A 52,173-nucleotide genomic window follows, 5' to 3' on the forward strand; every position below is an offset into this window, starting at 1 on the left:
CGGATGGCGTGACGCTGGTGGCACGTATGCACCGCATTTGACCAAGACTCGTGTCCAAAGGTGCTTGACACATTCCGGTAGTTCCCTTGGGCATAGTGCAGGAGCGCGAGATTGTTGAGGCTTCCAGCGGTCTGCGGATGCTCGGGGCCGAGCACGCGCTCGCGGAGGGCCAAGGCGCGTTCATAGAGCGGGCGGGCCGCGTCGTAGTTCCCTTGGGCTTGGTGCAGGCCCGCGAGATTGTTGAGGCTGGTGGCGGTCTGCGGATGCTCGGGGCCGAGCACGCGCTCGCTGAGGGCCAGGGCGCGTTCATAGAGCGGACGGGCCGCGTCGTAGTTCCCTTGGGCATAGTGCAGGCCCGCGAGATTGTTGAGGCTTCCAGCGGTCTGCGGATGCTCGGGGCCGAGCACGCGCTCGCTGAGGGCCAGGGCGCGTTCATAGAGCGGGCGGGCCGCGTCGTAGTTCCCTTGGGCGTCCAGCAGGCCCGCGAGATTGTTGAGGCTTAAGGCGGTATTGGGATGCTCGGGGCCGAGCACGCGCTCACGGATATCCAGGGCGCGTTCGGCGTAGGGCTGGGCTAGGGCATAGCTGCCCAAGCGATCCAGGTGCCGTCCCAGCCAGAGGCAGAGATCTGCCGCTCGTGCATCCTCGCGCCCCATGGCCGCATCGGTGAACCCGCGCAGGATGGGCAGGAAGGCGGTGATTGGCGCAAGGGTTGGAGCGTCCACCATGTTCCCGGACACACGAATCACCACCCGCTCCACGGCGGCCTGGGCGTCGGGATCAGCGCTCACCTGGCGCACGTAGGCCCCGACGAGCCGATGCATGCGTAGGCTCTCAGCGCCGTCGCGCTCGATGAGGCCCAAGGCGACGAGGCGATCAAGGGCGGCTTCGGCCACCAACTCCGCGTCGGTGTCGTCATCAGCTTGCGCCAGTGTCGCCAGCAGCAACGCGGTCGGAACGACCTCCCCCGGCACGAGATGCGCCGCACGAGCGAGCAGTTTCAAGGCCAGCGCGTCCTCGGTCGCAGCGGGATCAAGCCGTTCGTAGCTCAGGGCGAAGCTGCGGGCCACGTCGCGGTTGTGGCCGGTCGGCAGCGTGCCATCCTGTTCGCGCAGCGGTAGGCGGTCGAAGAGCCGTGGGCTGCGCAGTTCTTGCAGGTAGCGCTCACCGCTCCAGCGCCTGCCCAGGCTCGCCAGGAAGCGCCCGGCGAGGTGCAGGGCCAGCGGCAAATCCCCGAGTTCCTGGGCGAGCTCGTCAGCCTCCTGGTCGCGCAGATCAGGCCGGTGTTGGCGCAGTAATTCGCAGCTTTCGGCCCGGCTGAGCACGCCGAGCGCATGGCGCTGCACGCCCAGGTCACCGGGCCAGGCGGGGTTGCGGCTGGTGATCAGTACTCGGGTCGCGCCGCCAGGATGGTGCGCACGTACCAACTGTGGGTCTTCGCAGTTGTCGAAGATCAGCAGGTAGGGTAGGCCGCAGGCCAGGCGCGAACGTACCAGATTGACCTGCTCGTTGAGTTTGAGGCCCGCCGCGTCGGTGAAGAGTTGGAGATGGGCGGCCCCCCCCAGGCGGGCGAACTCGGTCGGAATGGTGTCAGGCTGGGCAAAGGAGAGCCAGAAGACGCCGGCGAAGTGCTGACCGTAGCGAGCGGCGAACTCAACGGCCAACTGAGTCTTGCCAATGCCACCCAGACCACTGGCAACGGCGGCTTGCCCCTGGTTCACCGCGACACTCTGGCCCCCTTTGAGCAGCGTGGCGAGCGCCAGGAGGTCGGCTTCACGTCCGACGAACTGGTGATTGCGTCTCAGCCCGCCCAGCCACGCGCCAGGGGGCAGCACGTCCTGCGGCGGGGGGATCGTCGCGGTCGGCAGGGCCGCGAGCGTGGCCTGGGCCGCAGCGAGTTCTTCGGCGGTCGCCGCAACAGGGCGGGGGGTGAAGGCTTGCTGGAAAACCTTGTCGCCGTAAATGACATCGCCTGCATTTTTGTTGACATCACGCCCAGCGACATCGCCCATCGTCACATCACGGAACTGGTTGCCGCTGCCAAAATCCACCAGCGCCTGGCGCTGCGTATCACGCAAGGCGGTCAGCGCCGCGATCACCTCGTCGAAGCGAGCATCGCTGCGGGCCGTGAGCGCTGCGATCACCCGGTCAGCTTCGGCGATCATGGCTGGCCCCAACGCGCCGCCGCTCACGTGCAGGCGCTCCATGTCGGCACTGACACGGGTAAGCAGATCGTACTGGGCGCGCAGCAGATCGCTCTGCGCCCCTTGTTCCTCAGCGATGGCCGCAAGCGCTTGGGGCAGCGCGTCGAGGGTACGGAGCAGCCGCGCCAGTTCAGTGGCGAGCGCCTGGTCACTAACCGCCGCCGCATCGAGGCGCTGGCCCAGAGTGGCCACCCACGCCGGATCCGGTTCGTCCTCCGCGAGCGCGGCCTGCACGCCGTCAGCGGCCAGATTGCCGATCCAGCCCGCCAGCGCGTTCATGCCCATGCCGGTGAGCCAGGCGACCACCGGCCCGGTCGCCAGCGTCCCAACGCCCAGCCCTGCCAGCAGCGGAGCCAGCCCCGCCGCGCCGAGCAGGCCCAGCGTGGCCGCGCCGCCCGCCCCAGCGAGCAGCGCAGGCCAGCGGGTGCGGCGCAGCCCGGCGCGGGCCTGGATGGTCAACGGATCGTCAGCGGGCGGCGTTGGTGGCATCGGGATTGCCCCTGTCATGTTGTCTTGGTTGCCTGCCCTCAGGATACTCGCTTGCAGGCACGAATCTTTTCTCTTTTCTCTCGCCTTTTTCGTCCGCAACTGGCCTCGCCCCGCCCGCCCCGCCCAGGCTTGCCTTCATAACTGGGCCATGAGTTCAGCAGGCGTCAAGACTGGCATCGGCGCATGGGCAAAATCAGCGCCATTTCGCGTCACAATCGCTGCAACTCCGAGGCGTATCGCACAGGCCACCAGGAGATTATCCTCAAAATCATGGCCCGGCAGCGCGGTCGCATCTTCAAGGGTCTGGCGATCAACCGGTGCGATTGCAAAGGCAGCGAGGCACAACCCAACCGCCACCTGCGCCCGCGCCAGATCAGTTGTGCGGCGCGCAATGTAGAAAATGTCGGTGAGTGTTGATGCCGGAAGAAAGCCAACCAGACGCCCACGGTCACAGGCGTCCCACACGGCGCTGGCCTCAACCACAAATGGGGCACGATCAAGCAACACATCAAGCACACTATTGGTGTCAAGCAGGACGTTCATAGCCCATACCGTTCCGTGCGCCGCTCGTTCAGCCACTCCGCTACCTGTGCGTCGGACGGCGGAGCCTGATCGGTCGCAAGCAAACCGCGTGCGTGGGGGAGGGTCGGGCGTGGCTCCCGTTCCACCGGTGCGAGGGTGCCGAGCACATCCTGTACGAGCGCAAAGCGTTGTGCGGCGGGCCAGGAGCGCACTAACCTCAGGATCGTTTCATAATCGCTTGTTTGGGCTGACATACCCACCCTCCTGTGATCCAACCGTCTTCGTTCTTGTTCTGATCGCCGTTCGTTCATGAGGGCCAGCACGCGCTTGATCCGCGCTGTGCCATCGTCGTTGCGTCTGGTTCGGTCAACGGATCGTCGTGTGGCGGCGTTGGTGGCATCGACGAGGCCCTGTCAGCGTAGGATGCGTTGCATGTCCTCAGTATACCCGATTTCAGACACGAATCTGTGCGGCTTGACGGAGCGTACTGACCCACGCTGCTTTTTTGACGCCAAGGCGCGAAGGCGCAAAGCTTCGGGCAACGGAGGTGGGCGGCACCAGTCTCGTCATGCGTGCGAGCGTCCCTCATGATCCTCTGCGCCTTGGCGTCTTTGCGTCAAACCTGGCCATGAGGCTCACGCAGCCAGCATCACGCGGCATAATCGCGCACATCCACCTGGATCCCCACGGCAGCGAGGTGCTCGGCAGTCGTGAGCAACGTCCTTGCCGCCTCTTCATTGACGTAGGCTTCGCCACAGTTGGGACAGATCTGGGCCGGGACGCCACGGACAACAAAGGTCAGTTTCCCCCGCGTGAGGGTCACCGTCGTAGTGCCAGGCGCGGTCTCGGCCTGACGACAGATAACACACGTCATGGGCGTTTCCTTTTGAAATCAGCTTCCCACAAGGCTGGATCAGGCTCATAGGCGGTAATGATAATGATTTCGTCCTCCAACCGCGCCCCCTCGACAAACTGTTGCTCCACTGCGCACCAACGCATCCATTTCCTGTTCAAGCGCGAAGCATGACCACTTCATCAGTTGAACCGGTGCTACAGCGCGACCTGCCTGTTGCAAAAGGAGCAAGACAGCTTTTTGGCGATTGAGCATCTGAAATAATCCGCAGATCGAAGGTTCGATGACCCTATTATGGCATGCGTACCAGCGTATCGCAACGTTCTTGCCGCAACAAAAGCCAACCCCATCGACAATGGGGACACCGAGGCTCGTTCGGCGTATGCACCGTGCCCAAGCAGCGCCAGCACTGCTGCACGTTTTGACGCCAAGGCGCAAGGGCGCAAAGCTTCGGACAACGGAGGTTAGCGCACCAGCCTGGTCAGGTGAGCGCCCTACGGTGGTTGTTGTGACGCCAAGGCGCGAAGGCGTAAAGATCGCACCGCCAGGGCGTGCTGCACCACCCACGATCAGGCCCGCCGCTTCGCTCGCGCCCCGTTGCGCCTCTGCACCTTGGCCTCAACCATACCGACACACCATCGGCGCAAAAGCGTCCCTCACGCCCCCTGCCCCTGCGCCACCAGCGCCGTGACCTGCGCCTGCAACGCCGTCACCGCCTCGGCGAGCTGCGCCACCTCCGCCCGCGCCTCGGCCTCCTGCCGCGCCACCTCCGCCCGCGCCTCGGCCACCTGCTGCGCCGCCACCTCCGCGTGCGCCTGCGCCTCCAGCAGCAACCGGCTGGGGGAAAGATGAAAGCGGAAAGATGAAAGCGGAAAAGCGGCGAGCGCCTGAGGACGCGCTGCACACCGCCGCATGGTCACGGAGCGCGTTTCGCACGACCCGTCGCGCCGTTGCGTCAAACCAAGCGGCCAGGCCGGGCGAAAACCATCTCGCTTTCGGCTGGAATGACGCAAACGAGATGGTTGCAAGGGAGGCCGAGGCGTCCTGCGCTACGCGGGGGGCGGGCGACGTACCAGCGGGCGCGGGCACAGGCCCACCACGGGCAGGCCCACCCGCTGGTCACGGTGATCGGGCGGGGGAGCGTTTGACGCCAAGGGGCCAGGGCGCACCGAGCGCAATGCCCCGTTGCGCCTCGGCGTCAAACCGAGCGGGCATGAAGGGAATCCATGCCCCGCTGCGCTGCGGAAGCTGTCATCTGCGTCATCTGCGCACAATCGAAATGACGTTGCCTCAGCCCTACCCGCCCAGCGGTGAGGGATGCGCTGGTGGCCCGGTAGTGCTACACTGAAGAGTGACTTCAGTGATGCTTTGAGGTAGAAAAAAGAAACAACAGGATGGCTGAATTCAAATAAGGATGAGGATGAATCTGGAAGCCTATTTTACTATTCTGGCACCTGATGACATCCGGATCACGAGGACACGGATCGGGATCGAGAGCGTGTTGTATGAGTATGTCCATCGTGGTCAGGCTGCTGAAGCCATTGCCGCGCACTTTCCTTCGCTGAGCCTGGAGCATGTCGATGCGACCATCCTCTGGTATCTGCGCGATCAAGAGCGCTTGGCAACGTACCTGGCGACCTGGCTCGCCAGTAGTGCGGCCGCACAAGCGACCCAGGATCGTGACCCTCCCCCGGTGGTGCGCAAACTCCGTCAACGGCGCACCGTGCAGGAAGCAGCATCGTGAGGTACGGCCGTGCGCTATCTGCTTGATGGTGTTGGCAAACGTGCAACGGGTTACCGGCGGCGACGGACAGAGTCCTTTGGTTCTGGGTTTTTGGCCGAACCATCGCCCTCACGTGACCGTCGGCTCTGGTGTATCCACGCAAATCGGATCGGGTCTTCTTCGAGCAAGAAATCCTCCAATGCTCTTCGTTGAGGCGGGGGCAGTTGAGAGAGGATGGTGCGAATATCTCGATCAATGACAGCAACGTTCGCACCTCGTTCTATGGCTTTGTCGTACCACGCTTGTCCAAGTGCATGCTGTCCCGTTTGCATGTAAACTGCGCCCAGCAGGGTGCAAGGACGATAATCTTTGGGTTGAAGTTCGTGCGCTTGCTCGCCCATCAGCAGCGCGTTTGACCAGTGTTTGAGGTCTCTCATCACGCCACCATGAGTGGTGAGGATCGCTGCATGCAGCTTGGGCGGGTGCTCCCTGGGATTGATCGTGCTGAGGAGGGCATCAGCATTATGAGAACCATTACACTTACGATAATGACTACTGGCGTTGACGGCGGCCCATGGGTCGTGGGTCTTGTGGAATTCACTGGCAAAAAAGCGGGCTTCCAAGTGATGGAACGCACTACGGAGCGCAGGGGTGAAGTAGCCCTCGCCGATGCTAACTAACCATGCTCTGTCCTTTTCGTGCAGCCGCTGGCCTGCGCTCACCCGCTTCAAGATATCCATTAACCGATGGGGACAGCGCGGCGCAACAAAATCAGGAATTCCGTATCGCTGACATAGCGCTTGATTCGCGTTGTTGACCTCGTCAAGGGAGCGGCGTTCCTGTTCAAGTCGACCGGCTTCACGGATCTCCGCTTGGGCTTCACGCGCCCGTTTTGCCTTCACCGCTTGCTGCATACGTCGCGCTTGTTCAGCAAGCGCTAGTTCATGGAAGCGTTCATACGACAACGCACCGATAGCAAGGCGATACAATTCATACAGCCCTTGCTGCAGTAAAAAATCAAGAGTGGAGGGCGTGAGGGGTTGCTCATCGTGAAGAGCGCTCAGGATCCTTTGCAGGCGAGTATCCACGATGCTTGCGTCCGGAATGTCATCAACACCATAATGTCGTGCAATGTCAAGCTGTGCATGAGAGTCTCGTTATCGTTATGCAGACGGTGCTTTTATTATCCCAGCAAGGGTTTATCTTATAACTGAAAATATACCTTATTTCATTTCATGAAGATATGGCCTCACAGTCCCATTGTTCTCTAGTACTGAGCGGCAGATGAGGAATTCTGATCTGAAGAAGCCGAGGTAATCCTAACCCAACACGTTGTACAGAGTCCGGTGTTGTGGTAACGTGCATGTGGCGCAGGAGACAAAGCCCTCTGTCACGAAAGGAGCAGCCCATGGCCCGTCGTCAGCGCGGGGTCATCCGTACCTGGAAGGCTGCGCAGGGCTATGGCTTCCTTGCCCCCGAGGACGGCGGCGAGGAGGTCTTTGTCCACATCACGGCGGTCGTCGCCGGTCGGCACCGCCTCGGCCCCGGCAGCGTGGTGGTCTATGACCTGGGCCGCGATGCCCAGCAGCGCCTCCGCGCCGTGAACGTCCGCGTCGGCCCCGGCCTCGGCACGCCGCTGCGCCTTGCCCTGCTCGCCAGCAGCCTCTTTCTGCTCGCCGTCGGCGTCATCAGTTGGCTCGGCTTGCTGCCCGCCTGGATCGTGCTGGCCTATCTGCTGCTCAGCGGGTTCACCGCCCTGGTCTACCGCTTTGACAAACGCCAGGCCACCCAGGGCCAGCGGCGCGTCCCTGAAGCGACGTTGCACCTACTCGACGCCCTCGGCGGCTGGCCGGGAGCGCTGATCGCGCAGTGGGCGCTGCACCACAAAACCCGGAAGGGGGCCTACCAACTCACCTTCTGGCTGCTGGTGGGCCTGCACCTGCTCGGGCTGGCCGGGGTGGTGTGGGTGGTGGGGCGGGGCTGATAGAATCTGTCAACGAAGTTTTCCGATCGGTTGCCGCAAAGAACGCAAAGAACGCAAAAGGCCGGAAGACCCGTTTGGGACGCAGAACCTGAGCAACGTAATCCTCAGCACGCCTTTGATGATATGTTGCAACGAGTGAGACATGAGGAGCTTCGCACGAGCACGTCATGGTCTCCATGGTGCGTGCTACAATAGCCTGAACATGAAAGCGTTTGTTCATCCGGTTGGTACCTCCTTTCGACCGTCGTCGTGATGATGCACAGAAACTCGGGAAAGTTGTGGTGTTATGATAAAAGAACTGAAACTAGAAAATTGGAAAAGTTTTGCCGAAGCAACCCTCTACATCGATCCGTTAACGATCTTAATCGGGAGCAATGCCAGCGGGAAATCCAATGCCCTTGATGCATTGCTCTTCCTGAACCGCGTCAGTCAAGGGGTGGCGATTTTTCCTGCTCTTGCCGGTGACAGTAACCTCCCCTCCTTACGGGGAGGCATGGAGTGGATCTGTCGCAAGCCGGAAAAGCAGTTCACGTTGTCAGTGCTCGTTGAGGGTGAGCGTGATCAGCAGGACTACCGCTATACCCTTACGGTTCAGGTGAATGGCACCAAAGCGGACGTCTCCGCCGAGCAGTTGACGTTGCTTACCTACCGTCCACGAAGCGAACAAGCGCACGCAAAGACCCTCTTCCACACGAAACAGGAAGATGCGAATACGCCGTCGCTTCCTACCTATTTTTCAACCGGTACCCAGGGGCCGGGCAAGCGGATCGAGTTGAGCCGGAGTCACACCATTCTGGCTCAGACAGAGACGCTTTCGGTTCGCAAAGAGGTGTTGGACGGCGCACGCGCTGTCTTGTCCAAGCTGCAAAAGATCTTCCTCTTCGATCCCATTCCCAGCCATATGCGCGCGTACACGACCCTCTCAGACACCTTGCTCGCTGATGGTTCCAATCTTGCGGGCGTCCTGGCTGGCTTGGAAGACACGCGTAAAGATGCGATCGAGCGTACGCTAACCCACTATCTGAAAGAACTACCGGAGCGCGATATCAAGCGGATCTGGACGGAACCGGTCGGCAAATTCGGCACCGATGCCATGCTCTATTGTGAGGAAGAGTGGGGGCAGCAGGCTACCCATGAAATTGACGCCAGGGGCATGTCTGACGGCACGCTGCGTTTTCTTGCGATTATCACCGCCTTGCTGACCCGTGAGCCTGGCAGCCTCCTGGTGATCGAGGAGGTGGATAACGGCTTGCACCCATCGCGTGCCCACCTCCTGGTCACCATGCTTCAGACGCTTGGCGCGGAGCGGAAGATCGATATCTTGGTAACCACCCATAACCCAGCCTTGTTGGATGCGGCGGGTGTTGCCATGGTGCCCTTTATTACCGTTGCGCACCGTGATAACAACTCCGGTTGGAGTACCTTCACCCAACTCGAAGAACTTGAGCCCTTGCCGAAACTGCTTGCCGGTGGGAGTTTGGGCACCTTGTCTAGTCAAGGTCGCCTGGAAACTGCCCTCAAGCGGGAGGGCACATGACGAGGCGCGTGTTGATCATTGATACCAGCATCCTGTGCGTCTGGCTGGATGTGCCGGGTATGGATAGCTGTGGGCCGGATCACGACAGGTGGGACAAGCAGCGCGTTGACGCCAAGCTTCAGGCAGAAATGGCTAAAAAGACGACGTTCGTGCTGCCCCTGGCGAGCATTATCGAAACGGGCAATCATATCGCACAAGCGCATCATAGCCGCAAAGAACGCGGGGAGGCGCTGGCGGATCTGATGCGAAAAAGCGCCGATCAAGCGTCGCCATGGGCGGCGTTCTCCGATCAATCCGTGTTATGGTCGGCAGAAAAATTGAAACGGTTGGCCGATGCCTGGCCCGAACTTGCCAGCCGAAGCTTCTCGCTCGGTGACGCCACGATTAAGGATGTGGCCGATCACTACGCGCAAATGGGCTATGCGGTTGAAATTTTGACCGGCGATCAGGGATTGAAGGCCTACGAACCAGTTGCCCCGCTTGCCGTACCGCGAAGAAGGCGGCGGGGGTGATCGTCTGCTGGCACGTAGCCGGACATCTGCGCCCTGGTACCGGGGCTGGCACGTAGCCGGACATCTGCGCCCTGGTACCGGGGCGTCACATCGTGATGCCCCGGCACCAAGACACAACGAGATGAAATATCTTTGCGCCCTTGCGCCTTTGCGTCGTACCTGCCGCGCGCTGCTCTTTTCCATTTTGACACCATGGGCGCTCGCGTTTTAGCCCTCGCGCTTGGGGGCGATCTTGCTGCTTCCCGGTGGGTCTTGGCTGGATCGGCTTTTGCGCGGCCTTTCTTGCTGGTTCTTCACATACTGTTAGCACATGGTAATGGATCGGTGCTCCCGGTGTGCTATGGTAGCGGGCAAGGAGCATCACGGCGACGCGAGGCGTATGGTCGCCGCCATGTGCTGGTTGGCCCGCGACCTCCGTGGGCAGGCTTGATCAGCGGTGGGTTTGCCCCTGCTCGGGTTGGCCGGGGTGGTGGGGGTGGTGGGGCGCTTCTGAGCAGCGACGCAGCGCGTGCATGCCAGCTCGCTCTGTCGCTACGGTACAACCGTGGTCCCATGTTCCCCTTTTATCTTTCCGCATTCATCGTTCCGCTTTTTTGCTCCCATTTCTCCTTGATTCTGCGGGCAAAGGTAGATCGTGGTTACACCGTGGTTCCCCATGTGTGGTATCGTAGGGGCAGTGCGGCGATGGGGGGCACGACCGGGTGGCTCTCCGGTCGCAGCGTCCCGCAACGAAGTGAGCACGCGATGGTGCGCTTGGAAGCAGTCACGCCGGGGACGGTGCTGCATGGCATTGTGCCGATGGGGGCGGTGACCGTGGTGGCGGTGCAGTGGTATGGGTCAACGGCGGTTGACCTCACCTATAAGGACGCCGAGGGGCGGCCTGGTACCCGCTTGCTCTACCGTGACGATGAGCCGACCTTGACCCTGGTCAACGCCGGCCGTGCCTGGAGCTTCGATGGCGATGGGCGACTCTTCCGCCTAGTCGCCGAGGCCCACCGCATCCGCCTGGCCCATCTCTTTGATCCGGTGCTGGCGGTGCATACCTCGCTGGTCGAGCCGCTGCCCCACCAGATTACCGCCGTGTATGAGACCATGCTCACGCGCCAGCCATTACGTTTCTTGCTCGCCGATGACCCCGGCGCGGGCAAGACGATTATGGCCGGGCTGTTGATCAAGGAGCTCATCGCTCGCGGTGATCTCCAGCGCTGCCTCATTGTCTCCCCCGGCAGCCTGGCCGAGCAGTGGCAGGATGAGCTGTACCGGCGCTTCCACCTGCCCTTCGAGATCCTGACCAACGACAAGTTGGAGGCAGCCCGCACCGGCAACTGGTTCCTGGAGAACCACCTGGTGATTGCCCGCCTCGACAAACTGGCCCGCGACGAGGCGGTGCAGCAGAAGCTCCAGGCCCCCGACGCCCGCTGGGATCTCGTGGTGTGCGATGAGGCGCACAAGCTTGCGGCGACCTTCTTCGGCGGTGAGGTGAAGTATACCAAGCGCTATCGGCTGGGCCAGGTGCTTGGCACGCTCACCCGTCACTTCCTGCTCATGACGGCCACGCCACACAATGGCAAGGAAGAGGATTTCCAGCTCTTCCTGGCCCTGCTCGACGGCGACCGCTTCGAGGGGCGCTTCCGCGATGGGGTGCATCAGGTGGATGTCGCTGACCTCATGCGGCGCATGGTCAAGGAGCGCCTGCTCAAGTTCGATGGCACGCCGCTCTTCCCCGAACGCATCGCCTACACCGTCCCCTACACGCTCTCCGACGCCGAGGCGCAGCTCTACCGCGAGGTGACCAACTATGTCCGCGAGGAGTTCAACCGCGCCGAGGCGCTGCAGAACGACAAACGCGCCGGGACGGTCGGCTTCGCGCTGACGGTGCTCCAGCGCCGCCTGGCCTCCTCGCCCGAGGCGATCTCTCAGTCGCTCCACCGCCGCCGCGAACGCCTGGAGAAGCGTCTGCGTGAGTTGGAACTCTTGCAGCGTGGGGCGGTGGGTGGCGGTGTGGGGAGCGTCCCAACCGCGCCCGATCTCAGTGCCGACGATCTTGATGATCTCGAGGACGCGCCGGACACCGAGGTGGCCCAGGTTGAAGCGGAGATCCTCGACCAGGCGACGGCGGCCCGCACGATTGACGAACTGAAGATCGAGCTTGCCAACCTGGCGCGGCTGGAGGCGCTGGCCCTGGCGGTGCGGCAAAGTGGCGAAGATCGCAAGTGGCGCGAGTTGGCGAGTCTGCTGGGCGCGTTGTTCACGCCAGCGTCCATCGCGAACCACCTGGCCGAAGGCCGCGCCGCCTATCCTGCGCCGCCCGTGCCGCCACCCACCCCCTCGCCGCATCAGAAACTGGTGGTCTTTACGGAGCACCGCGATACGCTGAGCTATCTGCGGCAACGGATCACGACGTTGCTGGGGCGTGAGGCGGCGGTGGTCACGATCCACGGGGGGATGGGGCGTGAGGAGCGCCTGAAGGCGCAGGAGGCCTTTCGCCACGACCCGGAGGTGCAGGTGTTGCTCGCCACCGATGCGGCGGGCGAAGGTATCAACCTCCAACGGGCGCACCTGATGGTCAACTACGATCTGCCCTGGAACCCCAACCGGCTGGAGCAGCGCTTTGGTCGTATCCACCGCATCGGCCAGACGGAGGTGTGCCACCTGTGGAACCTGGTGGCCGCAGAGACCCGCGAAGGCGATGTCTATGCGACGCTGCTGGCGAAGCTCGAACAGGCCCGGACAGCCCTGGGCGGCCAGGTCTTCGATGTGCTCGGCAAGCTCCAGTTTGCGGGCCAGCCACTGCGCGAGTTGCTGCTCGATGCCATTCGCTACGGGGAGCGCCCCGACGTGCAGGCCCGGCTGACCCAGGCCATTGAACACGCGGTCGATCAGCGGCAACTCCAGGCTCTGCTCGACGAGCGGGCGCTGGTTCACGACGCGATGGATACGCGCCAGGTCGCGTGGGTACGGGCGGAGATGGAACGGGCGGAGGCACAACGGCTGCAACCGCACTACATCGCCTCGTTCTTTCTGGAAGCGTTTCGGTACCTCGGCGGGACGGTGCGCCAGCGCGAGCCGCACCGCTACGAGGTAACCCACGTCCCAGCCCTGGTGCGCCAGCGCGACCGCATGATCGGGAGCGGTGAGCCGGTGCTGGCCCGCTACGAGCGGATCGCCTTTGCCAAAGGCCTGCTCACGCCGCCGGGCCAGCCGCCCGCCGCGTTTGTCTGCCCCGGCCACCCGCTGCTCGATGCCACGCTCGATCTGCTACTGGAGCGCCACCGCGATCTGCTGCGTCGCGGAACCGTGTTGGTTGATGAGGGCGATCACGGTCTGCAGCCGCGCGTGCTCTTCACCCTGGAGCATGCCATCCAGGATGCCAGCGTGCTCCCAAGCGGCGAGCATCGCACGATCTCCAAGCACCTGCTGTATGCGGAACTGGCGGCCGATGGGACGACCCGCAGCCTGCGCTATGCGCCGTACCTCGACTACCGACCGCTGGCGGATGGCGAGCCGGACATGGCAGCGGTGTTGGCGCACCCCGCGTGTGGCTGGCTCACCCGCGACCCGGCGACCGCCGCCGGGCCACCCCTTGAGCAGCACGTGCTGGGCCATGCCATCGCGGAGATTGTGCCGAGCCACCTGCAGGAGGTGCGGAGTCAGCGCCTGACGCTGATCGCCAAGACGCGGGCTGCCGTGCAGGATCGGCTGACCAAAGAGATCAACTATTGGGATTATCGGGCCGAGGAACTGAAGCTGCAGGAGCAGGCGGGCAAGCCGAATGCGCGGCTGAATGCGCAGGAGGCGCGCCGCCGGGCGGATACCTTGCAAACGCGGTTACAGCAGCGTATGGCGCAGTTGGATCGGGAAGCGCAGATCGGGGCGCTGCCGCCCGTGATCCTGGGGGGCGTGGTGGTGGTACCGCTGGGGTTGATCGCGGCGATCACCGGTCGCCCCCTTCCGGCGGGACATCCGGTTGACACCCAGGCTGCTGCGGCGCGGGCGCGGGCGGCAGTGATGGCGGTCGAGCGCGCGTTGGGTTATGTGCCCGTTGATCGCGAGTTCGAGCACCTGGGCTACGATATCGAAAGCCGCGACCCAGCCACGGGCCAGCTCCGTTTCATCGAGGTCAAGGGCCGCGTCGCGGGGGCGGCGACGATCACCGTAACGAAGAACGAGATCCTGTATTCGCTCAACCAGCCCGATCAGTACATCCTGGCCCTGGTCGCGTTTCAGCCAGACGGAACGCACCAAGTCTCGTACCTGCGCCGACCGTTCCAGCGCGAGCCGGACTTTGGCGTGACGAGCGTCAACTATACGTTTGCCGAGTTATTAGCGCGCGCGAGCGAACCATCGTGAGGGCATTCACCGCAGAGGCCGCGGAGGTACGCAGAGGTGTGAAAATGGTACAATCCTCAGCACCCCTCTGCGCCCTCTGCGGTAAAACAAGCCTACGCACCCCAGAGGCTGCGGAGGTACGCAGAGGGTTATAATGAACTGGTGAGCCGTATCGACTGCAAGAATAGCGTACCGGGAGGAATATAATCATGACCAGTTTGACCATTGAATTGCCCCCCGACCTCTACGAGCGGTTGCGCACTGAGGCGCAGCGGCAAGGCAAAGCCGAAAACTTGCTGGCCCAGGAACTGCTGACCGGCCAGTTACGCGCCACGCCCTCGCGTGAGGTGCCACTCTATGTACACATGCTGCCGCAAATCCGTGCGCTCGTGGCAACAATGAATGTTGATGATCTCATTGTTCCGGGTAAGGGTTCTCCTGAGGAGGCGATTGCCCTGCTGCGCTCGTGGAGCGAGGCAGAGACTGAGGACGATGACGAGGATACGGAGTCCTGGGAAGATGTGATGCGCTCCATTGACGCCAATCGCACCTCGTACCGGAAGCTCTTTCCAGACTTGGAGCAACCGGAATGAGCCGCTTCATTTTGCTGGATTCTGGCCCCTTGGGCTTAGTGACCGGCTCCCCCAAGTCGGCAGAGACAAATGCCTGTCGCACGTGGCTCGAAAACATGCTTGCTGCGGGGATAAATATGCGCGTTCCTGATATTACGGACTATGAGGTGCGGCGCGAACTGTTACGCGCCCGGCGCATGACCGGGGTGCATCAGATCGACGCGCTCCGGGCACGCATCGGACACCTTGCGGTTACGACGGAAACGCTGTTTCTGGCGTCTGAGTTCTGGGCACAGCTGCGGCAGCAGGGCAAGCCGACTGCCGCGCATGATGCCCTTGATGGTGATGTTATTCTCGCTGCCCAGGCCGCACTGCTCATTGGGATTGGGCACTCGGTTGTGATTGCCACCACCAATGTGGGGCACCTCTCACGGATGGTTCCCGCCGACGAGTGGCAGAACATCACTGCATAGCAAGGATTCCCATGCCCACCCGCAAGAAGCTCATCGAAGTCGCCCTGCCCCTGGAGAAGATCAACCTCGCCAGCGCCCGCGAGAAGAGCATTCGCCACGGCCACCCGTCCACCCTGCACCTCTGGTGGGCCAGGCGTCCATTGGCAGCGGCGCGGGCGGTGATCTTCGCCCAGATGGTTGATGATCCCTCGGGCTATCCTGAGGAGGTACTGCGCGATCCCGTGAAGCGGGCTCAGGCACAACAGACCCTGGTGGAGCAACACGCAGCGTGGGCGATCCGCCAGCGTGCGTTCGAGGCCGTCCCCGTGCCAGGCGAGCGGGCGGCACTCAACCCAGGCCAGGCACCGACGCTGGAGGAGTGCGCCGCCGACAACGAGCGCCAGCGCCTCTTCCGGCTGATCGAGCAACTGGTGCTGTGGGAGAACACCACCAACGAGGATGTGCTCCAGCAGGCCCGCGATGAGATTTGGAAGAGTTGGCGCCGCACCTGCGCGGCGGAGCGGCAGGAGATAGAAAAGAGAAAAGAGGAAATAGAGGAGCGTGAGCGCGAACGGTTGCTTGCACTGTTTAATCCTGACAAATTGCCAGCCTTCCACGATCCCTTCGCCGGTGGCGGTGCATTGCCATTGGAGGCCCAGCGCCTGGGGTTGGAGAGCTACGCCAGCGACCTGAACCCGGTGGCGGTGCTGATCAACAAGGCGATGATCGAGATTCCGCCCAAGTTCGCGGGCATGCCGCCGGTCAATCCAGGGGTCAGGGGTCAGGGGCCAGGGGCCAGGGGCCAGAGTGAGCCGATGCATGGCATGGAGCGCCAGTGGCTCGGTGCCCAGGGCCTGGCCGAGGACGTGCGCTACTACGGCCAGTGGATGCGTGAGGAGGCCGAGAAGCGCATTGGGCATCTCTACCCCAAGATTGAGATTACGGCGGAGATGGTGCGCGAGCGTCCCGATCTCAAGCCCTACCTTGGCCAGAAGCTGACCGTGATCGCCTGGCTCTGGGCGCGGACAGTGAAAAGCCCCAACCCGGCCTTCCGCCATGTTGATGTGCCGCTGGCCTCGACCTTCATGCTCTCGACGAAGCCGGGCAAGGAAGCGTATGTTGAGCCGGTGCTTGAGAGCGGCAGCTACCGCTTTACCGTGAAGGTTGGCAAGCCGAAGAATCTTGAGGCAGCGAAGAATGGCACGAAGCTGGCACGCGGGGCCAACTTTCGCTGTCTCATGTCGGAAACCCCCATCCAGGGAGACCATATTAAGGCTGAGGGCGTCGCTGGGCGCATGGGCGCACGGCTCATGGCAATTGTCGCTGAAGGGCATCGCGGGCGCGTCTATCTTGCCCCAACGCCAGAGCATGAGACGATTGCACGTCAGGCAAAGCCGGAGTGGGAACCGGAAACAGAGATTGCGCCTGATCGACGATCTATGTTTACGCCACTCTACGGGATGACCCACTTCAAACATCTCTTTACCCCACGCCAACTCGTCGCCTTGAACACCTTCGCTGAACTGGTAGGCGAGGCGCGTGAGCAGGTGCGGCGCGATGCGCTGACCGCCGGGATGCACGAGGATGGGCGTGGGATCGATGCGGGCGGCACCGGCGCGACGGCGTATGCCGAGGCGGTGGCGGTGTATTTGGCGTTTGCGTTGAGCAAGGTGGCGGATCGCGGTTCGTCTTTGACCCGATGGATGCCGACGCGAGACAGTATGTACAACACTTTTAGTCGTCAAGCTCTTCCAATGTCATGGGATTACGTTGAAGTGAATGCAATTGGGGAACAAACTGGAGGATTCGCAGAGTCTTTACGGTGGACGATAGAGGCAGTTGAAGGTACAGCATCTTCTTATCATGGCATTGCATTTCAAAAAAACGTTACTGATCTATCCTCGTCACACTTTGCTATTTTCTCAACAGATCCACCCTATTACGATAACATCGGCTACGCCGACCTCTCCGACTTCTTCTACGTCTGGTTGAGACACACCCTGCGGCCGGTCTTCCCCGACCTCTTCGCCACCCTGGCTGTGCCCAAGGCCGAGGAGTTGGTTGCCACGCCTTACCGCCACGGCGGCAAGGCACAGGCTGAGCAGTTCTTCCTCGACGGGATGACCCGCGCCATGCGGCGACTGGCCGAGCAGTCGCACCTGGCCTTTCCGACCACTATCTACTACGCCTTCAAGCAGGCTGAAACCGACAAGGCTGACGGCACCTCCAGCACCGGCTGGGAGACCTTCCTTGATGCGGTTATCCGCGCTGGCTTCGGCATAAGCGGCACCTGGCCGATGCGGACAGAGCTGAGTAACAGACTAATCGGCAAAGACTCCAACGCCCTCGCCTCCTCCATCGTCCTGGTTTGCCGCCCGCGTCCCACGGATGCCCCCACCGCCACCCGGCGCGACTTCGTGGCGGCGCTGAAAGCCGAGGTGCCTCTGGCGCTCACGGCGATGCAGCGCGGCAACATTGCCCCGGTGGATCTCGCCCAGGCCTCCATTGGCCCGGGCATGGGCGTCTACACGCGCTACGGCAAGGTGATCGACGCCAGCGGCAAGGCGCTCAGCGTGCGCGAGGCCCTGGCCCTGATCAACGCGACGCTCGACGAGGTGCTGGCCGAGCAGGAGGGCGACTTCGATGCCGAGACGCGCTGGGCGCTCGCCTGGTTTGAGCAATATGGCTTTGATGCGGGCGAATACGGCGTCGCTGAAACGCTCTCCAAAGCCAAAAATACCAGCGTCGGCGGCATGGTCAGCGCGGGGCTACTCGCCTCTGGCGCGGGCAAGGTACGCCTACTCAAACCGAGCGAGCTTCCTGCCGACTGGGATCCCGCGACCGATACCCGCCTGACGGTCTGGGAAATGACCCACCACCTGGTACGGGTGCTCGATCAGGGTGAGGTGCGGGCGGCTGACCTGCTAGCGAAACTGGGGGCGCACGCCGCCATCGCTCGCGAGTTGGCCTATCGCCTCTACGCCCTCTGCGAGCGCAAGAAGTGGGCCGCCGAAGCGCTGGCCTACAACAGCCTGGTGCAGAGTTGGTCAGAAATGGCAACGCTTTCTGTGAAGCAGGAGCGCATGTCGCAGCAGCACACGATGTTTACTGCCGAGGACACGTGATGGTTACCACCGAGGACGCCGAGAGCCGAGAGCAGAAGATAGACAAAACATCTTTGCACACCTTCGCCCCCTTTGCGGTACGTTGGAGTTCCGCTAGCTAGGAGTTTAGCTTATGAGTGGTCAATGCGCGTCGGGATCCACGCTTATCCTGCTGGTGGGTTCAAACCCACTGCCAAACTATCTCGCGGCCTGCACACTACATCCAAGCGCCATCACGCTCGTTTATACCGACGAGACCGAGTCGGCAAAAGATCGGTTGAAGCGAGCATTGCGCCAGGCGCTGGGCGCAACGATCACCCTCGATGATCACTTCGTGGAGGATGCCACATGTGCAACAACGGTGTCGCGGGCGATCAGTCCCCTGGTCGGCCCGACAACCCACTTACACTACACCGGTGGCACGAAAGTAATGGCGGCTCATGCGCGCCTCGCCTTTCAGAAGGCTGATGGCACCGGTACACAAGCCTCCTATCTTGATGAGGGCGGCTCGAAGCACACGCCACGCTTGCGTTTCGATGACGGGAATGCTGTCCCGCTCCCAGCAGATGTTCCGCTCACCCTAGAGACAGTGCTTGCGCTGCATGGTATTACCTGTACGCCACGGGGAGTAAAGCCGCCAGCACCCACCGCTGAGGATGCGCGTGAGATTTTATGTCACGTGTTAGCCGACCCACATATGGGGGCAAAGAGTATCGATGAACATACGATTCTCGGCAATGTGCTGTCGAATCTGCAAACTGCATCTGAGTGTTCGGATATACCTTGTATACCTGAGCACTTAGACAAGGCTTTAACGTACCTGAGGAGTGTCTTTCCTGATCCAAAACTCGTAGCCAAACTGTATGCAGAGCGTAAGCGGCTTGAGCATTTTAAGGATAAACCGAATCGTGCAACGGCACAACCATTCCGTACCGATGATTATGGCTTGACATTGAGCTTGCCGCAGTTCCCCACGGCAGAACAGCTTAGCCAACTTGGTACTACCAAGGAGAAAGAGTCTTGGTTTGAGCAGTGGTACAAGTTCATCGGTGGTGAATGGTTAGAAGAGTGGTTAGGCGCACAAATCCATGCGCTCAACCTTGAGCCAACACCTGAAATCACCGTTGGCGTCAATGCAAAGCGCGGTGAGCGGAAAGCACAACTGGAAGTTGATGTGGTCGTGATGCGCGGGCACCGGGCCTACTTCATCTCATGCACGACCGATGACACCAAACCTATTTGCAAATCAAAGCTCTTCGAGGTGGCGGTGCGTTCGCGGCAACTTGGCGGCGATCTGGCCCGCGCTGCGCTGGTTTGCTTCGCCAATAGCACGACGGTTGCAAAGCTGCAAGCTGATATTGATGACGTGTGGGGCGCGAGCAATACCACCAGAGTGTTTGGGTTGGACGACATCCGCATGTGGGCTGATTGCACTACCCCGCCGCATCAGCATGCGTTGAAAACTTGGTTGGAGAGCTAACATGGCTGTTCTTACCGGAATTGATCTGCTTGGCATTCAACGGTACGTCTTTGCCTCGAACCGCCTGAAGGATGTGCTTGCCGCTTCATGGATGGTCGATCATGTGGTCAGCAAGGCGAACCTCATCGAGCACGGCATCACGGAAGACCGGATCATCCTGGCTGGTGGCGGCAACGCTATCCTTGCGTTTGAAGACGTATCTGCGGCCCGTACCTGGACCACACGATACACGCGCTGGTTGCTAGATAGCGCACCTGGACTTGAGATCGTCGTGGCTCACCAACCCTACGATAGCCAGAAGTTGGCCTGGGCACTTAAGGCGCTTGCCATCAATCTGGCTCGTGCCAAACTCGAACGCCGACCAAGCGCGCCGCAACTTGGGTTGAGCGTGACAGAGTCGTGTGTGCTGACAGAGCTACCCGCGATCACGATTATTAAAGATCAAGGTGATGATCAAGGTGAACGCGTATCAGCACGCATTGCCAAGCAACGTGAGCATCTCCAGGACGCGAAAAGCCGCTGGCAGCAATTCTTGCCCCATCAGTTCATCCATGTTCCGGGATGGAGGTTTGCTTTTCCCGATGACCTTGATGTGATGGGGCGAAGTCATGGGGAGACGAGTCTTGTCGGGGTGGTGCATATCGACGGGAATAGTCTTGGCCTCGCGATTACCCAGTGGGTGCAACGCTGTATCGAGAACGAGGTTGACGATGCCCACGTTCGTCTGGAGTATCGGGCATGGTCAAGTAAGCTTGCTGAACTTCTTGCCCACGTTCTTGAGACCGTAGTCACGCGGGTCGTCAATGCGCTTGTTGAAGAGCCGAACGAGCGAGGTGTGCAGCAATGGATGCTGCGGGGCATGCCCGCGCAGCTTGACTTCCCACTCCAAACTCATCAGGAGACAATTTCGCTTCCCATCCGCCCCATCTTACTTGGCGGCGATGATCTGACCTTTGTGTGCGATGGGCGCATCGCGCTGGATCTTGCAGTCACGGCACTCAACGCGTTTGGGGCGCAGACGATCCCCCATCTTGGTGAAGATGGTGGGGAGATGCGTCTTACGGCTTGCGCAGGCGTTGCGCTCGTGAAAGCCCACGCATCGTTCTACCGCAGCTACGAACTGGCCGAGAGGCTTTGTGCTTCCGCCAAGTATGCCCGGAACAGCTACAACAAAAAACACCACTCCGAGTCGGGCTCCTGGCTCGATTGGCATATCGGCTCGGTGCGCCCCTCTGACACCATCACAGAACTGCGGAAGCGTCAGTATGCTGGGGACAAACTGACTATGCGCCCCTATCCACTCACGCATGAGGCGCGTCCTCAGACGTGGGCTTGGCTCGACCGTGAACTGCTTGGGCCGGTCGAGGCAGCCAAGCAAGGGTTGCGCGGTGCTGATGTCTGGGCGAACAGTCGCAGCCGCGTGAAGCAGCTGGATGGACTGGTTCACGCGGGGGGGGACAGTATCAAACGTCAACTGGAAGCGTGGAACGTGCAGTTACCAGCACGGCTATCAAGCGCATCAAGCAACGGTTTCATTGGCCCACGCACCCCGTTGCTTGATGCGACCGAACTGCTTGATCTGCATCTCCGCTTAGATCGCGACTCAGACGTAGGGAGGGACGCCTCATGACCCAGGACGAGAAACCTGCATTTTTGCGGATCGATCTTCTCTCCGATAGCACCTTCAGCCGTGGTGAGGGAACCGCTGGTATAGTGGATACAGACATTGACCGTGATGACTATGGCATGCCCTGTATCGGGGGCAAAACCGTGCGCGGCCTACTCCGTGACACATGGCTCTCAATGGCCCCCCATTTTCCTGACCTTGAGGCAGCGGCAGAGCGCGTGCTTGGGCGCAGCCAAAGCCTTGCTGACGCCTGCCGTCTGCGGATTGGTGACGCACTATTGCCAGAACCGATCCGCCGCATGGTGCGGCAAGCGGTTGAGCGTCAGGAGTATCCGCTCACCCCGGCCATGATCCTTGATGGGTTCACCTGCATTCGCTATCAGACGGCTGAGGATCGGGAAACTGGTGCCCCAGATGCAACCACACTGCGTTCATCACGCCTGGTGATCCGAGGTTGCAGCTTGGAAGCACGCCTGACCTGGTTGCATGGCTATCAACCAGAGCCTTCCGACCTCCGCCTGCTCAGTTTGTGTGTCTTAGCCACGCGCCACGGTGGGTTGTTGCGCAACCGAGGACGCGGTCATCTTCAGATGACCCTTGATGGCGATCTGGCGAAGACACGGCACTATGCGGAGGTAAGTCAATGAACAAGCCCGCAACCCCGACCTACCTGCATTACACCCTCCGCCTCCGCTCGCCCGCGATCCTGACGATGTTTGCGGGCGATCCCAACAGTGCGGCCACCAAAGCGTTCATTCCCGGGAGTACCCTGCGCGGGCTTGTTGCGGCACGGCTGCTCGCCAACGGCTTTGCTGACCACAGCGACGAATTTTGGCGACTCATTCTCTCAGGTGAGGTGCGCTATCTGCATGCCTATCCCGAACTAGGCGGCGCACGATCCATGCCCCTGCCCGTCGCTTGGAAGCGCACGAAGGACGCTGATGATGACGTGGTTGATCTCGCCGGCTTCAGCGGAGAGACCACGCCGCTCGTTGTTGATGATGACGACGATGCGGTTTGGCCGAAGGTTGCCCTTGTGTCATGCGCTGAATCGTTCATGTCCGCCTCCGTTTCAAGCGGTACGTGGCTCGTTGCGACACCAACGATTGGATCGCGGCTTCATCAGCAGCGTGACCGGGTGAAAGGGCGCCCATGGAAAGATTCAAGCGCTCCGAACGCGCAGTCGCAGGGTACGATCTTTGCCTATGAGTACCTTGAGGCTGAGCAAGTCTTCAGTGGGACGATCCAGCTTCAGCCTGAGGTGCAGAACGACCTTGGTTTGCTCAAACAGTTGCTGACGAGTAGTCCGATCTTTTTTGGACGTTCCCGGCGAGCGGGCTATGGCGGCGATGCTGAACTGGTCTTTACTGGTCAGGGGGATCGCGAGTATGAGCATGTTACTGGACGTCTGCAAACCGATCTGCTGACCGAAACATCCTTCAGAGTATTGCTCACCTCGGCCTACCTAGGTCGCCACCCGATCACCGGCCAGTTTGATCCCTCTGCACTAGGCGACGAGCTTTGCCGCCAGTTGGATGGTGCCGCGACGGTTGAACGCATGCGTTGTGCCTTTACCACCGTCGGTGGCTTTAATCGCAAGTGGCGCTTGCATCTTCCCGAAGCGCAAGCCGTTGCTGCGGGAACGGTGCTGGTGCTTAGAGCGACGGCCCCGATCTCTGTTGCCAAGTTGCGCATGCTTGAGCATGATGGACTCGGCGAGCGTCGGAGCGAGGGTTTTGGGCGGCTTGTCTTCCTCGAAGCTCCCAATCAACTGCACATGCGACTGCGTTCTCATGATGCGCACGCAGACCCGCACCCACGGGACGAGGGCGCTGTTGTGCTTACAGGGATGGCCCCAGAGCAACGCCAGCACCTTGACGCCCTCGAAGCGCGCATCGTTCTGGCGGCGGCACGGGCAGAACTGGATCGGGTGGCTGCTGAGCTTGCTGCCAAGGCAAAGCAGCGCCCAACGACGAGTTTGCTTGGGCGCTTACGTACGCTCTTCCGCCCCGTTGTCGATGAGCAAACCGCTGCAGAGGCGCTTACTCGCCTTGCACAGTGGTGCGACGACGATGACCGTCACGCTCTCAAAAAGCCTGCGCGGAGTCAACTCGACCGTTGCGCAATGACGTCCCAGAACCTGCGTTCATGGCTCGTGCAGTTGGCACAGGCTGATCATGGTACGCCAGGCTGGACGGCGCTCCTTCACGCCGCCGGTGATCAGACCACCTTGACGAGACTCGCGCTGCAACACCACCTCACCCAGCGCGAAGCAGCCGAGGCCATCGTGCATGGTCATGCGGCGCTGCTACGGGTGTATCTCATTGACGCGCTGCTCGTTACGCTGGCGCGATTGAATCGTGGAGATATGCAATGACTGCAAACCCCCTTGCTGATGCAATGCCACCGCGCCCGGTCGAAGCGCGGTGGGTGATCTGTGGCCTGCTCACGCTTGAAACTGCCCTCCACCTTGGCGGTAGTGCGAGTGAGCGGATAGACATGCCCGTGCTACGCGACTCCCGTGAGGGTAAGCCGCTGCTACCAGGGACAACCCTCGCTGGCGCGTTGCGGAGCGCCCTCACGGATCGACTTGCTGGGTATTGGAGCGCTAAGCCAGAGTCATCTCAGGTTGCCCACCTTTTCGGCGGATGGCGGGGCGATGACGACGGATCGCAGAGTCCTCTGATCGTGTTTGATGCGCTTGGGCAATTGCCTGATGCTCAAGGTATCGAAATTCGTGATGGCGTCGCGATTGATCCCACAAGTGGAACTGCCGAGGATCAGAAGAAGTACGACTATGAGGTTGTGCCGGCGGGTACGACGTTTCCCATCCGGATCGATCTGCTGCTGCCAGTCCCGGGAAGCCGCCACCACCCCACCCCACCCACAGAGCAAGAACTGCTCGCCAGTTTAGCCATGGCGCTTGATGCCTTGACACATGGTGAGACCGCCTTTGGGGCAAGGCGCTCGCGTGGGCTTGGCAGAGTCCGGGCCGTTTGGTCAGCCCGGCGCTTCGATCTCAGTTCCGCAGTGGGCTGGCGCACATGGATCGGAGCAGATCATCAGCAACCCAATTTGATACCACCAAGCCAGGTTTCCATCCGCGATGTGCTTGAGGCTGCTGCCCCCGCTGCGTTTCGCCCCCTTGAGCTTGCCCTTGATCGGCGCGAACGGGTCGTCATCGCCCTCAACCTCCAGGTTGTTCACGACATCCTCGTGCGTAGCCCTAGCCCCGAGCCGCTTGCGCCTGATGTCACCCACCTCCAGAGCGGCGGTGCACCGATTCTGCCTGGGACGAGCCTTGCGGGGGTCATGCGTGCCCATGCCCTACGGATTGCGCGGTTAGTACGTGACCATCATGACGCCGAAGCGTGGATTGAGCGCCTCTTTGGGCCACGCTTTGAAGGTCAATCCCCAACCAATGATCGCCAGCCGCGAGCCTCGCGGGTACGGATCAGCGAAGCGCGGCTGACGCAGAGCCACCCACAGACGCAGACGCGGGTTGCCCTTGATCGCTTCACCCAGGGAACCGTTCCTACGGCGCTCTTCGACGAACAGACCGACGTTGCAGGAAGGGCGACCGTACACGTGGAACTCTGGAAACCCCATGAGGGTGAGCTGGGGCTGATCCTGCTGGTACTCAAGGATCTGCTCGCTGGATGGCTTCCGGTTGGCGGGACAACAAATGTTGGTCGGGGCGTCTTACAAGGCCAAGCGACCGTCACATGGTATGACGGTGATGGGAAGCCCCCTCGTTTGGCCACCATCCAGCCGGGAGCGTACCCCTCTGGCACAGCGGCGCAGGCGATCAATCAAGCGATTACGGCGTTTCACGAGGCGAAATCACTTCAACAAACTGCGAGGTAGTGCATGACTGGCTCTGATCATTCAGTGCAACTCTTTGGTTGCGACCTGCTGCCCCTCGACGCCGTGGCATGTGAGCAGTACCTTGCGTGGCTCATCGGCGAAGCGGGGACCGCTGAACCAAACGCCCTTGGTTCAGCACGATGGCTCCTTGCCCATAGCCTTGATGGGATCACCTGGGGCCGTTATGAGCGAACAACGCAAACATGGCTGCTTGGCCATACCATTGCGCCTGAAATTTCGCCACCATTGCAGCGGCAAATGCTCCTTGAGTTACGCATCTTTGGGGCTGCTGGTGAAGTCTTGATCTGGCGTACTGATGACGGACTACGGGGCCGAGTGCTGCGCGAAGATGGAGAAGCGTATCAACGAGACAATCCCCTTCGTCCAGCCGATGAGGAACGTATTGTGCTGGGCAGGCATATCCTCGAAACGCATCATACTGCGGGCTTTACCCATGTCCGCGACGGAACGGCGAAAGAACAGGTACTGCCGCTTGTCGTAAGCGAACAGGATCTCCGCTCGGGCAAGGTGCGCCTTGTGATCCGCAACTACTACGAGGCGGATGCAACGACAGGGGTGGTACGCATTGCCGCGACACGCTTGGTCAAACTCACAATAGGAGGCAACGATGGCGCTTGAACTGGGTAAGTTGGTAGTCCGAAAGAACAAGAACAAGCCTCCAACGATTCAAGTTGAAATAAATGGAAAACTATTCAGTCCTACTGGTAGTGAAATTTCACAATCGGTGCTTGATCGCTTAGCAGAGCTTGATGGTCAAGAAGTCGAGTTTGAGCGAGTGAAGGGTCAACCCAAACAGGTTCGCGAGCGTGGCGGTCGCTTTGTCGCACCACGACAAGGTGTCCCCGCAGATCCACGCAATCAGAGGCGCGGTCATGGCGGGGGTGGCGCAAACCAGCCGCAAAGCAGTACGCAGCCAAGTGCTAGCGGATCGCCTGCCGACTTCCGTAACCCCTACAACTTTGTTCCGGCCCCTCCGCGCACCCTTGCCGATCCTGAGCTTGGTGATCAGTGCCCGATTGACCAATCTATATTTAATATTGATCGCTACTCAGGCTGGTTGCGCGTGCGCATGGTTGCCCAAACGCCGCTGCTCGTGCCCGACACCGAGCATGTTCGCGAGGAAAACCACCATAAGACCTATCCACTCCGTGTAGGAAAAGATGACACGCCTCTGATTCCCGCCTCAAGTGTGCGGGGCATGCTCCGTTCCGCCTATGAGACGATCACCAACTCGCGCTTTGGCCGCTTCTCTAGCGTTCATACAAACCGCCTCGCTTTCCGTATGTCCACAGCCGACGGCTTGCAACTGATTCCTGCCCGTATCATCAACGGTCACATCCACCTGCTCACAGGTACTTCACGCATCGGTGGCGAGGGTAAACCAGACGGCCCGATGTATGCGGCGTGGTTGCCAAGGTATCACCGCAATGGACAGATTGCTACCGGGGCCATCCGTTATCCAGATCGCAGTCTACCAAAGCATGGCGATGAGGTGGTATGTTGGGTAGAGAAAATACAGTACACCAACCCAAGATTTTTCTGGCGTGTTCGTAGAATGGTGCGAGGGAATGATCTTGATCAGCTTGGCCCGCAACCAGAGGCCAGCCAACCGCATGGAAAGACAGCACCAGCTCAACCCCAAGAAATGCGACGCATCCACGGCTGGGTTTGCATCACCAATGCCAACATCAACCGCAAACACGACGAGCGGGTATTCTTCCAAGATGGAGCCCCTGCCGCTGAGCCATTTGCTGTGACAGAGCAGCATAAGCGCATGTGGTGGGAATTGATCCAAAACTATCAAGCCATCCATGAGGATGAGCTTGCAAGACGTGCAAGGAACAACGAACAGCCTGATGCGTATTTGGGCGGTGAGCCAGGAAGAACTGCATGGTCACGACACATCTACATGGAGCATGCTCGCGAGCTAACTGACGGCACACTATGCTATGTGCGCTTGAATGCAGATCAGACAGATGTCGAGGCGCTTTTCCCCGTCATGATCTCACGCGAACTCTATGCAGTTGCGCCGTGGGATCTCCTTGATGCATCCTTGCTTCCGGCTGCCTCGACTAACCAACTCTCGCCCGCCAACCGCGTCTTTGGCTGGGTTAAGGCTGATGCCGACACTGGAGCAAGGGACGAGAAGCAGGTCGCTATACGTGGGTTGCTGCGCGTGGGGCCAATCACCTGTCTTTCAAGTCGCGATGATGCCGTGGAAGAATTTGCACCTCCGGGTGTTCCCCTCGCTATTCTTGCAACGCCCAAGCCGCAACAGGGGCGCTTCTATGTTGCCAAATCGCCTAAAGGTGAAGCACTGACTAACGGCCTCTCGAAGCAGGAAGCGGGATACCAGGCACGCAAAGGGCTACGTGGGCGCAAAGTTTACCCTCACCAGCGCAGCTTACCCAATGGCCACTGGGAGCATCCTACTGAAGATCGAACGCAGCAGGGGCTGGGTAACCCAGCTCACTATCAAGAGTATCGGCGACCAGGGGGACGGCGCGATGAGCAGAACCGCTCGATCCTTGGCTGGGTCAAGCCCAGTGCGGTCTTCACCTTCGATCTGCATGTACAAAACCTATCTGTCGTCGAACTTGGGGCGCTGCTCTGGCTTGTAGATCTGCCTGAAGAGCACTTCTTACGCTTTGGGAGTGGGAAACCGTTCGGTTTCGGCAGCGTACGCTTGTCTATTGAGACTTGTGATGTGCGTACTGGTGCCGCATTACGTGCCCGCTATCGCACATGGCATGAAGACGGCCCCCTCAGTGATCCCCGTGAAGCAGCCGTTGCTGCCTTCAAGCAGGCGGTAGCTCACGCTTATAACGCTACATTTGAAAAAGTTCCATTCATCAACGCCTTTCTGGTCGCCTGCTTTGGGCATAACGATAACCTCCCCACACACTACCCGCGCGCAACAGCCGATGGTCAGGCTGGCCCGCCAAGCCCGGCAGGTGAGGCATTCAAATGGTTTGTTGCCAATGAACGAAATGGCACACGATATGCGCTTTTAGATCTCGTGCAGGATCGTGGCTTGCCCACGTTGCCCGAAAAATAAGCCTGGGTCACGCGATCCTGACGTGCTACGAAGGCACAGGGAGCACCTGGTGATGATGCGCACCCTCGACATCAATCATTGCCAATCGTGGTAGGCCGCCAAGAAGCCCTCGCATCCCAAGGCAGTGAGGGTAGGGCAACGTCGAACGATGGACACCGCCACCGCCGTGCAGTAGGTGAGCGATAAGGAGCAACCGATGGCTATCAGCAACTACGAGCGTGTCGGCAAGACAATGGAACTCTTGCGGCAGGGGTTGCAGCCCTTCATTGAGCGCGAACTTCAGGCCCAGCATGGCAAATATTGGATCACCACGGTCACCAGCGGCTGGCGCAACGACCTGACCTGGGCCGACGACGAGACGCCGCACCTCGACATTGCCGCCTTGCTCCGGCTGATGTGGGAGCAGTGGAACGATGTCTTCCGCACGACGCTGGGCTTTGCCGAGCGCAGTCTCGTCAGTGAACTGCGTGACCACCGGAACAAATGGGCGCACCAAGTGACGTTTTCGACCGACGATGCCTACCGTGTGCTCGATTCGGCGGCCCGGCTGCTCACGGCCATCTCGGCCCCGCAGGCCGACGAGATCGAGCGCATGAAGATGGAGTTGCTCCGCCTGCGCTTCGATGAGCAGGTGCGCAGCGAGCGCCGCAAGAGCGCTGGGGCCATTGAGAGCACCGTGACCGGGGGCCTCACGCCCTGGCGCGAGGTGGTGACGCCGCATCAGGATGTCGCCAGCGGGCGCTACCAGCAGGCTGAGTTTGCTGCCGATCTCTGGCAAGTCCACCTCGGCGAAGGCACCGATGAATACCGTGACCCGGTCGAGTTCTTTCGCCGCACCTATCTCACCACGAGCCTGACCCGCCTGCTGGTCAGCGGCTTGCAGCGGCTGACCAGTGGCGGCGGTGATCCGGTCGTGCAACTCCAGACCAACTTTGGAGGCGGCAAGACCCACTCAATGCTGGCGCTCTACCACCTCGTCGCGGGGGAGGCCTCCACCGACCTGGTTGGCCTTGACCAGGTGATGCTGGCGGCGGGCGTGACCACCCTGCCGACTGCCCGCCGGGTGGTGCTCGTGGGCAACAAGATCTCCCCTGGCAACCCCATCGTCAAAGCCGATGGCACGGTCGTACGGACGCTCTGGGGCGAACTGGCCTGGCAACTCGGCGGGCGCGACGCCTACGAGCGGGTGCGCCTCGACGACGAACGGGCCACCAACCCCGGTGATACGCTGCGCCTCCTGTTCAACGCCTACGGCCCGTGCCTCATCCTGATCGACGAGTGGGTGGCCTATGCGCGTCAACTCCACGAGGAGAGCGACCTCCCAGCGGGGAGCTTCGAGACCCAGTTTAGCTTTGCCCAGGCGCTGACGGAGTCGGCCAAACTCGCCCAGCAGTGTCTGCTGGTGATCAGTCTGCCCGCGTCGGACACGAGCGGCTCACCCCATACCCAGGCCGATGACACCGAGGTGGGCGGGCAACGCGGGCGCGAGGCGCTCGACCGGCTCCGCAACGTGATCGGGCGGGTCGAGGCATCATGGCATCCGGCCAGTGCCGAGGAGGGTTTCGAGATCGTGCGCCGTCGCCTCTTTACCCCGCTCAGTGATCCGGCGCAGTTCAAAGCCCGCGATGTCGTCGCCCGGGCCTTCGCTGACCTCTACCGCACGCAGGGGCAGGAGTTTCCGCCCGAGTGTCGCGACAGCGGCTACGAACAGCGGCTCAAGGCAGCCTACCCGATCCATCCCGAGGTCTTCGACCGGCTCTACACCGACTGGTCAACCCTCGCCAAGTTCCAACGCACGCGGGGCGTGCTGCGCCTGATGGCGGCCGTGATCCACCGCCTGTGGGCGACGGGCGACCGCAATCCACTGATCATGCCTGCCAATCTCCCGTTGGACGAAGAGCATGTGCAGACCGAACTCACGCGCTACCTCTCCCCACAGTGGGTGCCCATCATCGAGAAAGATGTGGATGGCCCCCATGCGCTGCCCCTGCACCTCGACCGCGACGTCCCGAACCTGGGCAAGTACGCGGCCACCCGCCGCGTGGCGCGCACGGTCTACCTCGGCTCGGCCCCCACCGCGAGTGCGGCCAATCGGGGCCTGGAAGATCGGCGCATCAAGCTGGGCTGTGTGATGCCCGGCGAGTCGCCCGCTGTCTTCGGCGATGCATTGCGGCGTCTGGCGGCGGCGGCGACCTACCTCTATCAGGACGGGCCGCGCTACTGGTACGCGACCCAGCCGACGGTCACCAAGTTGGCGGAAGATCGGGCCGAGCAGTTGAAGCGTGACCCTGACCAGGTGCTGCGCGACGTCGAGCAGCGGCTGCGAGCCGACCTGCGCACCATGGGCGACTTCCCCCGCATCCACGCCTTGCCCACCGCGAGTGCCGACGTGCCCGATGACTTCGACGCCCGCCTCGTCGTGCTCAGTCTCACCCAGGCCTACCGCAAAGAACCGGGCAATGCGGCTGAAGTGGCCGCCCGGACGATCCTGGAACAGCGCGGCACGACCCCGCGGCTCTTCCGCAACACGCTGGTCTTCCTGGTGGCCGACGCGAACCGGGTGCAGGATCTGGACGAGGCCGTGCGCAGCTATCTGGCGTGGACGGCGATCCTGGATGATCGTGAGCGCCTTGACCTCTCGCCACACCAGGTCAAGCAGGCCGAAATGCAGCAGGCCAACGCCGACAAGGTCGTGACGGCACGGCTGCCGGAGACGTACCAATGGCTGCTGGTACCGACGCAAGCGACGCCGCAGGTGCCGGTGACGTGGCACGCGCTGCGGCTGAGTGGGCAGGAGGCGTTGGCGGTACGGGCGAGCAAGAAACTGCGCAGCGACGACCTGCTGATCCTCGCGCTGGCCCCGACCAGCCTGCGGCTCGAACTCGACAAGATCCCGCTGTGGCGGGGTGACCACGTCGCGGTGCGCCAGGTGCTCGAGGACTTTGGACGGTACCCCTACCTGCCGCGCGTGCGCAGCGTCAGCGTCCTCCTCGACGCGATCCAGGCCGGGGTCAACTCCTTGACCTGGGAACTCGACACCTTCGCCTACGCCGAAAGCTACGACGAGGCGACGGGGCGCTATCGTGGGCTGCGCAGTGCCGCCCTCGTCACCCTCACCGAGGATGAGCGTGGGCTGCTGGTGCATCCGGACGTTGCGCGGACGCACCTGCTTGCGCCCCCCGTCCGGCTTACCTTGACGCCAGCGGAGATCCAGCTTCGTCCTGGGATGAGCGTGCCGTTCCGTGCAACGGCGTTCACTGCCGACCATCAGCCGGTTGAGGTCACGGCGCTCCGCTGGTCAGCCGACGGCGGAAGCATCACCCAGCACGGCCTGTTCCAGGCGGGTGACACCATCGGCACCTTCACCGTCCGGGCTGAAGGCAACGGCCTCTCTGCCGTTGCCTCCGTGGTGATCACCGAGCAGGCCATCGATCCGCCACCATCGCCACCGTCGCCACCACCGCGCAAGCAGCTGCGCCGCTTCCACGGGAGCGTCGCGCTGAGCGCCGAACGCGCGGGACGCGACGCCAGCAAGATCGCCGAGGAAGTGATCGCCCACCTGACCGGCCTGGTCGGGGCCAATGTGCGCATCACCCTGGAGATCGAAGCGAACATCCCCAACGGCGCACCAGATCACGTCGTGCGCACGGTGACCGAAAACAGCCGGACACTCACGTTCACCCAGGCCGGATTTGAAGAGGAGTGAGGCGATCACGCCCGTTCAGGTCGGCTTCGGTTCACATCCGTGCGCATTCGCGCACCGTCTGATCCAGAGCATATGACATGGATCGTCATCGATCAAGCGAGGTGGTATGGAAGATGCGCGTTCCCCGGGGCGTGAGTTCGTGGCAGGGGCATTGCCGACGTTGCCGACGTTGCGCGTACGGCTGACGTTTCGGTTGCTGTCGGATGGCGTCTTGCCGACCCGCAAAGGCAGTATGTTTCGCGGCGGTTTTGGGTACGCCTTTCAGCAGGTGTCGTGCCCGCGCTCGTGCTGGGGCAGCGAGGTCTGCGCGGGCGAGACGATCTGCCCATTTCGCTGGATCTTTGCCACGCCGCACCCGCCGGACAACCCCTATCTGCACGATCTGCGTGACGTGCCCCGTCCGTTTGTGATTGAGCCGCCCCCCGAGACCCGTACCCACTACCGTGCCGGTGAGACGCTTGAATTGACGCTGGTCTTGATCGGGCGGGGGATCGACTTTCTGCCCTATTTTCTGCTCAGTTTTGCGCGTCTCGGCGACATGGGGCTGGGACGCGACAGCACCCGTGCCCGCCTGGAACGCGCCGAAGCGCTGGCACCGTGGCGTCCGGTGGGCACGGTGATCTACCAGGATGGGCGCATGGTCGCGACGGAGCCGTTGCCCGTGCTGAGCAGCGCCGAGGTTGTGGCGCGAGCGGCGGCCATGCCGGAGGATCTGCGGTTGACGTTGCACAGCCCGTTGCGGCTGAAATATCGGGGCGACTACCTCAACCGCGTGGTGCCAGCGGCGCTGATCCACGCGGCCTGCTGGCGGATTGACGTGCTCGCGGCGTTTCATGCCGACGGCGGCTGGGCCACCCCGTACCGCCCGCTCGTCGAGGCCGCCGAGGCGATTGAGGTTCAGTCAGGGCCGACCACGTGGAACGACTGGCGCCGCACCTCGACGCGCGGCCCGACCCCGCAGACCATGTCGCTCGGCGGCATCGAAGGGAGCGCCGAGTTGCGTGGCGTGCCAGCCGCGCTACGGGCGGTGCTCTTGATGGGCAGCATCGTGCATATTGGCAAAGCGTGCGTGTTTGGGCATGGCGGGTATGCGTTGGAGGGGCTGTAGGTGGGGTTTTTAACGCAGAGACGGGGAGACGCGGAGGCGCAGAGGATCCTTGATGATGAGGGGGGAAGGTTGTGATGGGTACGACCAGCGATCACGATCTCACGCAACGAAAGCGAAGGTTATGCTGTTATTAAACTATGCCCATCCACTGACTGAGGAGCAATTGGCCCACCTCGAGGCGCTGGTGGGGGTGCGACCAGAGGTGCGCAGTCTGGCGGCCCAGGCGGATCGGAGCCAGTCGTTTGCCGAGCAGGCGTGTGCGTTGGCTGATGCGGCGGGCTTGACCGGGGAGGCCTGGCAGACGATGCCAGTGCTGATCAATCCGCCCGGCCTGGCGGCGCTGGCGCTGGCGTTGCTGACTGAAGTGCATGGCCGCTGTGGCTACTTTGTGCCGGTGCTTAACATTCGCCCGGTACCCGGCAGTGTGCCTCCTCGCTTTGAAATCGCCGAAATCATCAATCTCCAGGCACTCCGCGACGAGGCGCGAACCCGCCGGGGGTGAGGTGGGATTTGAGATTTGAGATTTGAGATTTGGTGCAGTCGGTGTTGCGCTGATACCAACTGAAATTGAACACTCCGCATAGGCGTTGTCGCCAGAGCGCGTGAGAACGCCATGCGCGGCAATCTGCAATCCAAAATCTGCAATCTGAAATGGTATGAGACTCGAACAGGTCGCATGGCATCGCACAAGGCACGAGGGGAAGGACGCGGATGGCAACGCTCTATATCATCGAACAAGGCGCAGGCGTCAATTTAGAGAATGAGCGCATTGTGGTCAGCCGGGACGGGCAAGAGGTGAGTGCCTTGCCGCTGATCAAGATCACGGATGTGGTTGTCTTTGGCAATTGCTCCTTTACCCTCCCGACGCTCAAACGGTTGCTTGACCGCGGGGTCGAGTTGAGCTTTTTGACGGTACGGGGGCGGTATCACGGGCGGCTGGTGGGCATGGCGACGCCGCATGTGGGCTTGCGGCGAGATCAATACCGGAAGGCCGACGATCCGGCGTGGGCGCTGGATCAGGCGCAACGCATTGTCACCGGCAAGCTGCGCAACTGCCGCGCCCTGCTGCAACGCTTTGCGCGGAACCGCAGCAGCGTGGATCCCGAAGTGACGAGCACGATCAGCGCGTTGAGCGATTTGAGCGAACGGGTGCAACGCACCACCAAGGTCTCGGCCCTGCTTGGCGTGGAAGGGAGCGCCACGGCTCGCTACTTTCGTGGGTTACGGGCCCTGTTCGATCCCGCCTGGCATTTCCAGGATCGCAACCGGCGGCCCCCGACCGACCCCGTCAACGCCGCCCTCTCCCTCGGCTACACGCTCTTGCAGCACCATGTGCTGGGGGCCGTGCAGACGGTCGGCTTTGACCCGTACCTGGGCTACCTGCACCAACCCGACTACCACCGGCCTTCGCTGGCGCTCGACATGATGGAGGAATTTCGCCCGCTGATCATTGACTCGCTCGTCTTGCGTTGCTGCAGCGACGGGCGACTGACGCAGGACGACTTCAGCGTCGGTGATGACGAAAGCCCGTACGCCGTACGGATGAGTGACGACGCGAAACGGCGCTTCATCAAAGCCTACGAAGAGCGCGTCCACGTACGGCTGATGCACCCGGAGGGGGCGGATCGCGGGCCAGGCGAAGTTGACTACGCCCGTTGTTTTGAACTGCAAGCGCGGCGGTTGGCACGCGCGGTACGTGGTGGCGAGCCGTATCAACCGATGTTTTCGCGTTAGGGTGGGGTCGGGGGGCGGTTTTTTTGACGCAAAGGCGCAAAGGTTTTTGTGGAGGTGTACGAACCCTTCGCGTCTTCACGTCTTCGCGTGAGCTTCTTTTTTCGCGGAGGTGCGCTCACCCTTCGCGCCTTTGCGTGAGTTTCTTTGCGTGGTCTTGGGTTTAGGGAAGCGCGAGGCGAGCATGCTCTACCTCATCTCCTACGACATCTCGATTGACCGGCGGCGCACCAGGATCGCCAAAATCCTCGCAGGCTTTGGCCAACGGGTGCAATACAGCGTCTTCGAATGTGACCTGGACGCGAACCAATACCAGGCCTTATGGAAAAAACTAGCCCGCACCATCCAGCCGGACGAAGGCGACAACCTGCGGATCTACCGGCTCTGCGCAACGTGTGCGAGCACCATCGCGGTCATCGGCGCGGGGCCACCGGTCGAAACGAGCCCCGACTTTTACCTGGTCTAGGGTCACTCCTTTGCGAAGAAGGCGGTTTTTTTGACGCAAAGGCGCAACGGCGCAAAGGTTTTCGCGGAGGTGCGCTCACCCTTCGCGTCTTCGCGTGAGCTTCTTTTTTCGCGGAGGTGCGCTCACCCTTCGCGTCTTCGCGTGAGCTTCTTTTTTCGCGGAGGTGCGCTCACCCTTCGCGTCTTCGCGCCTTCGCGTGAGCTTCTTTGAAGCGTCGTGGGTCGAGGGGCACGGTCTTTCAAGGTACACCAGCGAGCGCGAAGGCAACGGCGTAAAGCACACCTGAGGGTAAAAGAGGCACCGAGCGTTCGCTACGAAAGCCTCATGCCGCGCAAACGCATCAGAAAGGGCTACAACGGCCTTGAACAAGCACGAAACCACCAGAAACGCTTTACACAAAACGCCCAAAACAGCCCAACCGCGCAACCGACCCCGATTCAGGGCTTTGCAACGCCCCAAAAATATGGTACTATCAGAGAGACCTCCCCGCAGTGCAGGGGATGACGACCGACTCAGTACGATAGTCTTATCCAGACCTACATGGCTACGAACATCAGAGAGACCTCCCCGCAGTGCAGGGGATGACGACTTAGTACACCCCCGAGTGTAAAGTAAGCACAGTGATCAGAGAGACCTCCCCGCAGTGCAGGGGATGACGACAAGTCGCCGTCTGAAATGATCCGCCCATCCTCGCCGTATCAGAGAGACCTCCCCGCAGTGCAGGGGATGACGACTGTTGCTGAATGAGGCACAACTCATGTCAACTAGGACGATCTCGATCAGAGAGACCTCCCCGCAGTGCAGGGGATGACGACTCAAACGCCTCGTACTCGCCAGCGACCGAGATGACGGCATATCAGAGAGACCTCCCCGCAGTGCAGGGGATGACGACGGTCTTTGTCATGCCAATACCGAGCAAGCGCGTTCACGGATCAGAGAGACCTCCCCGCAGTGCAGGGGATGACGACCTCTTGAGGTTGATCAGGACTCAAGAACCCGACAACTTCGAATCAGAGAGACCTCCCCGCAGTGCAGGGGATGACGACTGGCCTCGCCCAGGCCAACTGCAGCTAGGGGCTAGGGGATCAGAGAGACCTCCCCGCAGTGCAGGGGATGACGACCGCCGATCTCCCACCCTTGCGCATTGAACCACCAAATCGTATCAGAGAGACCTCCCCGCAGTGCAGGGGATGACGACGCCACGCTCCCTGGTGGGCATGCGCCAAAAGCGCCTGCATCAGAGAGACCTCCCCGCAGTGCAGGGGATGACGACTCGCACAGTAGTTCTAGATAGTACTGTTGTGCTATGGTATATCAGAGAGACCTCCCCGCAGTGCAGGGGATGACGACCATAGACTACCTTACCAGTTTTAAGCGATTCGATACGCTCAATCAGAGAGACCTCCCCGCAGTGCAGGGGATGACGACTGGATGGTCTGGCGCTCGATACGCCGCCGTGGTTGCCGCCATCAGAGAGACCTCCCCGCAGTGCAGGGGATGACGACGACTTCACCGCCCGCACCATATCCGCCAACATGCCTGCGTATCAGAGAGACCTCCCCGCAGTGCAGGGGATGACGACCGGAGTTGTGCCGAAAATACTACACACAACAGGAAAAAATCAGAGAGACCTCCCCGCAGTGCAGGGGATGACGACAGAACGGCCCAATACCGAGACGTGCATGAAATCCTCCTGGTGAATCAGAGAGACCTCCCCGCAGTGCAGGGGATGACGACGTTCATCCTCGGTCGTCGGCTGTCCGTTCCGATCAAACATCAGAGAGACCTCCCCGCAGTGCAGGGGATGACGACGCAACCTTCCAGCTCTTCATGGTGTCTCTCCCCTTTATCAGAGAGACCTCCCCGCAGTGCAGGGGATGACGACGCAAAGATAAATATTCCTTTGCATCATGAAACCCTTTTGATCAGAGAGACCTCCCCGCAGTGCAGGGGATGACGACGACTACTAAGGTAGAAATACCCTATACCGTATCATGTATCAGAGAGACCTCCCCGCAGTGCAGGGGATGACGACCCAGGATCTGCGCCGCGATAAACACCGGTTGTTCCTGCATATCAGAGAGACCTCCCCGCAGTGCAGGGGATGACGACGCCCATGCCCCCTCTTCCCAATCGCACACATTCCATTCAATCAGAGAGACCTCCCCGCAGTGCAGGGGATGACGACACTCGTGCCATCTGTCGGTATTTTTGTAGACGATGTATGGATCAGAGAGACCTCCCCGCAGTGCAGGGGATGACGACATTAGCAGCCGCATCAGCACTTACAGCTAAAGCCTTATTAATCAGAGAGACCTCCCCGCAGTGCAGGGGATGACGACATTGACAGTGCGCTTGCAGGAACTATGCAGCCTGATGTATCAGAGAGACCTCCCCGCAGTGCAGGGGATGACGACCCGCAGGAATGGGCAATAGTTATGGATATGCTACACTGATCAGAGAGACCTCCCCGCAGTGCAGGGGATGACGACCTGTCGCAACCAAATTACCATACAATTCTCCGTATCATTTATCAGAGAGACCTCCCCGCAGTGCAGGGGATGACGACGCAACGCAAGGCGATTGAGTGCTTGCTCGAAGGCCAAAATCAGAGAGACCTCCCCGCAGTGCAGGGGATGACGACTGCATCAGATTGTGAATGATAATCATTGTTCTCCCCCATCAGAGAGACCTCCCCGCAGTGCAGGGGATGACGACCATAAGGGCTTGTGGTGTCACGATCTCCTGAGCCTGTGATCAGAGAGACCTCCCCGCAGTGCAGGGGATGACGACGCAATTAGTCCACCGGCAAATGTTTCTACCGTTTCGTCATCAATCAGAGAGACCTCCCCGCAGTGCAGGGGATGACGACGCTCACCGTGTTAAAACTGGCGATGGGCGTCCCGGCAGCGATCAGAGAGACCTCCCCGCAGTGCAGGGGATGACGACTTGCACCGGCATGCCCAGCAAGCGGGCGTACAATTCACCATCAGAGAGACCTCCCCGCAGTGCAGGGGATGACGACCAAGAACCGTACTCACCAGCACTCGGATCAAACACCGCAACATCAGAGAGACCTCCCCGCAGTGCAGGGGATGACGACTTCTGGATTATCACAATGCGTTATTAGTGTTTATCAATCAGTATCATCAGAGAGACCTCCCCGCAGTGCAGGGGATGACGACCTTACCAAGAATGACCATAGACGAAGCACAGGTGTTCCATCAGAGAGACCTCCCCGCAGTGCAGGGGATGACGACTACTGGGAAGTCACCGTGGACGGCTGCCAGCTGCTGGTTGATCAGAGAGACCTCCCCGCAGTGCAGGGGATGACGACCCGCCGACCCTGGCCTCGATGTAGCCACGTTGCCCGAATCAGAGAGACCTCCCCGCAGTGCAGGGGATGACGACATGCTTTGCATCTGGTGCGTATCCTGCGGTCTGGTAAAGATCAGAGAGACCTCCCCGCAGTGCAGGGGATGACGACATAATGATAGATAAAGAACCCGCGCCAATGATCTGGCAATCAGAGAGACCTCCCCGCAGTGCAGGGGATGACGACGAACTATTCAGGAGAGGTCACTACAATGTTACAGATTACAAATCAGAGAGACCTCCCCGCAGTGCAGGGGATGACGACTATGCTTTGCTTGTTTTTTTGACATGGCAGAGTACAATGCTGTATCAGAGAGACCTCCCCGCAGTGCAGGGGATGACGACCTTGACAATTGGCAATGCCATAACAGTACAATTCATCAGAGAGACCTCCCCGCAGTGCAGGGGATGACGACTTCAAATTCTAAGAACGGATCATCACGTAAGGTTTCATCAGAGAGACCTCCCCGCAGTGCAGGGGATGACGACTAAATATCATCATTACCATCTAAATGATAGATAGTACTATTGCATCAGAGAGACCTCCCCGCAGTGCAGGGGATGACGACCTAACACATGGTTAAGACCGTCTACGAACAATTATCAGAGAGACCTCCCCGCAGTGCAGGGGATGACGACCACGAGGAACGCCAGCCACGCCAGCGGCGCACCGTGCAGCATCAGAGAGACCTCCCCGCAGTGCAGGGGATGACGACTCAACCTTGCAACTCGTTTTAACCCCAACGTCCATGCCAATCAGAGAGACCTCCCCGCAGTGCAGGGGATGACGACGCAACCCATTGTTCGATGACGTGCAGGATCGTTTGCATCCATCAGAGAGACCTCCCCGCAGTGCAGGGGATGACGACTCGAATGAGGTGACGGGAACGAACTCGGAAGTGATCACTCCATCAGAGAGACCTCCCCGCAGTGCAGGGGATGACGACCTGTATGAATCGACCGTTGCTGCGTCAGAAAGCACTGTATCAGAGAGACCTCCCCGCAGTGCAGGGGATGACGACCCTCCCTCTTGGCTTCGAGATCGGCAAGCTGCCTCCATCAGAGAGACCTCCCCGCAGTGCAGGGGATGACGACCTTAGTTCTTCCGATTGGGCGACCCGAGGTTTTTACCAATGACGACCAATGCCCCGCTGAGCAGGGGATGACGACATGAAGGCAATGATGGCCTGAGTGCCGAAGCGTTGTATGACGACCAATGCCCCGCTGAGCAGGGGATGACGACTCGCGGTGGCTGTCGCCGTCGCTGTTGCCGTGGGCGATGACGACCAATGCCCCGCTGAGCAGGGGATGACGACAGATAACCTGTGCGGCGCTGGCGCCGGGCAGGTGAAGATGACGACCAATGCCCCGCTGAGCAGGGGATGACGACTGTAACCTCGACCTGCGCCTGGTTGGCGCTAGGTGCCTCATGACGACCAATGCCCCGCTGAGCAGGGGATGACGACTAGACCTGTGGCAGCAGTGAGGCTTACGAATGGAGATGACGACCAATGCCCCGCTGAGCAGGGGATGACGACTTACATGTCAACTTTAATATTCAGCATTTTAAACAGCATGACGACCAATGCCCCGCTGAGCAGGGGATGACGACCATCGTGGACGCATTGATGATGATACGCTGCGCCGCCAGGAGATGACGACCAATGCCCCGCTGAGCAGGGGATGACGACCTGCGTGCTGCAACGCGTCCGAGACATAGAAATCGTATGACGACCAATGCCCCGCTGAGCAGGGGATGACGACTTCAAGGCTCTCAGAGAACAATCATCACATAACCCAATGACGACCAATGCCCCGCTGAGCAGGGGATGACGACCGAGCCGCCCCATCGCGACCATGAGCAGGGCGGCGACATGACGACCAATGCCCCGCTGAGCAGGGGATGACGACATAATGTTTTCAGTGCTCGTATAGAATAGTAGCGGCGATGACGACCAATGCCCCGCTGAGCAGGAGGGTTGGGCTGAACATAACGCAGCGACGCCGCTTCCGCGACGGTGACACTGAACATAACGACGGCTTTTTTGACGCATCTGTGCGCAGATGCGCCTGGCACGCGAGGATGGTGTCTACGTAACAGAGGAACAGCAAACGCAAGAGCCGTTGCCGTGGACGCGCCTCCTTCCTTGCCACGGGAACCCCGTAGCGGATGCCACGCTCCTCGTTGCAGATGGTCGGGTAGAGGCCCTCACCCGTGCTGCGCGTCACCAGCCGCATGCATCGCTCTCGTGTCCCAAGGTGGAGATCGTGAACCCTGGCATGTGGCCGCAACGAACGTCGCTCATCGCATCCAGAAACGGCGTCCGCATGCGCTCACGAAACACGCGTGACGGCAAAGCCCAGGCTTGAGGCACCTTGAGGCCAGTGCCACGAAGCTCGGCGCACGGCCTCTTGGGGGCGCGGCTCGCGAGGGTTGCGCCGAAGGCGGTGAGGGGCCACGGGGCCGACGGGTCGTCGTTCCCTGCTGCTGAGCCGAGCCTTCTTCCACCGCGTGACCTCGTGCGCACGCGGTGCCCACGCCCCGCTTGCTCCGCACCCACCATGCGGTATCATGGGCACCAACGACGCGATCCGTTGACCCACGCTGCTGATCATTGACCCAGCCCCGCGCCGCCGTCGGCGGCCCCGCCCGCTCGTCCGTGCAGGCGGCGTACGCAACCGTGGCAACCCGAGGAAGAAGCGATTGCCTGCACCACCCTTCCCTCAACTGACGACCACCCTCCCCAATGGGGTCGTGGCAACCGTGGAGGCCGCGCCGCACGACATTGATCTGGCGCATTGGCACCGCAATAACGCCGTGATCATCACCGATAACACGGTCATCACCCTGCGCCTGCGGCGGCGCGACCAGTTGGCCCTCACCGCCCAGCACGCCGGAGCCTGGCTCGCCGCCACGCCGGTGCCCATGACGCCGCTGCTCGCCCTGGCGCTCAGCACCCTGACCGGCGAACTGCCTGAACCCTGGCACCTGTCCATTCTGCGCTTTGTCGGGGCGACGCTGCCCCCGCTGAACGTCCCTGACCACGAACCCGCAGCGCTTCGGGAGATCCGGGCGCTTGTCCACGCGGCCCTGCACCGCCCGACCGACGACCCCGGCCTCGATCTCGGGGGCGACCGCTGGGTCGTCGCTCGCATGCTCGGCTGCTACGGCGAAGCGCTGTGGGCGCTGCGCGGCGCGGATGCCCGCCGCTGGGGTTCCCTGCCGCTTGGCGTGCCGACCGATCCCCCCTTGCTGCGGATCCTTGTGGGCATGGCCGGGGTCATGCACCGCACGGCGCAGCGAGCGGGCCACGTGACACTGCCCCTGGCTGAGGGCGGGCATCCCACCGATGCGATTATTGATTGGCTGGCGCTCGTTGCTGGGCCAGCGCCGCCACCGGCCGCACTACTCCCTGGCGGCCTGGGCCGCGTCAGTACCCATGCGCTGGTCGTCGGCTCCGCGACCGAACCCCTCACCCTTGACGCCACCCGCGCCGAGGCGCTGCGTGACCTCGCCGCGATCCTCCTCGCACGGGTGAGCCGCCCGGCCCCCCGCTACCTCGGTGAGGTGCTCGATCTGACCATCCCCCCGGGCCTGATGGCGGAAGTGACCGCCTGGAACATCGCGCGCGTGCGCGTCATCCCCCACCCCGAAGGCCTCTGGGTGGCGGTGGGCGGGGCCGATGACGAGGCGGCGGCGGTGGCCTGGTGGGCGGCCACCCCAGCCAGCAGTGCGCGTTTCCCGATCTCGTTTCCGCCGGCGGCCTGGCTGCTCATGCACGCGATTCTGGCGGCCCTCTGGCACGATCTCTGTGCGGAGGCCATCGTAGTTGAGCCGCAGCCGGACGCCACCCCGCCCGCTCGCTCGCCGGGGGCGCGTGCGCCTGCGGGACGGAACCCCGGTGGTAAGCGCAGCGTCCGCTTGCCACCGGTACGCTACGTGGCGCACTGGGGCAGCGACGAAGATCGGGCGCTGATCAATGCCTATGTCTTGGCAGGCCATGGCTATCGCCGCCTTCCGAGCGGATGGGAAGCGCGGCAGGACAGGCGCGACTTCCAGCGACGCACGGCGGACGCCGCCGACCGCGCCCACGCGCACGGGCTGGATGCCCCGCCGCCCGGCTACACGTACGTTGCGCCCCATCAGCGGCCTGCGGGGCGCAGCCAGGGCGACGCGGGCCTGGCGGCCCCACGGCAAGTACAGGCGCGTGGGCTGTTTACGCTGCGGCTCGGGCTGCGGCGGAACGACGACGAGGCTCCGCTGCGAGCCTAGGGCGCGGTGGCAGTGCAGGCAACGGCTTCCGGTGAAGACCCGCGCTCACGCCATCATGCGCAGCCCACCAGGATCACCGACGGTGCCAGCGCAGGCCCCTGCGCTGGCATTCAGCACTGGGGGCTTATGGTTCAGCAGAATGCCTTAAACCGATCACATGGCACGATTCTGCGCGAATCGTTGCCATCCCCCAAGGAGCCGCAGGCGCGGCATGGGCCGCTGTGCAGAGCACTGAATGGCCAGCCGCTACGCGACCAGACCATCCAGGCGCGTTGGGCGGCCTCCTGCGCGCAAGCTGGCGTTCATGGTACCCTGCACCAGCTTTGCCACCGTCACGCACCAGCCCTTGTCCAAGACGGGGTGAGCCTGGACACCATCCGCACGCGCCTGGGCCACCAACACATCCCGACGACGCTCCGTTACGCCGAGCAGAGCGACGCCGCGGCTGATGCCGAGCGACGCCAGCGACGGCGGGGCCTTCCGCACAAGCACACGTAAGCGCCGTACACGCTCTCGGTTCTTGCGTTTTCTGTTCCTATGATACGTAGACCCCTGGTATGCTGGTCATGCGGAGCATCCTTTCGTGATGAGGGCGGATAGAACAAATCCCTTCTCATACGGCATGCTCCGTTTGTGTGCGGCACCGTAGCCGCCATCGCAGCGGCGTGCGGCGGCCCCCCCCTCAAAGGGTTTCACCTGTTCTGGGAAGGGCTTCCCAATGCAGTAAAACGCCTCATGGGTGCATGCCAACATATATACCGCATTGGGACGAGTTAAACCGGGGCTGTGTCTCACGAAAAGCGGTCGTTTGACCCTATTTAGTGAAACCCTTTGAAGCGGCCCCCCCTTTGAGGGGTCTCATCGCTTAAGTATATGACAATGGGCGTGGATGCCGCATATCCTGGCCTTCATCGATCACCTCGTCCCCGCCATTCCGGAAGGCTGGTGCACCCTGGTGCTGGCCGATCGGGGCTTGTGGAGTCCGCGGCTGTGGGCGCACGTGCGGACGCATCGATGGCACCCGCTGGTGCGCATTGCGGATGGGGTGGCCGTCCGCCCGCTGGGATGCAAACGGACGGTGACGCCGGCCCGCTTAGTGGCCAAACCCGGGCACGGCTGGGTCGGGGAAGCCGATGTGTTTGGGGAAGACGCACGCCAGACGGCAACCCTGATCGTGATCTGGGGCGTCGGGCACAAGGCCCGCTGGGTGCTGCTGACCGATCTGGCCCCACGGCAGGTGCAACACAGTTGGTATGGGATGCGGATGTGGATTGAATTGGGCTTCCGAGCGCTGAAACGTATGGGCTGGCAGTGGCAGAAAACCCATCGCACCGACCCCAACCGGGTCGCACGCCACTGGCTGGTGTTGGCCGTCGCGACGTTGTGGGTGTTGGGCTGCGGGACGCGCGAGGAGGACGCGGAGCGCCTGCATACCACGCCGGATCGCCTGCGTGTGCCGCCGGATCTGGAACCGCCGACCGGACCGAACGAGGTCAGCCTCTTTGCGTGCGGCAGCAGCGCCGCGCGTCGCCAATTGGGGCGCGGACGCCTCTGGCAACGCGTGTGGTTGCGTCCTGGCTCCTTGCCCGCACCGTATCCACATATCAAAATGATCGTGCATCGCACGCCGAAACCGGGGAACCATACCAATCACCAATCCGGAACCGGGTAATGTGCCTTGAGCGTACATACCCTTGTAAGATACTAAGGTGCCCCCAGCTAGAAGCAGTACTATCTTAAAAGAGGATACATGTACTATAGATTAATATTGTAATAAGCAGAATTTGGATTTATAATTATAGTTATGATTATGGTAGTCTAATGGAGGTAATTATGAAGCGTAGAGATTTCATAAAACTTTTAGGAACTGCAGGAGGAGGAGCAATTATCTCATCTATTGGAGGAATCCCAACACGAGCTCAATCATATAATTCTACAATCGGAAACAATAAGATCTTTCTTCCATTCGTAAGTAACGGGGTATCGAGACCCTTTACTATCTACGCTACTCCATCATATGCAGTAGAAATATTTGATCATGAAAGCTCTAATCTCAGTTTTGCTTCTGGTGATCTTTTTACGCCAATGATTAATGCTATACAAACTTTTGGTATCGAGAGGTTTTGTAGTGAGAGTTTGTGTGTAAATAAGACTGAAGCAACAAAAGACGAGGCATATGCCAATCTGGCACTCAACAATATTGTTGAATCTGTGCCTGCGCCTTTAATTCCTTTATTTAATCACCCTATTAACACTATAGGTAGAATTGAAGATGGCTATGCCATTGAGGGTGACTTAATATTGAAACCAGATCCCGGGGGGGTACTAAATGAAATTGAATGTCTACCTCTTGAATATCAAAACTCTGCTTCTTTTTCCAATATAGGTCTGGCAGCCGAAATGAAGGGGTCTATCAGTAATTACTTTTGGAGGCTGTCTCTTGAGAAGCACTATATTGGTGGATGCATCAAGCGGGATGTATGGCATGGAGGGGCGTTATTAAAATACAAGCCTAATGATAGAATGATTTTTGATATGCATTTATGCGGATGGTGGGAAGGATGGACTCCATGTTTTGGCGTTTATGAGAGTAGATCGGGATTTTGTATTAGGCAATGCACTTGGAATGTATGGGCAGTGCTCTTCTCACTTGCTTTTGCTGCTGGTATCACATATTTTCCAGCTGCTGCGGCATGGATCGTAAATGCGTTAGCCGCCCATTTTGCTACTGGTACTTTAGCGTTACTAACCGCAGCTCCTGGAGCACCACCTCCACCATAAATTATTAACACGAACAACTGCCAAGTTAACTTAGGGATGAGAGTGACCCACCCTCATCCCTAATCTTATATCAATTATCTGTGAACATACCGCATAATTAATGGCGTCAAAGCGCATTGGAGTACCATAATGAATAAAAGATACTACTATCAAGAGTTAGGAATAAGTCAAGCAAATTTATGGAGTGAGTTACTAAAGTATGTATTACCACAAGCTACTGAAGTGGAATTTGCAATCGGAGGAGTTAATGATAACTTATCGGTTAGGCTTGCAGAGTATTCTGACCTCTTAGTAGAAAGGCATGTAGATCAAATTAGATGGAATTTTAAACAAATTGGTGTTTCAACTTTCTTCAAGTTTCGATTAGCACCAAATCTAAAAATTTTCATAGCCAGTATAAACAAGCTCGGAATGTGGATAGATGACTTACCAGAAGATCCGACCTTCTACCACGACAAGAAAAAAATACTATGGACAATAAGTCACTCCGAATCAATATTCTGGCTCCTAAGTTCAGAAGAGGCGCAAGGACTTAATCAACGTGGCTTTTCATTATCACCAATACCTTCGCCAATTTCTCTCGATACCGGATAGGCAGGTAGCGCAGCACAATCACTCAAACGGCTTGTCCGTGTGTCTATCAGGGTTAAATAATACCTGATCCGGGTTTTCTCGGACACATTTTTATATTCTACAGGGGATTCAGTGATGCCTATTGAAACGTGTGTTTCTACTACTTTCGGGCTATTGAGGTGGCGAATTCCGCTTTAGGACGCCATTGGCTCTGGCCCACCTTTTTGGCGAAGGTATTGTATCACAATACCCTCGCCAAAATGACCACCGCTCAAGTAAAGCTGCCACTATTTTGAGCAACACCGCAGAAGAGCGCGTTAGATCACTCTAGTTCGCATCATAGGCCTTGACCCGAGATTCGTGTCACCAGCCGCAGTAAGCGAGAACGTGTAGCTCTACGCGACCACTCGCAGGGGAAGTCGTGTCGTGAGATCCAAGTCGAACACGCCGTACGGGCTGACGTGCTGGTACACCAGCAGGGTCAAGCCACGCCGGTCGTCGCTCGTGAGCCGCGCTTCCCAGGCTGGCTCGGCCAGCCGCTCCTGGATCATGGGCTCCGTGCAACAAAGGAACAGCAAACGCAAGCACCGTTGCCATGGACGAGCCTCCTTCCTTGCCACGGGAACCCCGTAGCGAATGCCTCGCTCCTCGTTGCAGATGGTCGGGGAGAGGCCCTGACCCGCGCTGCGTGTCACCAGCCGCATGCATCGCTTCTGTGCCCCAAGGTGGACAGCGTGAACCCTGAGCATGTGGCCGTGACGATCACCGAGCGACGGCGTCCGCATGCCTGGGGTTCATCCCACCAACCTCGGCGCAAGATCGAACATCGGCATGAGCCGGGCCTTGCGTGTGTGGCGCGAGCGCTGCGAAGATCGTCAACGTACGCCCATGCGCTCGCAGCGCATCCAGCGCTTCCGCTGCATCAGCCGCACGACCCCGCGCCCCTCAGCCCCCGCCCCCCGGCGGATCTTCATCGTCCTCAACGGCCAGTTTGACCCGCTCATTGGCAATCACCGCCGCTTCAATGTAGCGGCGCGGCATCGCCAGACTGCTCCAGCCCCCCGCTTCTTGCAACGCCAGCGGATCCGTTCCGGCCCGCGCCGCCCGCGTCGCCCAGTCGTGCCGACAATCATGCGGGCTCAGCCCCGCCACGCCAACCCGTTGCCCCAGGATGCGCACCCGGTCGCGCAGGCCCTGGATGGAAATGGGGCCGCCGAGGTTGACCGCGCGTGGGCCCGTGGTGGCGCGAAGCACCTGGCCGTCCGCACGCAGATCGCCCGCTGCGGCGTAGCGCCGGATGGCGCGGAGGGTGTCCCCCGTCAGGCGGTGAGTCTGCGTGGCATCCACTTTGCGCCGGTAGAAGCGCAGCAGGCCCCGTTCCAGGTCAAGATCGCGGACTTGGAGATCGGCGACTTCGGAGACGCGCAGCCCGTGATCGAGCAGCAGGCACATCAGCACCGCGTCGCGCCGCCCCTGCGGGGTGTCCGCATGCTCATGCTTGAGGCGCCGCACCTGTTGGGCCGTCAGCTTCGTCGGCGTGCCTTTTTTGGCCCCCCGGCGGGTCGTGGCCCGCTGTGCGTCACGGTTACGGCCCGCTTTGGAGCGTGGGGCCGGCGCTTTGACCGTCTGGATCAACGCCAGCGCCGCCGGGCTGAGGGTGCCCGCACGGGTGGCCTGGATGCAGTAGACCCGGATCGTCGCCAAGGCCCGGGCGATGCTCGCCAAACTATAACCGGCCGTCTCTTGCCACCGCAGGAACCCTTCGACGAGGCCCCAGGTCACATGCGTCCAGGCGCTGGGTTCCGTGGCCCACGCCGCGTCCTTGGCTTCCCCCACGCCGACGGCGGTGAGATAGCGCTGCCAGCGGGCCAGGTCAGCATCCTGCGCCCGGCGGGTCTGTGCGGCGAGCTCGGCGCGGTAGCGGGCGAAAACGCCCTGCGCCGCAGCTTGGTCAGCCGCCGCCGCCGCACGCGCCAGCGCGTGGGGCGCGGGAAGACTGAGGGCATGATCATCAGGCATGGGCAACCTCATCAAGGCGTCGAGACGGGTGGCGGGCGTGGCACCCGTAGGCGCACGGCCCGGCCCCGGCGTGGCGCGCAGCGGGCCAGGGCGCTGGCGTTCATTATACCGTGATAAATCCTAGTTATCAAGGGGTTGTTCGCCCCCCGACGGCCACCGGCGAGCCTGCCCCATCCTCCCCGCAGATCAAGTAAAATAGAGCAGCTCTACCTTCTGTGAAAGACGCCGCCCATGCAGCTCACCACCCTGACCGTTATCAACGGCCACCTCGCCGCCGCCGAGGACACCATCCCCAGCACGCTCGCCGTCGCGCCGCATGCCCCCGACGCCCCACGCGGCCTCTTCGTCACCGTCGTAAGCGTGGAAGACGCCGCGTACGATCTTGCCTACGCCGCCGTGATCTGCGGAGCGCTGCACCTCGATGCGGCGCAGCGCCCCGTGGCCGTCGATCTGCTCCACCCGCTGACTGACCTTACCCTGGCTGAGCAGCAGACCCTACGGAACCACCTGATCCAGCAGGCCTGGCGGGCCTGGGCTCGCGCCCCCCACCATGTGCGCACCCTGCTCGGGTGTCCCGCCGCCCCGCTGCGCCTCGCGGACGCCGCCCGCCAGCTTGGGGATCCCTTGCCCACCCTTGCCAAGGCCGCCGCAGAGGATCGGCTGCCCACCATCCACGTCGGCGACCGTCACCTTGTTTACCTGGCGACCGTAACGGAGGCGCACGACCGAGGGCTGCTGCACGATCAGCGGGGGCGGCCCCCGCGCACGGCAACGCCGAGGCGCTGATGCGGGGAGCGCAGCGCACTGCGCCTGTATGTGATTGGCATCAAAAGGGCGCATTTGCGCCCTCAGTGCTCAGTATACTAGAGAGAGACCAAGCAATGCCGCCCACCATCAGAAAGGTCGCTCGTTATGCATGCCCACATACGCCTGTTCCTCTTGGTGACCCTCATCGCAGTCCTCACGGCCTGTGGTACGACAGAACCCGCTGCCTCTGGTACATCATCGGACACCCCTCTGATCTCCGCGCAGACCGAGGCGTCAGAGACAACCCTTGACCCACCCCCCACAAGGTTGCCCATGGCAACCGCGACGCCACGGCCCACCGCGACGCCACGGCCCACCGCGACGCCACGGCCCACCGCGACGCCACGGCCCACGGCCACGCCTGAACCGCTTGAACCTGGCACAAGCCGCCAAGCACCGCTCCCGTTTGCGACAGAGCTTCGTTTTGCCCATTGGGCGGTGACGTTGACCGAGGTCGTGCGGGCTGACGAAGCCGCCCAGGCGCTTGCCAATGCGAATCAGTTTAATGATCCGGCCCCTGAAGGATGGCACTATGTACTGGTCTCACTCAGGCTGACCAATATCTCAACGGAGCAAGAGGCAAAACATGTTTTCTTGGCGGTCGATCTCCGCCTGACCGGTGATCGTCACCTCCTCTACCGCGAAGCCTCGGTCGTTGTGCCGCAGGAACTCGAGGGCGAACTCTTTCCTGAGGGGACAACTGCAGGTCAAGTTGCCTTCCTCGTGCCCGCTGATGAGGGCAATCTGATGGTTCAGGTCGATGAAAGTTTCTCCTTTGATCGCACAACCCGGCGCTTTGTGGCGCTTGACGCCAACGCCGCATTATCCCCCGACCCGGAGGTGCAGCGCCTCGCGGCGACGGATGTTGGCGTTCAACGCACCAACCCAGCCCCGCTCGGAACCACCGCTATCAGTCCCCAATGGGAAGTCACCGTGCTGGAGGTGATCCGTGGTGAGGAAGCGGTGCAACGGATCAGCGAGGCAAACCCATTCAATGATCCGGCACCCGCAGGCGAGGCCTACTTGCTGGCCCGCGCGCGGGTGCGGTATCGCGGCGACCACGACCCAGATGACGTGGCCGCGATCGGGCAGGGAGACTTCAAGATTACCGGGGCCAACAATATCATCTATGAACGCCCCAGCGTGGTCGTGCCCGATCCGCGCCTTGAGGCCGATCTCTTCGCTGGGGGCGAAGTGGAAGGATGGCTGGTCGTGCAAGCACCCCGTGATGAAGCAGGACTGACGCTCGTCTTTGCCCCAAGCTTCGATTTCGACCATCAACAGATGCGCTTTCTTGACCTGGAGTGAGTCAGTGTGCCTGCGGGTTGCCTGGCACAGGCCACGCCACGAGCGGGCTCAGGGGTAGGCCCAGATGCTGGGCCTGCCCCTGAGCGGGAAGATCATCAACCCCAGCTTGTACGCCCCACACACCGCGCCAGCCGTCGCGTTCCGGGCTGCGCACGGAACGCCCTCAGCTCCGCCACGACCGAGCCTTCCCGGATCACGGTGCATCCGGCGATGAAGCGCCGCATGATCGACGGGGTCGTCGCCGAGGGCCAGGCTTGCTCGCGGCGCGTATCCAAACGAAGCCTCGGGTTATGGCGAAGGGCATCCTGTCCTGGGCGGTCGTCCCTCAGTGGTCGTCGGGGGCCTCATCGTCCTCATCATCATCCTCATCATCAGGCCAGCAGGTACGACAGAGGCCGTGCCGCAGCGATTCGGCGGGCTTTCGACAGTCATAGCAAAGCCCAAACGCCTCATGTCCATCCAGAATCTCGCCGGCGTTACAGTCGTGACGATCACAGGCCAATTTGACAATCCTGATCACAAGATCCTGCTGAACAGTGCGCGGCATTGCAGCCCAGACCCCTGCCTCATCGAGTAGGGTGAGCACATCCCGCAGCATATAACTTCCATCATGGTTTGACATGAGCCTTGCCCTTTCCTTGCCCATAGGATCACCCACGTTGCGACGTTCGCAGTATGGTGGTGGTGTCCGCAGAGCCAGTTGCACGTTGTAAGACAACATAAATTGTAGGACATATGTGTGACAATAAGTGTCACAACCTGTGAGCACAACACGATCCCAATGCTCCGCATCCACACACCAACACCCCTGCCGTTTACCGCGCCAGGCAGCGCAGTGAGCAGCAGGGGTGCGTGGAGACAATGAACAAGCATCGCCATGTGACAGAGAAGCGAGGACGGGGCGAGTCGCTCACATACCAGGCGGACACCCTGGGGCTGCCCCACCGAACGGCCAGCAACGGTGCAATGGATTGTGTATCCGCGACCTGCTTTCCATCACAAGATCAGCGTGGAGGATGGTACTACAAAAGAGGAGTACTTCTATCGCATATTCGCTCCCACAAGCATAGCCTACAATAGAGGTATCGGATCAGCATCCGAAATGTGGTTATGGGGGAGTGGTATTACGCAAGAGAATCAGCGCAGCCACCCCGCCACGCAGGGGATGATCATCACGGTGCATCGATCCGCAAGGAGCGTTGCTGCCACCTGTGCTCGGATCGCGTTCATCGCAAGGGGGCAAGCGCACACCACTGAGCGTCAGGGCCGCCGCGCTCCCGGAGGAACCAGCCATGACTCAGCCCCGTCTCTGCACCACGCGCATCCTGCGCGTCACGCTGCTCACGCTGCTCACGCTCGTCCTGCTGCTCGATGGCTTCACCGCCGCCGCGCAGCCGTCCGTCAGTCGCCACCTGGCCCTTGGGATGCCCAGCCCGGCCGTCACCGACGTCAATGCGCCCGCCGACTACCTCATCGTGCGCGATCAGTACGCCCTCAGCTACCACCGCGACCGGGGCATCCCAAACTGGGTGAGTTGGCACCTCCAGGCGAGCGATCTGGGGGACGTGCCCCGCTACAGTGGCCCCTTCATCACCGATGCCAGCCTGCCCGAGGGCTGGTACCGCGTCACCCACAACGACTACACCAATAGCGGCTACGACCGAGGCCACATGACCCCCTCTGCGGATCGGA

The 52,173-nt window shown here is 61.1% G+C and carries 38 protein-coding genes and 1 CRISPR repeat array; of the genes, 28 read left to right on the plus strand and 10 right to left on the minus strand.

Annotated features, from left to right (window positions below):
• The 6 genes from fxsT to EKD05_RS25870 all read right to left on the minus strand — a co-directional run.
• On the minus strand, nt 1-2,693 hold a 2,693-nt coding region (gene fxsT / locus EKD05_RS18895), incomplete at its 3' end, for an FxSxx-COOH system tetratricopeptide repeat protein (protein ID WP_165360813.1).
• 135 nt (nt 2,694-2,828) lie between these two features.
• Entirely contained in the window at nt 2,829-3,236 is a 408-nt protein-coding gene (locus tag EKD05_RS18900) for a PIN domain-containing protein (protein ID WP_129675853.1), read from the minus strand.
• Nucleotides 3,233-3,469, minus strand: a complete 237-nt coding sequence (locus tag EKD05_RS18905; protein WP_129675856.1) for a hypothetical protein — start codon at nt 3,467-3,469, stop codon at nt 3,233-3,235. The genes EKD05_RS18900 and EKD05_RS18905 overlap by 4 nt, the downstream gene beginning before the upstream one ends.
• Nucleotides 3,470-3,864: 395 nt before the next feature.
• A complete protein-coding gene (locus tag EKD05_RS18910; protein ID WP_129675859.1) occupies nt 3,865-4,089 on the minus strand; it encodes a type II toxin-antitoxin system MqsA family antitoxin in 225 nt (74 codons plus the stop codon).
• Nucleotides 4,086-4,214 (minus strand): hypothetical protein, encoded by a 129-nt coding sequence (locus EKD05_RS27020; protein WP_255427251.1) that lies wholly within the window; start codon nt 4,212-4,214, stop codon nt 4,086-4,088. Before EKD05_RS27020 ends, EKD05_RS18910 begins: the two co-directional genes overlap by 4 nt.
• 510 nt (nt 4,215-4,724) lie before the next feature.
• Nucleotides 4,725-4,988, minus strand: a complete 264-nt coding sequence (locus tag EKD05_RS25870; protein ID WP_165360814.1) for a hypothetical protein — start codon at nt 4,986-4,988, stop codon at nt 4,725-4,727.
• 500 nt (nt 4,989-5,488) lie between these two features.
• Here EKD05_RS25870 and EKD05_RS18920 point away from each other — a divergent pair, with 500 nt between their 5' ends.
• A complete protein-coding gene (locus EKD05_RS18920; RefSeq protein ID WP_129675862.1) occupies nt 5,489-5,812 on the plus strand; it encodes a DUF433 domain-containing protein in 324 nt (107 codons plus the stop codon).
• Nucleotides 5,813-5,862: 50 nt separating this feature from the next.
• On the opposite strand, the gene EKD05_RS18925 is transcribed toward EKD05_RS18920, so the two are convergent.
• A complete protein-coding gene (locus tag EKD05_RS18925; RefSeq protein WP_129675865.1) occupies nt 5,863-6,879 on the minus strand; it encodes a hypothetical protein in 1,017 nt (338 codons plus the stop codon).
• A gap of 275 nt (nt 6,880-7,154) precedes the next feature.
• Here EKD05_RS18925 and EKD05_RS18930 point away from each other — a divergent pair, with 275 nt between their 5' ends.
• The 24 genes from EKD05_RS18930 (at nt 7,155) to EKD05_RS19045 (ending at nt 46,368) form a co-directional block, all read left to right on the plus strand.
• On the plus strand, nt 7,155-7,775 hold the full coding sequence (locus EKD05_RS18930) for a cold shock and DUF1294 domain-containing protein (RefSeq protein ID WP_129675868.1): 621 nt from the start codon (nt 7,155-7,157) through the stop codon (nt 7,773-7,775).
• A 286-nt stretch (nt 7,776-8,061) separates the two neighbouring features.
• Complete coding sequence (locus EKD05_RS18935) at nt 8,062-9,312, plus strand: AAA family ATPase (protein WP_129675871.1); 1,251 nt, start codon at nt 8,062-8,064, stop codon at nt 9,310-9,312.
• Between the two features lie 8 nt (nt 9,313-9,320).
• Nucleotides 9,321-9,824 carry a hypothetical protein gene (locus tag EKD05_RS18940; protein ID WP_205703982.1) on the plus strand — a complete coding sequence of 168 codons (504 nt, stop codon included), beginning with the start codon at nt 9,321-9,323 and terminating at the stop codon, nt 9,822-9,824.
• A gap of 744 nt (nt 9,825-10,568) precedes the next feature.
• The gene (locus EKD05_RS27090; protein ID WP_129675944.1) at nt 10,569-14,174 is read left to right on the plus strand and encodes a helicase-related protein; all 3,606 of its coding nucleotides are present in this window, start codon (nt 10,569-10,571) and stop codon (nt 14,172-14,174) included.
• A 188-nt stretch (nt 14,175-14,362) separates the two neighbouring features.
• Nucleotides 14,363-14,746 carry a hypothetical protein gene (locus EKD05_RS18950; protein ID WP_129675877.1) on the plus strand — a complete coding sequence of 128 codons (384 nt, stop codon included), beginning with the start codon at nt 14,363-14,365 and terminating at the stop codon, nt 14,744-14,746.
• Between the two features lie 116 nt (nt 14,747-14,862).
• Nucleotides 14,863-15,198: a type II toxin-antitoxin system VapC family toxin gene (locus EKD05_RS18955; protein WP_205703983.1), complete on the plus strand. Its 336-nt coding sequence runs from the start codon at nt 14,863-14,865 to the stop codon at nt 15,196-15,198.
• 11 nt (nt 15,199-15,209) lie between these two features.
• Complete coding sequence (locus EKD05_RS18960) at nt 15,210-18,302, plus strand: DUF1156 domain-containing protein (protein ID WP_129675883.1); 3,093 nt, start codon at nt 15,210-15,212, stop codon at nt 18,300-18,302.
• Nucleotides 18,303-18,414: 112 nt separating this feature from the next.
• The gene (locus EKD05_RS18965; RefSeq protein ID WP_129675885.1) at nt 18,415-19,761 is read left to right on the plus strand and encodes a Card1-like endonuclease domain-containing protein; all 1,347 of its coding nucleotides are present in this window, start codon (nt 18,415-18,417) and stop codon (nt 19,759-19,761) included.
• A 1-nt stretch (nt 19,762) separates the two neighbouring features.
• On the plus strand, nt 19,763-21,391 hold the full coding sequence (locus tag EKD05_RS18970) for a hypothetical protein (protein ID WP_129675888.1): 1,629 nt from the start codon (nt 19,763-19,765) through the stop codon (nt 21,389-21,391).
• Complete coding sequence (locus EKD05_RS18975) at nt 21,388-22,035, plus strand: RAMP superfamily CRISPR-associated protein (RefSeq protein ID WP_129675891.1); 648 nt, start codon at nt 21,388-21,390, stop codon at nt 22,033-22,035. The genes EKD05_RS18970 and EKD05_RS18975 overlap by 4 nt, the downstream gene beginning before the upstream one ends.
• Nucleotides 22,032-23,765 carry a hypothetical protein gene (locus tag EKD05_RS18980; RefSeq protein WP_129675894.1) on the plus strand — a complete coding sequence of 578 codons (1,734 nt, stop codon included), beginning with the start codon at nt 22,032-22,034 and terminating at the stop codon, nt 23,763-23,765. Before EKD05_RS18975 ends, EKD05_RS18980 begins: the two co-directional genes overlap by 4 nt.
• Entirely contained in the window at nt 23,762-25,255 is a 1,494-nt protein-coding gene (locus EKD05_RS18985) for an RAMP superfamily CRISPR-associated protein (RefSeq protein ID WP_129675897.1), read from the plus strand. Before EKD05_RS18980 ends, EKD05_RS18985 begins: the two co-directional genes overlap by 4 nt.
• A gap of 3 nt (nt 25,256-25,258) precedes the next feature.
• Nucleotides 25,259-25,894, plus strand: coding sequence for a CRISPR-associated protein Csx19 (csx19, locus tag EKD05_RS18990; RefSeq protein ID WP_129675900.1), 636 nt, complete (start codon nt 25,259-25,261; stop codon nt 25,892-25,894).
• Nucleotides 25,884-28,334 carry a TIGR03986 family CRISPR-associated RAMP protein gene (locus EKD05_RS18995; protein WP_129675903.1) on the plus strand — a complete coding sequence of 817 codons (2,451 nt, stop codon included), beginning with the start codon at nt 25,884-25,886 and terminating at the stop codon, nt 28,332-28,334. Before csx19 ends, EKD05_RS18995 begins: the two co-directional genes overlap by 11 nt.
• A gap of 196 nt (nt 28,335-28,530) precedes the next feature.
• On the plus strand, nt 28,531-32,040 hold the full coding sequence (locus EKD05_RS19000; protein ID WP_205703984.1) for a Swt1 family HEPN domain-containing protein: 3,510 nt from the start codon (nt 28,531-28,533) through the stop codon (nt 32,038-32,040).
• Between the two features lie 106 nt (nt 32,041-32,146).
• Complete coding sequence (cas6, locus tag EKD05_RS19005; protein WP_129675906.1) at nt 32,147-33,148, plus strand: CRISPR system precrRNA processing endoribonuclease RAMP protein Cas6; 1,002 nt, start codon at nt 32,147-32,149, stop codon at nt 33,146-33,148.
• A 121-nt stretch (nt 33,149-33,269) separates the two neighbouring features.
• Entirely contained in the window at nt 33,270-33,650 is a 381-nt protein-coding gene (gene csx15, locus EKD05_RS19010; RefSeq protein ID WP_129675908.1) for a CRISPR-associated protein Csx15, read from the plus strand.
• 209 nt (nt 33,651-33,859) lie between these two features.
• Nucleotides 33,860-34,882, plus strand: coding sequence for a CRISPR-associated endonuclease Cas1 (gene cas1, locus EKD05_RS19015; protein WP_129675910.1), 1,023 nt, complete (start codon nt 33,860-33,862; stop codon nt 34,880-34,882).
• A 181-nt stretch (nt 34,883-35,063) separates the two neighbouring features.
• The gene (gene cas2 / locus EKD05_RS19020) at nt 35,064-35,345 is read left to right on the plus strand and encodes a CRISPR-associated endonuclease Cas2 (protein ID WP_129675913.1); all 282 of its coding nucleotides are present in this window, start codon (nt 35,064-35,066) and stop codon (nt 35,343-35,345) included.
• A 471-nt stretch (nt 35,346-35,816) separates the two neighbouring features.
• Nucleotides 35,817-40,705: direct repeats of the CRISPR family, unit length 37 nt; unit sequence ATCAGAGAGACCTCCCCGCAGTGCAGGGGATGACGAC.
• 719 nt (nt 40,706-41,424) lie between these two features.
• Complete coding sequence (locus EKD05_RS19025) at nt 41,425-42,993, plus strand: hypothetical protein (protein ID WP_129675916.1); 1,569 nt, start codon at nt 41,425-41,427, stop codon at nt 42,991-42,993.
• Nucleotides 42,994-43,119: 126 nt separating this feature from the next.
• The gene (locus EKD05_RS27265; protein WP_129675919.1) at nt 43,120-43,491 is read left to right on the plus strand and encodes a tyrosine-type recombinase/integrase; all 372 of its coding nucleotides are present in this window, start codon (nt 43,120-43,122) and stop codon (nt 43,489-43,491) included.
• A 391-nt stretch (nt 43,492-43,882) separates the two neighbouring features.
• Nucleotides 43,883-44,665, plus strand: coding sequence for a transposase (locus EKD05_RS19035; protein WP_129675922.1), 783 nt, complete (start codon nt 43,883-43,885; stop codon nt 44,663-44,665).
• 161 nt (nt 44,666-44,826) lie between these two features.
• Nucleotides 44,827-45,774, plus strand: a complete 948-nt coding sequence (locus EKD05_RS19040; protein ID WP_129675925.1) for a hypothetical protein — start codon at nt 44,827-44,829, stop codon at nt 45,772-45,774.
• A gap of 129 nt (nt 45,775-45,903) precedes the next feature.
• Complete coding sequence (locus tag EKD05_RS19045; protein WP_129675928.1) at nt 45,904-46,368, plus strand: hypothetical protein; 465 nt, start codon at nt 45,904-45,906, stop codon at nt 46,366-46,368.
• A gap of 374 nt (nt 46,369-46,742) precedes the next feature.
• Here EKD05_RS19045 and EKD05_RS25875 read toward each other — a convergent pair whose 3' ends face one another.
• Together EKD05_RS25875 and EKD05_RS19050 are read right to left on the minus strand one after the other, a co-directional pair.
• Nucleotides 46,743-46,898, minus strand: coding sequence for a transposase (locus tag EKD05_RS25875; protein WP_165360815.1), 156 nt, complete (start codon nt 46,896-46,898; stop codon nt 46,743-46,745).
• Between the two features lie 394 nt (nt 46,899-47,292).
• A complete protein-coding gene (locus EKD05_RS19050; RefSeq protein ID WP_129675931.1) occupies nt 47,293-48,378 on the minus strand; it encodes a site-specific integrase in 1,086 nt (361 codons plus the stop codon).
• Nucleotides 48,379-48,597: 219 nt separating this feature from the next.
• Here EKD05_RS19050 and EKD05_RS25880 point away from each other — a divergent pair, with 219 nt between their 5' ends.
• Together EKD05_RS25880 and EKD05_RS26410 are read left to right on the plus strand one after the other, a co-directional pair.
• A complete protein-coding gene (locus tag EKD05_RS25880; RefSeq protein ID WP_165360816.1) occupies nt 48,598-49,152 on the plus strand; it encodes a hypothetical protein in 555 nt (184 codons plus the stop codon).
• Between the two features lie 294 nt (nt 49,153-49,446).
• Nucleotides 49,447-50,481, plus strand: a complete 1,035-nt coding sequence (locus tag EKD05_RS26410) for a hypothetical protein (RefSeq protein WP_205703985.1) — start codon at nt 49,447-49,449, stop codon at nt 50,479-50,481.
• Nucleotides 50,482-50,806: 325 nt separating this feature from the next.
• Here the strand turns inward: EKD05_RS26410 and EKD05_RS19070 are convergent, their stop codons facing one another.
• Complete coding sequence (locus tag EKD05_RS19070) at nt 50,807-51,103, minus strand: hypothetical protein (RefSeq protein WP_129675941.1); 297 nt, start codon at nt 51,101-51,103, stop codon at nt 50,807-50,809.
• A 670-nt stretch (nt 51,104-51,773) separates the two neighbouring features.
• On the opposite strand from EKD05_RS19070, the gene EKD05_RS19075 reads away from it, so the two are divergent.
• Nucleotides 51,774-52,173, plus strand: a 400-nt coding sequence (locus EKD05_RS19075; RefSeq protein ID WP_205703986.1) for a DNA/RNA non-specific endonuclease, incomplete at its 3' end; no start/stop codon positions are given.

The sequence above is a fragment of the Candidatus Chloroploca sp. Khr17 genome (genome assembly GCF_004138165.1).
Lineage (GTDB): Bacteria > Chloroflexota > Chloroflexia > Chloroflexales > Chloroflexaceae > Chloroploca.

Bases quoted from the DNA above. Each gene is read 5' to 3' on its own strand.
- EKD05_RS25880 (WP_165360816.1), top strand. From the start codon at position 48,598: ATGCAGCTCACCACCCTGACCGTTATCAACGGCCACCTCGCCGCCGCC.
- cas1 (WP_129675910.1), top strand. From the start codon at position 33,860: ATGGCAACGCTCTATATCATCGAACAAGGCGCAGGCGTCAATTTAGAG.
- EKD05_RS19045 (WP_129675928.1), top strand. From the start codon at position 45,904: ATGAATAAAAGATACTACTATCAAGAGTTAGGAATAAGTCAAGCAAAT.
- EKD05_RS18950 (WP_129675877.1), top strand. From the start codon at position 14,363: ATGACCAGTTTGACCATTGAATTGCCCCCCGACCTCTACGAGCGGTTG.
- EKD05_RS18920 (WP_129675862.1), top strand. From the start codon at position 5,489: ATGAATCTGGAAGCCTATTTTACTATTCTGGCACCTGATGACATCCGG.
- EKD05_RS27090 (WP_129675944.1), top strand. From the start codon at position 10,569: ATGGTGCGCTTGGAAGCAGTCACGCCGGGGACGGTGCTGCATGGCATT.
- EKD05_RS18910 (WP_129675859.1), bottom strand. From the start codon at position 4,089: ATGACGTGTGTTATCTGTCGTCAGGCCGAGACCGCGCCTGGCACTACG.
- EKD05_RS19050 (WP_129675931.1), bottom strand. From the start codon at position 48,378: ATGAGGTTGCCCATGCCTGATGATCATGCCCTCAGTCTTCCCGCGCCC.
- EKD05_RS19070 (WP_129675941.1), bottom strand. From the start codon at position 51,103: ATGTCAAACCATGATGGAAGTTATATGCTGCGGGATGTGCTCACCCTA.
- EKD05_RS18985 (WP_129675897.1), top strand. From the start codon at position 23,762: ATGACTGCAAACCCCCTTGCTGATGCAATGCCACCGCGCCCGGTCGAA.
- EKD05_RS25875 (WP_165360815.1), bottom strand. From the start codon at position 46,898: ATGATCCAGGAGCGGCTGGCCGAGCCAGCCTGGGAAGCGCGGCTCACG.
- EKD05_RS18905 (WP_129675856.1), bottom strand. From the start codon at position 3,469: ATGTCAGCCCAAACAAGCGATTATGAAACGATCCTGAGGTTAGTGCGC.
- EKD05_RS18935 (WP_129675871.1), top strand. From the start codon at position 8,062: ATGATAAAAGAACTGAAACTAGAAAATTGGAAAAGTTTTGCCGAAGCA.
- EKD05_RS26410 (WP_205703985.1), top strand. From the start codon at position 49,447: ATGGCAACCGCGACGCCACGGCCCACCGCGACGCCACGGCCCACCGCG.
- EKD05_RS18930 (WP_129675868.1), top strand. From the start codon at position 7,155: ATGTGGCGCAGGAGACAAAGCCCTCTGTCACGAAAGGAGCAGCCCATG.
- cas6 (WP_129675906.1), top strand. From the start codon at position 32,147: ATGGAAGATGCGCGTTCCCCGGGGCGTGAGTTCGTGGCAGGGGCATTG.
- EKD05_RS18980 (WP_129675894.1), top strand. From the start codon at position 22,032: ATGAACAAGCCCGCAACCCCGACCTACCTGCATTACACCCTCCGCCTC.
- EKD05_RS18965 (WP_129675885.1), top strand. From the start codon at position 18,415: ATGAGTGGTCAATGCGCGTCGGGATCCACGCTTATCCTGCTGGTGGGT.
- csx19 (WP_129675900.1), top strand. From the start codon at position 25,259: ATGACTGGCTCTGATCATTCAGTGCAACTCTTTGGTTGCGACCTGCTG.
- EKD05_RS18900 (WP_129675853.1), bottom strand. From the start codon at position 3,236: ATGAACGTCCTGCTTGACACCAATAGTGTGCTTGATGTGTTGCTTGAT.
- cas2 (WP_129675913.1), top strand. From the start codon at position 35,064: ATGCTCTACCTCATCTCCTACGACATCTCGATTGACCGGCGGCGCACC.
- csx15 (WP_129675908.1), top strand. From the start codon at position 33,270: ATGCTGTTATTAAACTATGCCCATCCACTGACTGAGGAGCAATTGGCC.
- EKD05_RS27020 (WP_255427251.1), bottom strand. From the start codon at position 4,214: ATGCGTTGGTGCGCAGTGGAGCAACAGTTTGTCGAGGGGGCGCGGTTG.
- EKD05_RS27265 (WP_129675919.1), top strand. From the start codon at position 43,120: ATGGTTCAGCAGAATGCCTTAAACCGATCACATGGCACGATTCTGCGC.
- EKD05_RS18995 (WP_129675903.1), top strand. From the start codon at position 25,884: ATGGCGCTTGAACTGGGTAAGTTGGTAGTCCGAAAGAACAAGAACAAG.
- EKD05_RS18955 (WP_205703983.1), top strand. From the start codon at position 14,863: ATGCGCGTTCCTGATATTACGGACTATGAGGTGCGGCGCGAACTGTTA.
- EKD05_RS19035 (WP_129675922.1), top strand. From the start codon at position 43,883: ATGCCGCATATCCTGGCCTTCATCGATCACCTCGTCCCCGCCATTCCG.
- EKD05_RS19040 (WP_129675925.1), top strand. From the start codon at position 44,827: ATGAAGCGTAGAGATTTCATAAAACTTTTAGGAACTGCAGGAGGAGGA.
- EKD05_RS18975 (WP_129675891.1), top strand. From the start codon at position 21,388: ATGACCCAGGACGAGAAACCTGCATTTTTGCGGATCGATCTTCTCTCC.
- EKD05_RS18970 (WP_129675888.1), top strand. From the start codon at position 19,763: ATGGCTGTTCTTACCGGAATTGATCTGCTTGGCATTCAACGGTACGTC.
- EKD05_RS18960 (WP_129675883.1), top strand. From the start codon at position 15,210: ATGCCCACCCGCAAGAAGCTCATCGAAGTCGCCCTGCCCCTGGAGAAG.
- EKD05_RS19000 (WP_205703984.1), top strand. From the start codon at position 28,531: ATGGCTATCAGCAACTACGAGCGTGTCGGCAAGACAATGGAACTCTTG.